We start from the raw sequence: 56521 nt of genomic DNA, 5'->3' as shown, positions 1-56521 counted from the left end.
ACATCGGCGGCACGGGGCTTGGCCTTGCCATAGCGCTCGATATCGCGCGCTCGCATGGCGGCGACATCACGCTCAGCGAAAGTTTTATGGGGGGCCTGCGCGCCACGGTGCGCGTGCCGGTGTGAAGGTGGGATTGCGCCACCAGAAACAGCTGGCCAATTCCCTTTTGTTTTTTGCCATGCGCGGCGTCTCGCCTCCCTCGCCTCAAATCCTGCGGCTCGCGAAACATTATGATCTCTGGCGCCCGCCGCGTGACGATCGCGGCGCCTGCGCTCATTTCCAAAACGGCGACTCAGAAATTCGTCAAAAACGGCGAAGCACGGCTTCGACCTAATCATTGCTCATGCCGCGCTTGACGGGCCGGCCCACCTTCTGTATATAGACAACTGGTTATATAACTAACAGGTTTTCATGGAAGATCGCCTCAGCGCCACACTCTCCGCCCTCGCGGACCCGACCCGCCGGGCGATCCTCGCGCGGCTTGCGCAGGGCGAAGCCTCGGTCAATGAGCTTGCCGCGCCCTTTTCCATCAGCCAGCCCGCGATCTCAAAACATCTCAAGGTGCTGGAGCGCGCCGGCCTCATCAGCCGCGGGCGCGAGGCGCAATGGCGCCCGTGCCGGCTCGAGGCCGCGCCAATGCAGGAATTAGCGGGCTGGCTGGAGACTTACCGCCGGTTCTGGGAAGGAAGCTTCGACCGGCTCGACGCCTATCTCAAGGATTTGCAGAAAGGGAATCCCGATGCGCCTCGCAGCTGACGTGCTAAGTCCGACCCTTACCGTTTCCCGCCGTTTCGCCGCTTCGCCCGAGCGTCTTTTCGACGCCTGGTTCGATCCCAAGGCGGTCGGGGCCTGGCTGTTCGCGACGCCCGACGGGGTTTCAAGGCATGTCGAGATCGACGCCCGCGTCGGCGGCGGTTTCGCGGTCCATGAGCAGCGCGGCGAGACGCTGGCGACGCATTTTGGCGAATATCTCGAAATCCTCCGCCCGCGCCGCATCGTCTTCAGCTTCGCAACCGAGCGGCAGGGAGGCTCAACCGTCGTCATGGTCGATATAGAGCCGGACGGCGCCGGGAGTCTTTTGACGCTGACCCACGAGCTCGATCCAGAATGGACGCCGCGCAGCGCCGGCATCCGGGCTGGCTGGATGGGCATTCTGGAAGGATTGGCGCGGACGACAGGCGAGGCCGGAAATGGTCATACGCTGGTCCTCAATCGCACATTTGAGGCGCCGCGCATCCTTGTCTGGAAGGCCTGGACCGAGGCCGAGCATATGATGCGCTGGCTCTGCCCGGCCGGTTTCACCGTGCTGTTCGCCGAGGTTGATCTCAGGATCGGCGGCAAATGGCGCTCCGGCATGCGCTCGCCGGACGGAAACGAGTATATCGCCGGGGGCGAGTATCTGGAGATCGACCGTCCGTCGCGCCTCGTTCTCACTCACATCTGGGAGCGAAATGATCTCGAACCGCGCGCCAACACCGAGATCATCGTCACGCTGAATGAGCGGGATGGCAAAACCGACATGGTCTTCATCCAGTCTGGCCTTGGCACAAGAGAATCCGCCGCCTCGCACAAATGGGGCTGGACCGGCGCCTTCGACAATCTGGCGCGGCTCGCCACTTCCCTCAAAGAATCCTGAGAGGTCATCATGCCTTTATCGTCTCAGACCGCCGCATCCGCCGATGCGCTTGAACCCTTCGTCATCTCGCGCAGCTTTGACGCGCCCCGGCCGCTTCTGTGGCAAGCGCTGACGGATCCGGAGCGCATGGCGAAATGGTGGGGGCCGAAGGGCTTTCCCGTCATTGCCGCGAAGATGGATTTCCGCCCGGGCGGCAGCTACCTCTACGGCTTGAGGACGCCTGACGGCGGCGCGATGTGGGGGCGGTTCATCTACGAGGAGATCGAGGAGCCGGCGCGGATCGTGGTCATCACGTCTTTTTCCGACGAAAAAGGCGGGCTCGCCCGGCACCCGATGAGCCCGACCTGGCCGCTCGAAACGCGTTCGATCTTCTCGCTGGAAGATGAAGGGCAGCGTACGAAACTGACCGTCAGCTGGCTGCCGATCAACGCGACAGACGAGGAGCGCGCGACCTTCGCCGGCGCGAGGGACGGCATGCAAAAGGGCTGGGACGGCACGCTCGACCAGCTCGCTGACTATCTCGCCGGCCTTTGACCCCTGCGGTCGCGGGCCACTCTCTTTGCATCATCATAAGTTAGGGAGGGACATCATGACGATACAGCCTTACCTGTTTTTTGAAGGACGCGCCGAGGAAGCCGCCGCCTTCTACCAAAAGGTCTTCGGCGCCAAGATAGAAATGCTGATGCGCTATAAGGACAGCCCCGATCCCTGTCCTGAAGGCATGGCGCCTCCGGGCTCGGAGGGCAAGGTCATGCATATGAGCCTCAAGATCGGCGATGGCGTCGTCATGGGCTCGGACGGCCGCTGCTCGGGCAAGCCGGATTTTCAGGGCTTCTCGCTCTCCTACGCCGCCAGGGACGCGGAGGAAGCGGACCGCGTGTTCGCGGCGCTTTCCGAGGGCGGCGCGGTGCAGATGCCGCTGGGCAAGACGTTCTTTTCGCCGCGCTTCGGCATGGCGGCGGACCGCTTCGGCGTCTCCTGGATGGTGATCGTACCGGCCTGAGCGCCGCGAGGGGAGCATACGCATGACTGCCGTGCAGAAAATCCGCACATTCCTCTGGTTCGACCATGAGGCCGAGGAGGCGGTGAATTTCTACATCTCGCTGTTCCCCGGTTCGCGCATTCTTCAAGTCTCGCGCTATGGCGAGGCCGGACCTGGAAAGCCGGGCTCGGTCCTGACCATGAGCTTTGAGCTCGCGGGCGTTCAGTTTCTCGCCCTCAACGGCGGCCCGCATTTCAAATTCAGCGAGGCGATCTCGCTATCGGTCGATTGCCAAAGCGAGGCCGAGGTTGACGAGTTGTGGGAGAAGCTTGGCGCAGGCGGCGAATATGGCCGCTGCGGCTGGCTGAAAGACCGCTATGGCCTGTCCTGGCAGCTTGTCCCCTCGCGTCTGCCCGAGTTCATCGGCGGCGCGGATGCGGCGGGCGCCAAACGGGCGATGGAGGCCATGCTCAAAATGAGCAAGCTGGATATCAGGGCGCTTGAGGCGGCTTATGACGGTGGTTAGGGCTTCAAGACATCGTTCACGGGAGTGGGTCAGCTTAAATCCCGCAGGTGGCGGAAAACGATGATCCGCGAGACGAGCCCGGTGACGATCGCTATCCCCGCCGTGATCGCGAGGATCGCAACATAGACGTTTCGCCCCAGCGAAAAACTGCCGAACATGGCTTCGACCTGATCGCCGCCCGGCGTCGCGCGGGTCCAGGCGGCGAGCGTCGAGGCGACATAAAAGGCAAGGATCGCGGCGCCGCCGCCGATTGCCCCGCCGCGCAGTCCAAGCTGAAAGAAATGGCGCTGGAACTGGCGTGAAATATAGTCGTCGGCGGCGCCGACGAAATGCAGCACCTCGATGATTTCGCGATTGCCCGCCATGGCGCCCCGCGTCGCGAAAGCCACCGCCAGTATCATCGCGACGAGCACCAGCGCGAAAATCAGCGCCGCCACGACGACGACGGTTTTCGCCATCACGGCGAGACGCTCCAGCCAATGCTGGTGATCGTCGAGGCTCGAGCCGGGAACAGCCTCGCTCAAGGCTCTGCCCAGGGCCGTGACGTTGAGGCTCGCTCCCGGCTCGAGGCTGATGACGACGAGCCTCGGCACCGGCAGTTCCGAAAGATCGAGATTGCCGCCCAGCCAGGGTTGCAGCAGCGCCTCCGATTCCGCCTTGGTGTAGGGCCGGACGGCCGCGACGCCCGGCGCCTTGCGCGCGATCCCGGCGGCTTTTTCGGCGTCCGCCTCGATGTCGCGTCCGACCGTCGGGCGGATCTGGATCGTCATTTCGCGCGCCACCTGGCTCTGCCAGGCCGATGAGGCGTCGGCGATGAGGATGGCGGCGCCGGAGGTCAGCGCCGCGAGAAAGGTCATGATGGCGATGACGGTGACGAGCGCCCGCCCGGCGATGGAGGAAGCCGGCACGAGCGCCTTTTCGCGCCGCATGTCGCGCACCGCTTCGCGCCGCTCGTTCAGCGCCGCCGCCGCCGATTGCGTGCGCCGCAAAGCCTCTGAAAACATGCCCATCCCTGGCCCTTGTTTTTTCGCGCCGCCGCGCCCGGACGGCGGTTCAGTCGAAAATATGCAGCCGCCCGTCGCCGAGAACGAGACGGCGCGCGCCGTCGAACTGGTCCATCAGGGCGAGATCATGCGTCGCGATGACGACCGACGTGCCCGACTTATGCAGCTCTGTGAACAGCCGCAGAAGCCTTCGCGCAAGGCTTGGATCGACATTGCCGGTCGGCTCGTCGGCGAGCAGGAGTTGCGGGCGCACGATGAGAGCCCGCGCAATGACGGCGCGCTGCTTCTCGCCGCCGGAGAGCACGGGCGGCAGAATGTTCATGCGCTCGCCGAGGCCGACCCAATGCAAAAGCTCGGTCACTTCGGCGCGATAGCTCGCCTCGTCCATGCCGCGAACGCGCAGGGGGAGGGCGACATTTTCATAGGTGGTGAGGTGATCGAGCAGGCGAAAATCCTGAAACACGACGCCGATCCGCCGCCGCAGGTCCGTGATGGCGTTTTTATCCAAGCTCAAAGCGTCGCGGCCAAAAAGCCGGATCAGGCCGCGCGTCGGCCGCAGGGACAGGAGAATGAGACGCAAAAGCGTCGTCTTGCCGGCGCCGGACGGGCCGGTCAGAAACTGGAAGGACTGCGGCTCGATGGAAAAGCTGATGTCCTTGAGGATTTCAGCGCCCATGCCATAGCGCAGGCCGACGTTTTCAAAATGCACCAAATCGAGACTCCTCCCGCTGCTGGGCTGCTGCCGGCGGCCGAAGCTTATCCCTCATCATCTGAATCGATGGACGAAACGCGGGGATTCTTGCGATTGAGGAAAGCGGCCACGCCAGTCAGCACCGTTGTCGTTCCGACGAGGCCAGCGACGCTATAGGCTCCGACGTGAAGAGCGAACGCGGTGACGCCGAACGCGCCGACTGCGAAAATCCCCGCGAGAAATTGCCCGACATGGGATTCACGTTCGCGAAACCGCAATTCTTCCGCCTCGCAGCGTCGACGATGCGCCGCCTCCGCCTCGAACTGAGCAAAGATGCGCTCTGCGGAGCCCGGAAGAATGTCGTCGAATTGTTGCAAAGTGCGTGGGGAGGGAATCGGCCCGGCCCAGCCGAGCTCCTCGATCGTCAGAATATGGCCTTTTTCGCCCTGGTTCTCGTCGTGATCCTTCGTATTCGCGGGCGTATTATCCGGCACGACGCATTTTCTCAGCGTAGGCCTTTTCCGCGCGTCGCAGATCGCTTCGCACAGTCTTCCAATCTTCACCAAGCGCGGCTGCGATGGATTTGGATCGCTTTGGCAATTCGGCCTTGCCTTGGCCTAAAGTCCCCATTTGCGCCAGGGCGCGCCAGAAACTGGCGTAGAAACCGGAGCCAGCTTTCGAATTTCGGTACATTGGAGCCTCCGAACCCGACGTTTTCCTGATTGCGATCCAAGCCTGTTTTCTATCATGTGAGGCGACCATCGCCAATCATAACAGGCGCGCTTAATCCCTGTAGCCGCTCACGCGCCCAAAAGGTCGATTAGCGCGGGGATCAGCGGCGCGTCGGCGGGCGGCATGGGATAGGACCGCAGATCCTTCGGAAAAACCCATTTCAGCGCCTGACCCTCCCGCGCGCCGACCAAACCCTCCCAGCGCCGGCAGATAAAAAGCGGCATCAACAGATGAAACTCAGCGTAGGCGAAGCTCGCGAAAGTCAGCGGCGCAAGGCAGGGCTCTTTCACCGCAATGCCCAGTTCTTCGTGCAATTCGCGGATCAGCGCCTGCTCGGGGCGCTCGCCGGGGTCGACTTTGCCGCCGGGAAATTCCCAAAGCCCGGCCAGCGCCTTGCCTTCGGGACGCTGCGCGATCAAAACCCGCGCGTCGGCGTCGATCAGAGCGCAGGCGACGACGAGCAGCAGCCTCACAGGCGCCGGCTCACGAGCGATAGTCGCCGTTGATCTCGACATATTCCTTGGTGAGGTCGCAGGTCCAGACCGTCGCTTTGCCTTGGCCGACGCCGATCTCGACATAAATATCGATCTTCGGCTCGCGCATAAGCTTTGAAACCTCCGCCTCGTCATAGGCCGGGTCGCGCTGGCCCTTGTTCGCAACGCGAATTTCGCCGAACCAGATCGCCAGCCTGTCGCGCTCGGCCTTTTCGCCCGCCTTGCCGACGGCGGCGACGATGCGGCCCCAATTGGCGTCCTCGCCGGCGATCGCCGTCTTGACCAGCGGCGAATTGGCGATCGACAGAGCGATGCGCTTCGCAGCGGCCGCGGAGGCCGCGCCTGTGACCGTGATCTCGACGAATTTGCGCGCGCCCTCGCCGTCCTTGACCACCTGATGCGCGAGATCAAGCAGCAGGGCGTCCAGCGCCGCCTTGAAGGGCGCAAGACGCCGGTCATTGGCGGCGGTGATTTTTGGCGCGCCGCGCTGCGCCGCGGCTCCGGTGGCGAACAGCAGCAAAGTGTCCGAAGTCGAGGTGTCGCTATCCACCGTGATGGCGTTGAACGAGCCTTGCACGCTTTTGGAGAGCATGGCCTGCAGCGCCCCCGCTGCGATCGGCGCGTCGGTAAAGATAAATGAGAGCATCGTCGCCATGTCCGGGGCGATCATGCCGGCGCCCTTCGCCATGCCGGACAGTGTGACCGCCACTCCGTCAAGCTCAACCTTAGCGGTTGCTACCTTGGGATAGGTGTCCGTGGTCATGATCGCCTTGGCGGCCTCGAACATGTCGCTTGGCTTTGCTTTGCTCGCGAGCTTCGCCAGCACCCCGTCGAATTTGGCGGCGTCGAGCGGCTCGCCGATGACGCCGGTCGAGGCAAGAAAGATTTCGCCCTGCGGCGCGCCCGTGGCTTTCGCCGCGATCGCAGCGGTCTGCTTCGTCGCCTGCGCGCCGAGCTTGCCCGTAAAGGCGTTGGCGTTGCCGGAATTGACGACGAGGGCCCGCGCCTTGCCGCCGGACAGGCGGGCCCTGCACCAGTCGACCGGCGCGGACGGACATTTCGATTTCGTAAAGACGCCGGCGACTTCCGTGCCTTTGTCGAACAGGGCCAGCATTACGTCGGTGCGGCCCTTATAGCGAATGCCTGCGGCGCCCGCGGCGAAGCGAACGCCGCCGATTTCCGGCAAGTCCGGGTAGGATGTCGGCGCGAGCGGCGAGACGGCGGCCATGGGGTCAACCTCGAGATGATGCGACCCGCCGGATCGGGGGGGCCGGATTGATGCGGCAAGATCAGTCAATCCTGCCGGCGCGGGAGAAGAAGCGCCGACGTCCGGGACGGCGCTTCTCCTGAAATCGCAAATAAAGAGCGCGCAATGAATTTGTGCGCAGTATAGTTGCGTTTATTTCTTGTTTTCAGAGGGCGCAGCCGGAGCCGGCGCAGCGGGCGCAGGCGTCGCAGCCGCGCCATCGGGTTTGGCGGCGTCGGGATCGGTCGGCGCGGCTTCGGTCCGCTCGATCTTCGCGCCTTTGCGCAGCTCGGCGACGAGTTCGCTCTGCGCTTTCTGCACGACGTAGCGGCTGACCTGCTCCTTGACTTCGTCGAAGCTTGGGAAAGGCTTCTCGCGCTTGCCTTCCACCTCGATCACATGCCATCCGAACGGGCTCTTCACCGGCTCGGACAATTGTCCAGGCTCCAGCTTGAAGGCGGCCTCGGCGAATTCCGGCACCATCTTGTCCTTGGTGAACCAGCCGAGATCGCCGCCGTCGGAACCCTTGTCCTTCGACACTTCCTTGGCGACTTTGGCGAAGTCCTCGCCCGCCTTGAGGCGCTTGATCACGGCTTTGGCGTCGTCGTCCGTCGCGACCAATATGTGGCGCGCATGAATCTCGGTCTCGGGCTTTTGCGCCTTGGCGGCGTCGTCATACGTCTTCTTCAACGCCTCGTCCGTCAAAGCGGTCTTCGCGACCTGCCCGAGCAGCGTCTCCATCAGCAGCTTTTCGTGATAATAGGCGAGCTTGTCGGCGAACTCTTTCGTCTTGTCGAGCTTTTCGGCCTGCGCTTTCTGCGCCACCAGCATGCCGTCGATCAGGAAATCAAGGAGATAGGCCTCCCGCGCCTTGCCTGTGACCTGCGCCGGCAGGCTCGGGCCAAGATCCTCGGTCGCAATCTTCAAATCCTCATCGGTGATCGGCTGGCCATTGACCGTCGCCAGCACCTTCCCGTGAACTTCGTCGGCGGCGAGCAGCGACGGCCCGCCGATCGCCAGGGCGCATGCAAGGCCGGCGGCCAGGGCGCGCGAGGATGTCTTCTTGAACATGCAATTGTGCTCCGAGCTGGTCGAGATACAAAAAACCGTCATGGCGCGCCGCCACGGGCGGATCGTGAGTTGCGCGTGGCGGCGAAAGATGCATGGACAGGCGGGTTTGACAAGGCGCCACCGCAATCTTATCTCTGAAATGTGCGTCGAGAGGCATTTTCGCGTCGCGGCGAAGGTTGTTTGGAGTGGAGGCGGGCGCGCGGCGGCGAAAAGCGGCGGCGCTTTTTGCGTCGGTATCGCGAGCCAGGCGGCGCCTCTGCTGGCGAAGGGCGTAAGTGTCGGGGCGCGGTTCGCGGGCAAGCGGTTTATCGAAGAAATTCCGTGAAGCTTCAATTATAAGTGTTAATCGCCATTATATCTGTCGCCGTCCGTGGGGAGCGAAGGCCCTCGCGGAAACCCATAAGCTGAGCAAAACGCCAGAGCCGCCTCATGGAAAAAAAGCCGGCCCCGGTGGCGGACATGGGTTTTAGGAAGATCGGTTTTAGGAACAAGCTGTCGCCATCGAGTGCACGCGGCGGACGATGTATGTGAAGCATGGCCGGCGGGCGCCGGGGATGTTTCTTAAAGGCCAAGAAAGGGTGTTTTGATAATGCTGGGCTCCTTCGCGAAGAAGATTTTCGGATCGGCGAACGATCGCCGACTGAAGAGCTATCGGCCGAAAGTCGCGGCGATCAACGCGCTCGAACCCGAATGGCTAAAGCTGACCGACGCGGAGCTCGCCGCCAAGACAACCGCTTTTCGCGGGGAGCTGGCCGCCGGCCGGACGCTCGACGATCTTCTCGTCCCGGCCTTCGCCACCGTGCGCGAGGCGGCGCGGCGCGTTCTTGGACAGCGCCATTTCGACGTCCAGCTGATCGGCGGCATGGTGCTGCATGAGGGCGGCATCGCGGAGATGCGCACGGGCGAGGGCAAAACGCTCGTCGCGACGCTCGCGACCTATCTGAACGCGCTCGCCAGCAAGGGCGTCCATGTCGTCACGGTCAATGATTATCTCGCCCGCCGCGACGCCGAATGGATGGGGCAGATCTATCGTTTCCTTGGCCTCTCCACCGGCATCATCGTGCATGGCGTCGATGATGATGAACGCCGAAGATCTTATGCCGCCGACATCACTTACGGCACCAATAATGAGTTCGGCTTCGATTATCTGCGCGATAATATGAAGTATGAGCTTGGGCAGATGGTCCAGCGCGGCCACGCCTTCGCCATCGTCGACGAGGTCGATTCCATTCTCATCGACGAAGCGCGCACGCCCTTGATCATATCGGGACCGTCCGACGACAAGTCGGATCTTTACAACGCGATCGACAAGGTGCTGCCGCGCCTCGATCCGGAAGATTACGAGGTCGACGAGAAGCAGCGCTCGACCAATCTCACCGAGCGCGGCAATGAACATATGGAAGAATTGCTGACCGAGGCCGGCATTCTGACTGAAGGGTCGCTTTATGAGGCGGTCAATGTCACGATTGTCCATCACGTCAATCAGGCGCTGCGCGCGCACAAATTGTTCCAGCGCGACAAGGATTATATCGTCCGCAATGACGAAGTCGTCATCATCGACGAATATACCGGCCGCATGATGCCCGGCCGGCGCTATTCGGAAGGACTGCACCAGGCGCTCGAAGCCAAAGAGCATGTTCAGGTCCAGCCGGAGAATGTGACGCTCGCCTCGATCACCTTCCAGAATTATTTCCGCCTCTATTCGAAGCTTGCCGGCATGACCGGCACGGCGACGACGGAAGCCGATGAGTTCGCCGAGATCTATAAGCTCGAAGTCGTCGACATCCCGACCAACCAGCCGGTCGCGCGCGTCGACGAGGATGATGAGGTCTATCGCTCGGCCGAGGAAAAGCTGCGCGCCATCACGCGCGAGATCGAAGCCGCCAACGCCAAGCTGCAGCCGATGCTGGTCGGCACGACGTCGATCGAAAAGTCCGAACAACTCGCCGAGGCGATGAAAAAGCAGGGCTATAAGCAGATCAACTTCGAAGAGCCGCAGGCGCTGAGCAAGCTTTACGCGGCGGCGCGATCGAACAAGCCCTCGAAACTTTTCGCCGTGCTGAACGCGCGCTTCCACGAGCAGGAAGCCTATATCGTCGCCGAGGCGGGCGTTCCGGGCGCGATCACCATCGCAACCAACATGGCCGGCCGCGGCACCGACATCAAACTCGGCGGCAACGTCGAAATGCGCGTCACGCAGGAATGCGCCAATCTGTCGGACGGCCCGGAGCGCGACGCCAAGGAAACTGAGATCCGCGCCGAGGTCGAAGAGTTCAAGAACAAGGCCATCGCCGCCGGCGGATTGTACATCATCGGCACCGAGCGCCATGAGAGCCGCCGCATCGACAATCAGCTGCGCGGGCGCGCCGGCCGTCAGGGCGATCCCGGACGCTCGAAATTCTTTTTATCGCTCAAAGACGATCTGATGCGCATCTTCGGGTCGGACCGCATGGAAAACATGCTGGTCAAGCTCGGCCTCAAGGAAGACGAGGCGATCGTCCATCCCTGGATCAACAAGGCGCTCGAGAAGGCGCAGCAAAAGGTCGAGGCGCGCAACTTCGACATGCGCAAGAACATTCTCAAATATGACAACGTGATGAACGACCAGCGCAAGGTCGTCTTCGAGCAGCGCCGCGAGATGATGGCGAAGGAGTCGCTCGAGGAGATGATCGACGACATGCGCCAGGGCGTTGTCGAGGATCTCGTCACCAAATACGCGCCGCACGACGCCTATCCCGAGACCTGGGATATCGAAGCGCTGTCGCAAGGGGTCAAAGCGGCGCTCAATCTCGACCTGCCGCTCGCCGATTGGGCCCGGGAAGAGGGCATCACCGACGAGGACATGCGCGACCGGCTGCAAAAGGCGGCGGACGAGGCCTATGCGGCAAGGGTCGAGCGCAACGGCGCCGAGGTCATGCGCTATATCGAAAAGCAGATCGTGCTGCAGGCGCTCGATCATCTCTGGCGCGAGCATCTTGTCACGCTCGATCATTTGCGTCAGGTGGTGGGCTGGCGCGGCATGGCGCAGCGCGATCCGCTCAACGAATATAAGTCCGAGGCTTTCCAGCTCTTTGACGAGTTGATCGCGCAGCTGCGCGAGCTCACGACATCGCAGCTTTCCCGCGTCGAGGTCGCCTTCGAGCCGGCCCAGCCGAACGAGCCGCTTCAGCCCGCCGGCCTGACGCAGATCGCGACGGCGAGCGCGGCCTTCGAGGAAGCCGCGGCCGCGCTGACTTATACGCACCCCTCCGCGCCGTCATTTCTGGCCGAGGACGCCGGATCGACGGCGACCCTCGTTCGTCCAGAGCAGGAGGCGGCGCTGCAAGGCGACGGCGCTTACGGCAAGGTCGGCCGCAATCAGCCCTGCCCCTGCGGTTCAGGCAAGAAATTCAAGCACTGCCACGGCGCGCTGGTGTGAGGGGAGCGCCCGCGCCGAGGTTCCGCCGCGGGGCCTCCTCGCACAGGCGCGCGATGAACAGGTTAGGACGGCCGCGCGTCCCGCCCTTCTCCCCAAAAGCCTTTCCCTTGTCCTCAGGAGCCGCGTAGCGGCGTCTCGAGGGACGGCCGCGCCGGAATAGGCTTTTCGGCCATCGCACATTCTTCCCAGCCCAAATCTGTTCACTGTCTGTTTTAGGCGCAAAAGCCGTTCGCGATTATGCTCCGGCCAAATCTCAGCCTTCGGACGGGGAGCATGTGGTTGGACGCGGCGGACGACATTTCGCGGGAGTTTTGGGCGAGGACGCGGCCCGGCCGTCTCTCGCCTCAGATGGAGATCACGGGCGAGGGTATCGTTTTCGGTCCTGCAACCATCCTCGCGGGAATGGAGAAAGATGGGCGAGGCAGGCCCCGTCTCGTCGTCGACGAGCGGCGCGCGGCGGCGATCCTGTCGACGGCCTTTGAACAAGGGATCGATCCGCTTTTTCTGGCGAGACTGCGCCGGGCTGCGGGGCTGTGGAACGAGGGCGAGGCGGCGCTGGCGCAGCTTCATCTGATTTTCGCCGACGCGCCGGCTTGCGACGATCCCGACCTTGTCTTGCGCCTCTTCGTCGCTGAAGAAATGCTCAAGGCCGGGGTCGGCCCGGACATTCTGCTTAAGGCGCAAGGAGTCGATCCGGGTCTTTTCGCCGAGGCCGGAGCGCCGCTGGTCAAGGCCGCTTACAATCCCGATCAGCCGCGCGACGCCCACGGCCGCTGGAGCGGCGGCGGGGCCGAAGCGGAGCCGGCGGCCTATCGCGGCAAGGGCAGGCTGAAGGCGATCGGCCGTTTCCTCGAATGGCTTGGCTCCCGCGCCCGGCGTTTCGAACGCGAGTCCGAGGAGACAAAGCATCCGGAACCGTTGCGGCCGGAGACGAGGCCTGAACCTGTCCAGCCCGGAAATCGGCCTGAGGTCAGCAAGCCGGACTATCCTCTGCCGCGACCGGGTAGAGGCGAGCCGGTCGACATTCCGGGGTTGCCGTTGGAAATCAAGGGTATTGATAATACGAACGACGGAGCAAAAGCGGCCGATTACAGCGTTGAGCTTACGCGCCGAGAGTTCGAATCCCAACTACTCAAGCAGGGATGGACGCCCGTACCGACGCAGGATGGGAAGGCGATGAATTATTCCTCCACAGAGGGAGCACGCTATTCCATACGGGATTTCTCAAAATCGACTGGTGGAGCGACGGCCGAATATTTCCATCCTCAAAGCAACATAAAAGATGCGAACATGAAACTCAGATTGAGGAACGAATAATGAGCGAAGGCTTTCTGTCTATTGACAACTACTCAAGAGTTACTGAAATAATCAAGGGTGCCTTTCATGTAGACTGCCTTCTGCCTCAATATGTATTCAAGAAGAATTATAAATTCACGCTGCTTCGAGAATTCGGCTTGGGGTCGAATCTGATGGAAATCATTCACGATGGCCGCTTTTGCAGCCAGACGGATATAATTCTCCTGAGTGTCCTCGATCCAAATCCGATTTCCTATTTCTATAAGCACTTCGGAAAGATCAATTCGTTTCGTTTCGGCGCGAATATCACCGATGAAGAATATTCCGCTCTCGTCCAGCTCAGCCCCGGCAATGACGCGGACGCGCTGCTCTACCACGGAGATACGGTTGTCTGGATACCGGAGCATGCGGACTGGGCGATCTGGGGTCAAAGAGACCGTGAAATCACAGTCATCGGCTTCGACGATCCTGCGCTGGCGGACTTTCTTCTGAATGACGTTGGATATTGGTTTGACGCCGAGACCGCACTGAATGTCTTTGCGGGCATGCCCTACCGCAGTAATGGCTATAAAGCGCCGGAGGATTTCGCGCGTCCGCTGATCGAAAACTACGGCTCGCGCAAGGATCTCGAACGCAAGCTCGATGAGGCGGGGATACGGCTGAAGCCCGGCATCTGGGCGGATGAAGCGGAATGAACGCCTGACGAACAATGATCACCGCGCGAATCATGATCCATGTATCGCCCGCGCAGCAAAGCCCGAGACGCTGTCTCTGACGCGCCCCAAACATTAACATTCATTCACGATCGCGTGTTTCCCCGCACAGTCGGGCGGGGCGGGTGGGCTTAACCTTCAGACATCGCCGGAACGAAGCGCGGCGAATGAAGGAGAGAGCATCATGAGCACAGTTCGCAAAACCATCGCCGCTGCCCTTGCCGTCGCGACCCTTGGCCTTGGCGTCGCAGCCTCGAGCACGCCCGCCGCCGCCTGGGGCTATTATCATCCGTGGGGTTGGGGCGTTGGCGGCCTCGCCGCCGGTCTCGCGCTCGGCGCCGCCGCCGCCGCGACCCCCTATTATGATGCCCCGGCCTGCTATTTCAGCCGCCAGCCGGTCGTCGATGGTTACGGCAATATCGTCGGCTATCGCCGCATCCGGGTCTGCAACTGACGATCCCGCTCAAGTTGCGCGGGGGTCTCGCCCCCGGGCAGGAGGCGCGCACGCCGCCTGACGGTCTCGGCCCGGCGGCGTCAGCCTCGCCGGGCCAAAGATGTTGACCGTTTCAAGCAGCGCGGTGAAAATGGCCCCGACGCTCATCTCCTCGCCGCGTCAATGATGAGACGGTATGCCGCCGCCGAAGACCAAGACCGATCTGCCTGTCCTCACCTTCGCCTCAAGCGCCGAATGGGAAGCCTGGCTCGGAGCCCAGCCGTTCACGTCGAAGGGCGTGTGGCTGAAGCTGGCCAAGGCGGCATCGGGCGTTTCGAGCGTCTCGAAGCCGGAAGCGATTGATGGCGCGCTCTGCCACGGCTGGATTGACGGGCAGCTCGACAAATTCGATGCCGACCACTGGCTTATCCGCTTCACGCCCCGCCGTCCCAAGGGAAAGTGGTCCCAAAACAATCGCGAGCGGGCGGTCGCGCTGATCGAACTCGGCCGGATGCGGCCAGCCGGGACGCGGGAGATCGAGCAAGCCAGGCTCGACGGCCGTTGGGAGGCCGCCTATGCGCCACAGAGCAAAGCGACGGTCCCCGAAGATCTGCAATCCGCGCTCGATCGCAATCGAGATGCGAAACGTCTCTTCGACCACCTCGACAGCCACAACCGCTACGTGATCCTGTATCGCGTTCATGAGGCGAAGAAACCCGAGACGCGCGCGCAGCGGATCGAAAGATATGTGGCCATGCTGGCCCGTGGTGAAACAATCTATCCAACCAAGACGTGAGCGGAGCCGAGGCTCGCGCGCATGATCGTGCGCGCGCGTCTAATGGTTCCGATCAGGAAACATCCGCTTGCCGCCGGCCGGGCTGCTTCGCGCCGCCGACCTCCGTAGGGGCGTGGCCGGCCTCGTGATGAAGCGCCTCTTTCAGCTTGTTGCGTTCGAACAGAACGACGACGACGAGCGAGAAAAGCAGCGGGAGGATCAGATAGAACAGCCGCCATACGAGCAGCGCGGTCAGCACCTCGACCTGCGGCGTCGCGGGCATGGCTTTCAGGAACAAAAGCTCGAAGACGCCAAGGCCCCCCGGCGCATTGGAGGCGAGCGCGGCCGAGAACGACGCCACAAATACCGCCAGCACGGCGAAAAAGCCCGGATTGCCGGCTGCCGGAAGGGCGAAATAGATGATCCCCGCTGCCCCGAGCAGTTCGAGCGGGGCGGCGAGAAGCTGCCGGACGGCGATGTCGGGTTTTGGATATTCCAGCCGGAAGCCGCGAATGATCAGCGGCTTCAGGCGGAAAATCGAACCGATAAGATAGGCCGCCACCAGAATCAGCAAAGCCGCGCCGATGGCGAAAGCCGTCGCCGGATTGGTGAGAACGTCCGGGAGCAGGCCGCCGAAGCGCGCAAGCTGATCCGGCTCGAACACCAGAATGAGGCCGCCGACGAGGATCGTGCCAAGGCCGAAGGTGAGCGAACAGAGGGCGACGAGCACCGCGACCTGCGCGGCGTTGAGGCCCTTCGAGTGATAGGCGCGATAGCGCACCATCCCGCCGGAAAAGACGGAGGCGCCGATATTATGCGCAAGGGCGTAGGTGGTGAAGGAGCAGAGCGCGACAAACGCCCATGAAATATGCGTGACGCCAAGGTGACGGAGCGCGATCCGGTCGTACCAGGCGAGCGCCCCGTAAGCGACCAGCGTCGAGGCGATGGCGAGAAGGTAGCGTGAAGGTGGAATGGCGCGCAGCTGGCGCCAGAGTTCCGGCCCGATGTGCTGGCCGCGAAACTCCTGGTAGAGCACAAACAGCGAGACGCCGACAGCCAGCAGGCCGATGGCGGGCCAGACGAAATCGAGAATCCGTTTCATGCCGCTCCCGACGGATTGCGCAAAGTCAGGCGAGGCAAGCGGGGCGCCGCCCGACATTCGCCGAAAAAGGCGGCGGCGAAGGCGCCCGGCAAGGCGCTCTCCTCCGTCTTTCCATTGCTGTCTTAGCCTATGTTGCGCCAAAGGCGCAGGAATTTCAGGGAGAATCGGCAAGGCGCGGCGCTAGCGCGCAGGGGAAGCAGGCTGAATCGGGCCTGTCAAATCTCGGGCTCAAATCTCAGGCCTGGGCGGCGCGCAGGCGCACGGGCGGATTTTCCTGAGGCGCGAGGGACAGATCGCCGACGGGATGAGCGGTTTTTTCCCGGGCGTCGCACCCTTGCGCCTTGCCGAGTTCGGCGATCGCCTCCTCGAGCCGGTTGCGGGCGTCTTCGAGCTGACCCATCAATTCTTCGGCAGAGCGATTGAGATTGTCGCGGCGGGCGCGGGCGGCGCGCGCGTAGGTCGGATAGGCGAAATGGGAGGCGTCGAAAATGCCGGCGCGTTGTTCTTCGATGGCGACTTCCTGCTCGAGTTCGCGCGCAATTTTCGAGAATTCGGCGACCATCGACTCGATTTGCGCAACCCGGCGGCGCCTTTCGTCGACCTGAAACCGCTTGAGGCGAACGAGTGTTTCCTGCAGCTTCATCCTATTTCCACTCCCACTGAGCTTCGCCCTGGGCCGCGCCCGGAAGCGGGCGGCCGCCAAGGCGCTTGCCGGACCCGCTGACCGGCCGTCTTCAAAGCCGGCGATCAAGCCTTGTTCGGCGAGGACCGAATGCTTTTTCGACCAGTGAAGTTTGCAGGAGCAAAGTTGCCCATTCGTTACTGTCGCTGCGCGGGCGGCGAGTTTCAGAGCGATTCGCCGGCTTTTCGCCACGGGGCTTCGCAATTGGCGGGCATACTGGCGCGGCGCTCGGGGGATGGAAGAAGTTTTAGGTGGGAAACCGGGAATTCTTCGTCGCGCAAGCTTGCGCCCGCAGAATGCAGGCGGATGACATAAGCCGTCAGCCATTTGCCAGACGAAAATTGATTCGGGTAGCGCCGTATTAAAATCACCATCGTGAAGGAATGCTTTTATTAACCAATGCCCGTTAAGGTTACGAAACTCGTAGCGAAAGGTTAACGCTCGGAGCCAATAGCGCGCCCGGCCGGGAGCCTCTGGACGATCTCGCGCCGGTAGGCGACCGACGGGGCAAGGTGGGGACCTCAGATGCGCGTTTTATTGATTGAAGACGACAGCGCGACAGCGCAAAGCATTGAGCTGATGCTGAAATCCGAGAATTTCAACGTCTATACGACGGATCTCGGCGAAGAGGGCGTCGACCTTGGCAAGCTTTATGATTACGACATCATTCTGCTCGACCTGAACCTGCCCGACATGTCGGGCTATGAGGTGCTCCGCACGCTGCGAGTCGCCAAGGTCAAGACGCCGATCCTCATTCTTTCAGGGTTCGCGGCGATCGAAGACAAGGTGAAGGGGCTTGGATTTGGCGCGGATGATTATCTCACCAAACCTTTCCATAAGGATGAACTCGTCGCCCGAATCCACGCCATCGTGCGGCGCTCCAAGGGCCATGCGCAATCCGTCATCGCGACCGGCGACCTCATCGTCAATCTCGACCAGAAAACAGTCGAGGTCACCGGCTCGAGGGTTCATCTCACCGGCAAGGAATATCAGATGCTGGAGCTGCTTTCGCTCCGCAAAGGGACGACCTTGACCAAGGAAATGTTCCTCAATCATCTCTATGGCGGCATGGATGAGCCGGAACTGAAGATCATCGACGTCTTCATCTGCAAGCTGCGCAAAAAACTCGCCAATGCGAGCCATGGCCGCAATTATATCGAAACCGTCTGGGGCCGCGGCTATGTGCTGCGCGAACCGCTGGACGATGAGGAGCGGATTACGGCGTGACGCGCCGTCCGCTCGAAGGGGCTCTATGGGTCAGGCGCCCTCCGGGAGGCCGATTTTTGCATTGGCCTCTATAATTTCGGGCGGTTCTGGAAACCGAAAGCGACTTTGGAGACGCTTGACGATCTTTCCGCGCTGAATGATCGCGGTGCGACGGCAAATCGCATTTGTTCACGACAAAAGCCTCTCCCCGCGCGGGGTATTAACGCAGTGTATGTGAGGCAATAGGGGCTTCAAAAACTCCGTGACTTAGGGCGCCGGCTTTTTCGCTGCGCCTCGCAGCTTTCATTGCCGCCCGGAGTTTTGCGGCGCTATTTGCCCTAGGCGGCTACCTCGGCCGCCAGGCGGTCGCTCGCGGGGAAGGCTTCGATGGCGACGAAATCGGGCTCAGTGACCACTTCGAGAGTCATATCGGCCGCCTTGGCGACGAGGCTGGTGTAAAATGGCTGGATGGCGTGGGCGTCGACGGCGTTATGCTCGGGCGCTCCCGCGAGGAGCGAGGGCGTATGGCTCGCGAGCTTCGCGTTCGGTCCTCGTGCGGTGACGCGCAGACGCAATGCGTCTCCCGATGCGCCGGCGTCGCCGGTCGTCACCGTAATGACGCCGCCGCGCGGGATCGCAGCAGCGGCGATGAGGCAAAGATTGAGAATGAGCTTGACCTGGTTTTTCGGCATCAGAACACGCGCCGCGCGCCATTCGATCTGTGTTTTCTGATCAGCGAATAGGCCGCGGGCGACTTTTTCGGCCTCTCCGGTGTCGATCGAGGCTCCCGCCGATCCCGCGGCGCCGAAAGCGAGCCGGCAGAATTGCAGCCGCGCAGAAGCCGTCTCGGCGCTTTTTTTGATGAGGTCGAAAGCGATGTCGCGCATCTCGGCGTCTTTCTCGTCCTCGAGAACCTCGAGTCCGTTGACGATCGCGCCGACAGGGCTGATCACGTCATGGCAAACTCTCGAGCAGAGAAGCGCTGCGAGATCGAGCGCGTCGAGTGCGAAATCCGTCATGAGCATCCGTTCGCGGCTAGAGTCGGCGATGCGCGGCGCCAAATGCATTGCGCGCCCCCACATCTTTGCAGGGAACAGATTAACAAAATGATCAAAAAGCGCCAGCGCCTCGCACACGCTTGAAAATTCGCGGCGCATTGGCGGCGGGGAAGCCGCAGTCGGCCGCCGAAGCAAAGGGCGCGCGCCGGGGGCGGCGCTCCGGTCCTCGGGGGCGAGCTGGTCCTTGAAGCGGACGCCCGGGGGCTCGCTAAATGGCAAGGGCGACCCGGAGCATGATGCTCCGGGTCGCCCTGTTATCTGTCTCAATGAAAGCGCCGGCGCCTTAGCCGAACTGATTCATTGTGTTGTGAGTGCCGCCGGCCTTCAGGGCCGCCTCGCCGGCGAAATATTCCTTGTGATCGTCGCCCATGTCGGAGCCAGCCATGTTCTGGTGCTTGACGCAGGCGATGCCCTGGCGGATTTCCTGACGCTGAACGTTGCGGACATAGCCGAGCATGCCCTGATCGCCGAAATATTCTTTCGCCAGATTGTCGGTGGACAGAGCCGCCGTGTGATAGGTCGGAAGCGTGATGAGATGGTGGAAAATGCCCGCCCGCTTCGAGCCGTCCGCCTGGAAGGTGCGGATGCGCTCATCGGCTTCGGCGGCCAGATCCGTGCGATCGTAGTCGACGCTCATCAGGCCCGGCCGGTCATAGGCGGACACGTCCTTGCCCGCGGCTTTCCAGGCGTCATACACCTGCTGGCGGAAATTCAGCGTCCAGTTGAACGACGGCGAATTGTTATAGACCAGCTTGGCATTGGGAACGACGGCCCGGATGCGGTCCACCATGCTCGCAATCTGCTCGACGTGCGGCTTTTCGGTCTCGATCCAAAGGAGGTCGGCGCCGTTCTGCAGCGAGGTGATGCAGTCGAGCACGCAACGATCCGCTCCGGTGCCGGGACGGAACTGATAGAGGTTGCTGGCGAGGCGCTTCGGCCGCAGCAGCTTGCCATTGCGATTGATGATGACGTCGCCGTTACGACCCTCCCCGGCCGCGACTTCCTCGCAGTCCAGGAACGCATTGTACTGGTCGCCGAGATCGCCCGGCTCGTGGCTGACGGCGATCTGCTGGGTGAGGCCGGCCCCGAGCGAGTCGGTGCGCGTAACGATAATGCCGTCCTCGACGCCGAGTTCGAGGAAAGCGTAGCGGCAGGCGCGCACTTTCGCGAGGAAGACCTCGTGAGGCACAGTCACCTTGCCGTCCTGATGGCCGCACTGCTTTTCGTCCGACACCTGGTTTTCGATCTGAAGCGCGCAGGCGCCGGCCTCGATCATCTTCTTGGCCAGCAGATAGGTCGCTTCCGCATTGCCGAAGCCCGCGTCAATGTCCGCGATGATCGGCACCACATGGGTCTGGAAATTGTCGGCCGCCGCCAGCAGCTCCTGTTCCTTGGCGCCGTCGCCGGCCGCGCGGGCGGCGTCGATGGCGCGGAACATGCCGCCGAGTTCGCGGGCGTCCGCCTGGCGCAGGAAGGTGTAAAGCTCTTCGATCAGAGCCGGCACCGACGTCTTCTCATGCATCGACTGGTCCGGGAGCGGACCGAATTCGGAGCGCAGCGCGGCGACCATCCAGCCGGAGAGGTACAGGTACCGGCGGTCGGTCGTGCCGAAGTGCTTCTTGATGGAGATCATCTTCTGCTGGCCGATGAACCCGTGCCAGCAGCCCAGCGACTGGGTGTAAAGGGCAGGGTCGGCGTCATAGGCCGCCATGTCCTTGCGCATAATCGCAGCGGTATATCTGGCGATATCGAGACCCGTCTGGAAGCGGTTCTGCAGGCGCATGCGGGCGACGGACTCGGGGTTAATGCCGCTCCACGTGCCGTTCTGACGTTCGATGAGCTGCTTCATCTGGGCAATATGGCTTTGATATTCGTTAGCCTGCCCGGGCCCGGAGATCGTGCTTTGATAGTTCATCGTGCGCCCCTCGTCCGGTCTTCAAAGCTGATCGCTTTGCTCATCTTGTTCTCCACAAATCACAACGTTCACAGCAATTGACATCCGCTGATCCAGCGGACGATGTTGTGGCATATAGGCGACAAATTGCTGTTTCAGGCAAGCCATTCGACATAGAATGAGGTGATAGTGTAAACTTCCTTCCTTGTAAATTTGTGTGTCTGCAAAGAGTTTTACAATGGGCGCCGAAACTGGATCAAGGAAGATTTTCGCCGGACCGCGCCTCAAGCGCCTGCGCCGCGAAAGGCGCCTCACACAGGCGCGCATGGCCGACGAACTCGACGTCTCGCCGAGCTATCTCAATCTCATGGAAAGCAACCAGCGGCCGATCACCGTGCAGGTGTTGATCCGGCTCACCGACGTCTATGGCGTCGATCCCCGCGATTTCATGGAGGCCGACGGGGAGCAGTCGGTCGGCGATATGGAGCAAATTCTTGCCGATCCGCTGTTTCGCGACGCCCCCGTGCCGCGCGGCGAGGTGCGCGACGCCGCCGAACATTCCCCGGCGCTCCTCGCCGCCATGCTGCGGCTCTATCGCGCCTATTCGACGGCGCGCGAGGCGAGCGAAGCGGGAATTTTCTCCGGCGCGGACCGCGATCGGGCCGAGCCGCTGCTTGGCGAGAGCCCCATCGAAAAGGTGCGCGGCGTTCTGCAGGACGCCCGTAACCACTTCGCCGACCTTGACGAGGCGGCCGAATCCTTCGCCTCGACCCTGCAGGTCGAGCCGCACGGCCTGTTCCCGGCGCTGACGGACTATCTGCGCATGCGCCACGGCATTCGCGTGCGCGCGCTCCCGCTCGAAGTTATGGGCGATCGGCTGCGCTGGTATGATCATCACCGCAAGCAATTAATGATCTCCGAAGTCATGGACCAGCCGGGCAGGACCTTTCAGGCCGCCTATCAGCTGGCGCTGACAGAATTCGACGGGCTCCTGAATGAAACCGTCGCGCGCCTCGAGCAGAGCGAGGTCGCCCGCAAACTATTGCGCGTCACGCTCGCCAATTATTTCGCCGGCGCTTTGATGATGCCCTACGACCGTTTCTATGAGGCGGCGGAGCTTGTCGGCTATGACGTCGAGGTTCTTGCGGCGCGCTTTGGCGCGAGCTTCGAGCAGGTGGCCCATCGCTTGACGACGCTGTCGCGGCAGACCGCGCGCGGCATTCCATTCTTCCTGCTGCGCGTCGACATCGCCGGCAATGTCTCGAAACGCTTTTCCTCGAGCCGCTTTCCCTTCGCCAATTCGGGCGGCACCTGCGCTTTGTGGAACATCCACGCGACTTTCGCCAATCCCGGCCGCATTTTGACGCAGGTCATCGAGCTGATGGACGGATCGCAGTGGTTTTCCATCGCCCGCACGGTGCGCCGGTCGATTACGCCCTGGGGCGGCATCGAGCCGCGCTTCGCCATCGGACTTGGCTGCGAGATCAAATATGCGCGCCGGCTCGTCTACGCGAGGCGGCTTGATCCCGATGCTCCCGAGGCAACGCCAATCGGCATCAACTGCCGCCTCTGCGAGCGGCCGGGCTGCGCCCAGCGCGCCGCGCCGCCGGCCCTTCGCGCCCTTCTCGTCGATGAATCGACGCGCAGCGTCTCGCCCTTCCCGTTCAAGGATGTGTAGGCGCTTTGTTGGGCGCGCGCATGGTCGGCAACCGGGCGCCGCCCTGTCGATCGGGCGCTTCGGCAACGGTCAAATCGTCCGCGCCTGCCTTACATATGAATCTGCCGCTTCTCCACCGCCAGTGCTGCTTCGCGCATCGCTTCAGAAAGGGTCGGATGGGCGTGGCTGGTGCGGGCGAGATCTTCCGAGGAGCCGCCGAATTCGATCAGAAGGCAGGCCTCGGCGATGAGTTCGCCGGCGCCGGCCCCAAGGATATGCACGCCAAGCACGCGGTCGGTCTCGGCGTCGGCGAGAAATTTGACGAAGCCGTCGGTCTGCCGCATCGCCCGCGCGCGGCCATTGGCGGTGAAGGGGAATTTGCCGACCTTATAGGCGATTCCCTTGGCTTTCAGCTCCTCTTCCGTCGCGCCGACGGAAGCGATTTCCGGCGACGTATAGACGACGGAGGGGATCGCCTCATAATTCACATGCCCGTGCTGACCAGCCAGAATTTCGGCGACCGCAAGGCCTTCGTCCTCGGCCTTATGGGCGAGCATCGGGCCGCGCACGACGTCGCCGAGCGCGTAAACGCCAGGCACATTGGTGGCGAAATGATCGTCGATGACGACCCGGCCGCGCTCCATCGCGACGCCGATTTTTTCAAGCCCGAGCCCTTCCGTGACGGGACGCCGGCCGATTGCGACCAGAACGACGTCGGCTTCAAGCGTCGAGGCCTCGCCCCCGGCGGCGGGTTCGATCGTCACCCTTAGCCGCTTGCCTTTCTCGATTTTCGAGACCTTCTGGCCGAGCTGGAAGGTAAAGCCCTGTTTTTGCAGGATGCGCTGGAACTGCTTGCCGACTTCCGCGTCAACGCCGGGCAGGATGCGATCTAAAAATTCGACGACCGTCACATTGCTGCCGAGCCGGCCCCAGACCGAGCCGAGTTCAAGGCCTATGACGCCGGCGCCGACGACGAGCAGATCCTTCGGCGGCTCCGCCAGACTGAGCGCGCCCGTCGAGGAGACGATGGTTTGTTCGTCGATCTCGACGCCGGGAAGCGGCGTGACGTCGGACCCCGTCGCGATCACGATGTTCCTGGCGGTGATGGTCTGTTTCGTTCCGTCCTCCGCCGTGACCTCGACCTCGCCCGGCGCCTTGATCTCCCCGAGGCCGAAGAAGGACTCGATCTTGTGCTTCTTGAACAGGAAGCCGATGCCGTTGACGTTGGCGCCGACCGTGTCGTCCTTGTGCTTCAGCATGGCCGGCAGATCGAGCTTCGGCTTGTCGACGATGACGCCGAGAGCGGCAAGGTCATGGTTTGCCTCGGCGAGTTTCTCGGACGCGTAAAGCAGCGCCTTCGAGGGGATGCAGCCGATATTGAGGCAGGTGCCGCCATGCGTCTTGGTCTTACGCTTTTCGACGACGGCGACCTTCATGCCGAGCTGCGCGGCGCGGATCGCGCAGACATAGCCGCCGGGGCCGGTTCCAATGACGATCAGATCGTAAGTTGACATGAAGCCTCACAAAATCGACCGCATCCGGGGAAACCGCGCGATGGCGTTTCAAAGGATGGCGGAAGGATGGCGGAAGACGGACCGCGATGGCCCGAGGCAGGACAGGGTCTGGCGTTGATCTTTCCGGGCGGCTCTTGTTTTCAGATATCGAGGACGAGCCGCGCCGGATCTTCGAGAGCTTCCTTGACGCGGACGAGGAATGTCACCGCCTCCTTGCCGTCGACGATGCGATGGTCGTAGGAGAGCGCGAGATACATCATCGGGCGGATTTCGATCTTGCCGCCGACGGCGACGGGCCGGTCCTGGATCTTGTGCATGCCCAAAATGCCGGACTGCGGCGCGTTGAGAATCGGCGTCGACATCAGCGAGCCATAGATGCCGCCATTGGTGATGGTGAAGGTGCCGCCCTGCAGCTCCTCGATCTTGAGCTGCCCGTCCCGGGCGCGCTTGCCAAGGCCCGCGATGGTTTTCTCAATGGCCGCGAGACCCAGCTGATCGGCGTCGCGCACGACTGGGACGATGAGGCCCTTCTCGGAGCCGACGGCGATGCCGATGTGGTAGTAATTCTTGAAGACCAGATCATCGCCGTCGATCTCGGCGTTGATCGAAGGGATCTCCTTCAGCGCGCCGACGACGGCTTTGACGAAGAAGCCCATGAAGCCGAGCTTCGAGCCGTGTTTCTTCTCGAACACGTCTTTGTATTTGGACCGCAGCGCCATCACCTCGGTCATGTCGACCTCGTTGAAGGTCGTCAACATCGCGGCGGTGTTCTGCGCATCCTTCAGACGGCGCGCGATGGTGAGGCGCAGCCGCGTCATGCGAACGCGTTCTTCGCGCTCAGCGTCGGAAGCCGGCGAGGCCGCTCTTGCCTGGACCGGCGCCGGCGCCGGGCTGACAGAGGCGGCCGGAGCGGGGCTGGCGATCCTGGCGAGCACATCACCCTTCAGCACTTGGCCGCGCACCCCGGAGCCTGCGATGGCGGCGGGGTCGAGGCCTTTGTCGGCCGCGATTTTTGCCGCGGCGGGGGACGGCGCCATGATGGGAAGGCTGGAGAGGGGCGCGGCGGAGGCTTTTTCAACCGCCGGAGCCGCCACGGGAGCGGCTGCCGGAGCTTTCGCCTCGGTTTTCGCGGGCGCGCCCGAATCGCTGATCTGGCCCAAAAGCGCGCCGACGCCGACGGTTTCGCCATCCTTCACGGTGATCTCGGCGAGCACGCCGGAAGAGGGCGCATTGACCTCGAGCGTGACTTTGTCGGTTTCGAGCTCAACCAGGGGCTCATCCGCCTTGACAGCGTCGCCCGCCTTCTTGAACCAACGTCCGATCGTTGCTTCGCTGACCGATTCGCCCAAAGTCGGAACGCGGATTTCAATCGTCATCTTTCAATGCCCATGTCATGCTGCCGTGCGAGCATGATCCTGGAAAGAATGAGATCATGCGCTGAATAAAAAGGATTGAGAGCGCGGAGGAAGCCACCGCGCTCGGGGAAGTCACAGGCTGGACGAGCCGTGGCCGGATCAGGGCGCATAAATATCGTCCATGAACGCCTTCAGCTGAGCCAGATGTTTCGACATCAGCCCCGTCGCGGTGGCCGCGGCGGCGGGTCGGCCGGCATAGCGCGGACGCCTCGATTTGCCGCCAACCTGGCCGAGCACCCATTCGAGATAGGGATCGACGAAATTCCAGGCGCCCATGTTTTTGGGTTCTTCCTGGCACCAGATCACCTCGGCCTGCTTGAAGCGCGCGAGGAGATTGACGAGCGCTTTCAGCGGGAAGGGATAGAGCTGCTCGACGCGCAAAAGGTAGACGTCGTCGACGCCGCGTTTTTCGCGCTCTTCGAGAAGATCGTAATAGACCTTGCCGGTGCAAAGGACAACGCGTCTGATCTCGGCGTCGGGCTTAAGCTTGAATTCGGCCGGGAACTTCTCGCCATGATCGCGCAGAACGCGATGGAATGAGGAGCCGACAATGAATTCGTCGAAGCTCGAAACACAGCGCTTGTGACGCAGAAGCGATTTCGGCGTCATCAAAATCAGCGGCTTACGGAATTCACGCTTCAACTGCCGGCGCAGGATATGGAAGTAATTCGCCGGGGACGTGCAATTGGCGACCTGCATATTGTCTTCGGCGCACATCTGCAGATAGCGCTCGAGGCGCGCCGAGGAATGCTCGGGCCCCTGGCCTTCATAACCGTGCGGCAACAGGCAGACGAGGCCGGACATGCGCAGCCATTTACGCTCGCCGGCCGACATGAACTGATCGAAAACCACCTGCGCGCCATTGGCGAAGTCGCCGAATTGCGCCTCCCACAGCACCAGCGCATTCGGTTCGGACAGCGAATAGCCATATTCGAATCCGAGCACCGCCTCCTCCGAGAGCATCGAATTGATGACCTCATAATGGGCCTGTTCGTCGCGGATATGGTTCAGCGGTACGTAGCGCGCTTCCGTTTCCTGATCGTTCAGCACGGAATGGCGTTGCGAGAATGTGCCGCGTTCGCTGTCCTGCCCCGACAGCCGCACGGGGTGGCCTTCATCGACCAGCGCGCCGAAAGCGAGCGCTTCGGCCATCGCCCAGTCGATGCCCTGGCCGGTCTCGATCATCTTGCGCCGGTTGTCGAGCAGCCGGGCGACGGTCCGGTGCACGTTGAAATTGGCGGGCAGGGTAGTCAGGCGCTCGCCGATTTCCTTGAGGCGCGCCGGATCGACGCCGGTGCGCCCGCGCCGGTCGTCCTCGGCGGTGACGAGCGCCGGCTTGAGGCCCGCCCATCGGCCGTCGAGCCAATCGGCTTTGTTTGGCTGATAGGATTGGCCGGCTTCGAACTCGGCGTCGAGGCGGCCCCGCCAATTCGCCCGCAGCTTCTCGACTTCGCCAGCCGCTACGACGCCCTCGGCAAGCAGCTTCTCAGCATAAACGTCGAGCGTCGTGCGATGCGCGCGGATCCTTTTGTACATGATCGGCTGCGTGAAGCTCGGTTCGTCGCCCTCATTATGGCCGAACCGGCGATAGCAGAACATATCGATCACGACGGGCTTATGGAACTTCTGCCGGAACTCGATCGCGATTTTGGCCGCGTAGACAACGGCTTCCGGGTCGTCGCCATTCACATGAATGATCGGCGCCTCGATCATTTTCGCGGTGTCCGACGGATAGGGGGACGAACGCGAATAACGCGGCGAGGTGGTGAAGCCGATCTGGTTGTTGATGATGAAATGGATCGAACCGCCGGTCCGGTAGCCCTTGAGGCCGGAAAGGCCGAAACATTCCGCGATGACGCCCTGGCCGGCAAACGCCGCGTCGCCATGCAGCAGCAGCGGCAGGACATGCGTGCGATCGACGACGTCATGCAACTGGTCCTGCTTGGCGCGCACCTTGCCGAGCACGACCGGATCGACGATTTCGAGATGGGAAGGGTTGGCGGTCAGCGACAGATGGACCCGGTTATTGTCGAAATCGCGATCCGACGAGGCGCCGAGATGATATTTGACGTCGCCCGACCCTTCGACTTCGTCCGGCGTCTGCGAGCCGCCCTTGAATTCGTGAAAGATCGCGCGGTGGGGCTTGCCCATCACCTGCGACAGGACGTTGAGGCGGCCGCGATGGGCCATGCCAATGACGATCTCGCGAACGCCGAGCGCGCCGCCGCGCTTGATGATCTGTTCGAGCGCCGGAACAAGCGATTCGCCGCCGTCGAGGCCAAACCGCTTCGTGCCGGTATATTTGACGTCGAGAAACTTCTCGAAGCCCTCGGCCTCGATCAGCTTGTTCAAAATCGCGCGTTTGCCCTCGCGCGTGAAGCTGATTTCCTTGCCGGGGCCCTCGATGCGCTCCTGCATCCAGGCCTTTTCCGCCGGATCCGACATGTGCATGAATTCAAAGCCGATCGTGTCGCAATAGGTGCGGCGCAGGATCGGCAGCATTTCCCGGATGGTGGCGAATTCGAGCCCGAGCACATGATCGAGGAAGATCTTGCGATCATAATCGGCCTCGGTGAACCCATAGGTCGCAGGATGCAGCTCTTCATTGTCTCTTGGCCGCTCGATGCCGAGCGGGTCGAGCTTTGCGTGTAAATGTCCACGCATGCGATAGGCGCGGATCATCATCAGGGCGCGCACGGAATCGCGCGTCGCGCGCTGAACGTCAGGCCCAGGGACGGCTGATCCGGGTTTTGCTTCGATCGCTGGTTTCGCTTCGGCCTTCTGGTCGCCCTTGGCGGCGGCCTTGGCTGTGAGGTCGGGCTTGCCCCAATTGCCGTCGAGCGCGGAGATCAGTTCGCCGTTCGGCGTGAGCGGCCAGTTGGGCGCGCGCCAATGCGGTCCGTTGGCGCTGGTCTCGACCGCCGCGCGTTCGTCGTTGAGCTGTTCGAAAAAGCTCCGCCATTCGGGATCGACGGCGTTCCGATCGCGCTCATAGGCGGCCTGGAGCTGTTCAACATAGGCGGCGTTGCCGCCGTAAAGAAAAGAAGTCTGCGCGAATTTGGCGTTCGGCTCCGAGCGGCCCGCGCTGGCCCCTCCCGAACCATTCGCCGTATCAGTGCCATTCTGGCGCGCCATGTGTCTCGTCCTTAAATTTCGGCTCGTGCCTTAGGCCGCGAAGCCAGACAAAGCGCCGGGGCTAAAGTTCGCCCGGCGTGATTGTCGCCTGTCTACTAGATTAACCTATATGTTCTTGCTCACGCGCTTAAATTACGGCCACACGTTTTTCAATTTTTCGGTATCGCGTCTATGCGATATAATGAATTACATTATCCCAATTGGACGGCGCATCTTCTGTTTCGACGCGCCGGCCAGAAATTTTTTCGCTACGCGCGGAGCAGCTCGGCCAATGTCGCGCCGAGGCGAGCCGGCGACGGCGAGACGCGAATGCCGGCCGATTCCATCGCCGCGATCTTGTCTTCCGCGCCGCCCTTGCCGCCCGCGATGATTGCGCCGGCATGGCCCATGCGCCGGCCGGGAGGCGCCGTGCGCCCGGCGATGAATCCGACCATCGGCTTCTTGCGGCCGCGCTTGGCCTCATCCTTGAGGAATTGCGCGGCGTCTTCTTCGGCAGAGCCGCCGATCTCGCCGATCATGATGATCGAGCGCGTCTCAGGATCGCCCAGGAAGAGTTCGAGAATCTCGATGAATTCAGCGCCCTTGACGGGATCGCCGCCGATGCCGACGGCGGTCGTCTGGCCGAGATTTTCGCGGCTGGTCTGAAAGACCGCCTCATAGGTCAGCGTGCCGGAGCGAGACACGATGCCGACGGAGCCCTTCTTGAAGATGTTCGCCGGCATGATGCCGATCTTGCTTTCGTCGGCTGTCACGACGCCCGGGCAATTCGGGCCGATGAGACGCGATTTGGAGCCGCAAAGCGATCGCTTGACCTTGATCATGTCTTCGACCGGAATGCCCTCGGTGATGCAGACGATGAGGGGGATTTCGGCGTCGATCGCCTCGCAGATCGCGTCCGCAGCGCCTGGCGGGGGAACATAGATGACGCTGGCGTCGGCGCCGGTCGCCTCTTTGGCTTCGACGACCGTATCGAACACCGGCAATCCGAGATGCGTCGTGCCGCCCTTGCCGGGCGAGGTGCCGCCGACCACCAGGGAGCCGTAGGCGATCGCCTGCTCCGAGTGGAAGGTGCCGTTCTTGCCAGTGAAGCCCTGGCAGATAATCTTGGTGTCCCTATTGATGAGGATCGACATGTCCTAAACTTTCTTGACGGCGGCGACGATTTTCTGAGCCGCGTCGTCGAGATCATCGGCCGGAATGACGTTGAGGCCGGACGCGGCGATGATCTTTTTGCCGAGGGCGACATTGGTGCCTTCGAGGCGCACGACCAGCGGCACGGTGAGGCCGACATCCTTCACCGCGGCGATGACGCCTTCGGCGATCACGTCGCATTTCATGATGCCGCCGAAGATATTGACCAGAATGCCTTTGACCTGCGGGTCGGAGGTGATGATCTTGAAGGCCTCGGTCACCTTCTCCTTGGTCGCGCCGCCGCCGACGTCGAGGAAGTTCGCCGGCTGCGCGCCATAGAGCTTGATGATGTCCATGGTCGCCATGGCGAGGCCGGCGCCGTTGACCATGCAGCCGATTTCGCCGTCGAGCGAGATATAGCTGAGATCGTGCTTCGAGGCTTCGATTTCCTTGGCGTCCTCCTCCGATTCATCGCGTAGCGCGAAAATCTCCGGGTGGCGGTACAGCGAATTGGAATCAAACGATATTTTAGCGTCGAGACAGATGAGCCGGCCGTCCGCCGACACGATCAGCGGATTGATCTCGAGCATCGCCATATCCTTGGCGACGAAGGCCTCGTAAAGCTGCGCCGTGAGCTTTCCGGCCTGTTTGGCAAGGTCGCCGTCAAGGCCGAGGGCCTGGGCCACGCGGCGGCCGTGATGCGGCAAAACGCCTGTTGCGGGATCGACCGAGAACGTGACAATCTTCTCGGGCGTTTTATGGGCGACTTCCTCGATGTCCATGCCGCCTTCGGTGGAGACAACAAAGGAAACCCGGCTGGTGGAACGGTCGACGAGGAGAGAAATATAGAACTCCTTGGCGATGTCCGAGCCTTCTTCGAGATAAAGGCGATTGACCTGTTTGCCGGAAGGGCCCGTCTGCACCGTGACGAGCGTTCTGCCGAGCATCTGACCGACGAAGAGCTCGACCTCCTCGGGGGATTTTGCGAGGCGCACGCCGCCTTGCGGCCCGGCTTCGGTCTCCTTGAAGCGGCCCTTGCCGCGTCCGCCAGCGTGAATTTGAGATTTCACGACGAAGAGCGGCCCTGGGAGTTCAGCGGCGGCGGATCGTGCGGCGCTCTTTTCCAGGATAGGAACGCCGCGCGAAATCGGGACGCCGAATTCCTTCAGCACGGCCTTGGCCTGATATTCATGAATGTTCATGCTGTCTTCTCTTGAAGCCTTTTTGGCGCAACTTATGCTCTGGCGCCCGCGAAGGAAATAGTTCGATCGCCAAGGTTCGGCCGCCAGGGCGGCCGAACCGGCAGCGTTATCCGGCGAGAGCGGGATTGATCGCTTTGCAGGCTTCGACGAGGCCTTTGACCGAGGCGACCGACTTGGCGAACATCGCCTTTTCCGTCTCGTCGAGTTCGACTTCGACGATTTTCTCGACGCCATTGGCGCCGATCACGACCGGCACGCCAACATAGAGATTGTCGACGCCATATTCGCCATTGAGCTGAGCGGCGCAGGGGAGCACGCGGCGCTTGTCTTTCAAATAGGACTCAGCCATGGCAATCGCCGAGGCGGCGGGGGCATAGAAGGCGGAGCCGGTTTTCAGCAGATTGACGATTTCGCCGCCGCCCTTACGGGTCCGGTCGACGATGGCGTCGAGCCTTTCCTGCGTCGTCCAGCCGATCTTGACGAGATCGGTCAGCGGAATGCCGGCGACGGTCGAGTAGCGCAGCGAAGGGACCATGTCGTCGCCATGGCCGCCGAGCACGAAGGCGGTGACGTCCTCGACTGAAACCTTGAATTCTTCCGAGAGAAAATAGCGGAACCGCGCGGAGTCGAGAACGCCGGCCATGCCGACGATCTTGGCGGGGGAGAGGCCGGAGGCTTTCTGCAGCGCCCACACCATTGCGTCGAGCGGATTGGTGATGCAGATCACGAAAGCGTCCGGGGCATATTGTTTGATGCCGTCGCCGACCGCGTCCATGACCTTGAGATTGATGCCGAGAAGATCGTCGCGGCTCATGCCGGGCTTGCGCGGCACGCCGGCGGTGACGATGATGACGTCGGCGCCGGCGATGTCCGCATAGGAATTGGCGCCCTTCAGGGAAGCGTTGAAGCCCTCGACCGGACCGGATTCGGCAAGATCAAGCGCCTTGCCCTGCGGCGTGCCTTCCGCGATGTCGAAGAGAACGACGTCGCCCAGCTCCTTCAGGGCCGCGAGATGAGCCAGTGTGCCGCCGATCTGTCCGGCTCCGATCAATGCGATCTTGCTACGCGCCATTTTTATAAGTCTCCCTCGGTCGCCGAAGGGCGAAGGGTTAAGGTTCTCATGGGAAGGAAGGGCTCTGGGTCCACGGCCTCGGCGCCGCCAGGGGGCGGAGAGGCTGAACGCGGCGAGCCAACGAAATCAAGGTTTTGCTCTCTTGATAAATGGTTATCGCAGATGCTTGCGATGACCCTTGGCCGATGACGCCTGGCGCTCATTCCGCACAATCGCGGCTTAGCGGCTCAGGTCCGGGGCGCACCATAACGGAATTCAAATCGCGCCGCCAGCGCAGACACAGCCAAGTTTGATGGAGTTTTGTGCAAATGGAGCGCCAAAACGAAGAATACAGGCGTCAGCTTTGCCTATAATTTAGAAGGTCGCATGAAACTGGCGGGGAGAGCCGCTGCGTTGCTTTTTTCGCCGGCGTCGCGGCCGGCGTCAGGTTTCGACGAGGCCGCTTGCGTCGCCGGTGCCGAGCGAGGCGATCGAACCGTGCGGCAGCGCCATATAGGCTTCCGAACGCATCTCGATCAGGCGCGAGACCGTGCGGTCGAACTCGAAGGCCTCGCGCCCGTCTGCGCCGACATAAAGGCCCGCGGGCTCGGCGGCGGCGGAGGCGATCAGCTTCACATGCTCGTCGTAGAGCGTGTCGATCAAGGTGATGAATCGCTTGACGGCGTCGCGCCGGCCCGGGGCGATGACCGGAATCTCGTCGATGATGACGGTGTGAAAATAGCGCGCGATGTAGAGATAATCGGAGGGACCCAGCGGCGCCTCGCAAAGATCGGCGAAGGAAAACCGGCCAACATGCGCATGCGCCTCCGGCACGGCGAGCGAGCGGCCGAGCACGCGCAGCACCATCGGCTTGCCGCGTTCGACCCCTGTCAGCGCCTCGAAGGCGCCGGTGAGCGCGGCCGCCGATTTTTCGTCCGGCGGCACATAAAAGGTTTGCCGGCCCTGCAATTTCTCACGCCGGAAATCGGTGCGGGCCGTCAGCTCGATGACTTCCATCCTCGCCTTGATGAGCGAGATGAAAGGCACGAAGAGCGCGCGATTGAGGCCGTCTTTGTAGAGATTGTCGGGCTCGACGTTGGAGGTCGCGACGATGACGACGCCGCGCTCGGACAGGGCCGTGAACAGCCTGCCGAGAATCATCGCATCCGTGATGTCGGTGACGTGGAATTCATCAAAGCAGAGAAGCAGGGCCTGCTCGGCGATGGCGTCGGCGACGGTGGCGATCGGATCGTCGCCCTTGGCCTTCTTGTGCTTCTCCGCCTGGCGCCACGCGTAGATCGCCGCATGCACATCCGCCATGAACGCATGGAAATGACTTCGGCGCTTGCGCGGCTGCGGCGCTTCCTCGAAGAAAAGGTCCATCAGCATCGTCTTGCCGCGTCCGACCGATCCCCAGATGTAGAGCCCCGGCAGGAAGGGCTCGGGGCGGCGGGCGCCGAACAGGCGCGACAGGCCGCTCGGCTTTGGCGCGGGTTGATAATCGGCGAGTGCGGCGCGCAGCTTGTCGAGCTTGCGGAGCACGACTTCTTGCGCTTCGTCGCTCTCGATCAGACCTTGGCCGACCCTGTCGTTATAGCGTTCGAGAAGGGAGGTCGACACTTCTGTTCCTATGCGAGACGCGTTTTCTTCATACGCGGACGAATCCGGGATTCAAGACCAGACGAGACTGATTCACGCTCGCTTGTGTAACATGGCGGACACTTCGCCGCGCCAAATGGGCGGCGCGACCCTATCATCGCCATAGCCTCGGCGTCATCGCCGCGCAAGCCCCGCAGGCTAATGTGTCGCAGGCGGGGCCCATCGCATCGCGTTTATCTGAATGATTTAATGAGTGTTTGTACCCCGCGCCGGCGCCGGCGAAAAGCGCCTTCGCATGGTTCAAGGAATGTTAACCGGATATGCGGCTAATGAATCAAATGCCATTCTGCCTTTTTCTGTTCGCAATCGGAAAATACAAACTTCCGCATAGCAGCTTTGTGATCGTGCGGCGCCGGCGTCGTCGGGCTTTGATATTCGGCCTTTGACATAAGGGAGCAAAAGGAATGATTCCTAAGGGCAGCAAGTATGTCGCCGCCGTCTGTGTCTTCCTTTTTGGCGCTTCCTTTGGCGCTTCCGCCGCTCCCTTTCTCCAGCACGCCATCGAAGGCGATGCGACCTTGACCGCCGACGCCCGCATCGAAAAAGTTGTCGTCTTCGGCCGCAACAGCCGACGCACCGTCGAAGAGTTTGCAAGCGAGCAAAAACTCAATCCCGTCGAGCTTCATCACAAGTTCGCAGCCTCCGGCCTGATCGAATGCGGCGCAGCGCATGGCGCCGGCCAATTGACCTTGACCGACGATCTCGTAACGACGGCGGCGCATGTCTTCTTTGACGAGGACGGCGCGCCACGCGCCAAAACTTGCACCTTCGTCAATCAAGTCGACGGAAAAGACGTCAGAACACCGATCGATCTTTCATCCATCATCGCTGGCAGCAGGAACCCTTACGCGGTGGCCGCCGTGCATGATTGGGCCGTTGCGCGCCTGACGCGGCCGGTCAATGGGGCGACGCCTTACGGACTCGCAGGCGCCGAAAGCCCCAACACGCCCGTTGAATTCGTCGCGCGGGGCCATATTGACTGGGGCGAGGGCCGCGAACTCTCCATGGAAAAATGCGCGTTGCATGATCAATTGTCGGTCGGCGAGGAAGGCACGCGCGAGTTCTCCTTCGATTGCGAGACGGGGGACGGCGCCTCGGGCGGCGCGGTCATCGTGGGCGACAAAGGCGATCCGCTGGTCGGCGCCGTGCTCGTCGGCTGGCGCAGCAACAAGCCGTTCCATTCGGCGCCCTTCTCGCCGACGCATTACAATTTCGCCGTGACGATCGAGGGCGCCTTCAAAAAGGCGGTGATCGCATCGGCCGCGAAAGCCTATGTCGCGCGATAGGGTTTTGTGATCAGCCGTCGCATGTCCCCAATCCGAATCGTCGGACATTTAAGATCGACAACTGCCTTGTCGTTGTTATCCATGTTCATTTTACCCATGCTAAAATTTTGGCTTCCAAAGAGGTGCGAGCAGCAAGTAGCCGCTCAGGTTCGACCTTATTAGAGAGCATGTCGCGCGACTTCCGGCCAAGGAAGAAGGCGATCCGCTCGGAGTTAGCACCGCTTGGATGAGGCAATCCAGAGAGTAAACGACTGGCGCTGAGACCAATCTGTCGCGCGGCAAGTTCGACTGCCGCAGTGACATTGGGTCCAAGCGGTACGAAGATTGCGTTCGGGAGCGCGGCCATCTCAGCAGAAAACCACGCTATGAGATGCTTCTGCAGCAGCGGGGTTGTGATGATGGACGGTGCGCCTGAGTAATTCATCCCGTCCACAAATACAGGATATCGAAGCGCCGAGGTGAAATGCACAAGGTTGGCGTCGCTATTCCAGAGCGTGCTAGTCGATAGAATCCCCAACCTGTGGTTGACGCCGATGCTATCCAACATCGCGACCAAATTTGCTCGCATCGGGCCGGAAAAGCTGGCAAAAATCTTGGCGTCGCGCATCGCTTGCTCTTCGCTGCTCCCTCTCAACAGGCTACGTCGAGCCTCAAAGAGAGCGTTGTGCATCTGCTGACGGCCCGGGGTGAGCCCTACGATAGCGATCTTGGCTTCAAGGTTGACGTGATCGAATGGCGCATAGGCCACCTCGATGTTCTTTCCACGGAAGATGTTGTCTTCGATAAGAAGCCGCTGAGGCCGCCCGATCTCTATAGCCAAATCTGCGTCGGTCATGTCGCGAAGCACGGGAACGAATTGACGAAATAGGTTGGTGTCCATGGGTTTTCACTCTCAGTAAAACAGAGGGGATGGCGCATACGCCATGGTGATTATCCGGCCACCAGCGGCGACAACATAAGCGTTGCGTTTGAGATAAGGAGTAACCGCTTTGGTGATGGAACGGCCTGCAAATCGACGAAGCTCTCGCATACCGTCCTTGGTGAGAGCGTATTTTCGCGCGCCATCACCGGCATCGTGAGAGTGTCCAAACTCGATAATCATTTCGGCGACCATTGGCGGAATCTCGCGCGCAGTTGATCGCTCACGCGCATGGCGCGTGACTCTATAGGGAAGTTCCATTTTTACTCCGGAATGAAAGCAGCGAAAACGATTGCTTCTGCTTCAGCCGTGAGCGGCATGCAGAATCTTGTGGTTTGGATCAGCGGCAAGGATATCGAGATCGGATGAGTCGATGCGCTGCCAGCGCACCCCTCCAACAATTCCCCAATTACCCTGCGTGTTCGGCCGCCGCCAATATGGCGTACTCATGCGCTGGAGATTGGCGAGAGCCTCATCAAAGTCGGCAATTTGGATCTCTGATCCCTTCTCGCCAATTGTGTAGCCGGCACCGCGCCGAAGCCCCGGATGGAAAGCCGAGCCGTCTCGCGCGACAGGGATGAAAACCGCCTGCTCCAGCGGGAGACCATTCTTGGCGGCATACCTCGGGAGGCGCTGCTCGCGCCAAATCGAGTTCCAGAACTCCGAACGTCCATCCAGCCATGCCAAGGCCTCCTGCGCGGGGATACGCCCCTCTTCGCTCGAAAAACTACGCTTCGGGCCAGACATCATGTTCCTGATGCGGCCTTCCGAAACGCCGCCAAATTCGGCGAGCGCAGCAGGCTCAACCGGCCGGCCGTTGTCGAGGGCCCACCGGTTGCTTGCGAGGCGCACCAGGCGGGTCAGGTCACTTTCGCCAGCACGCTTGGAACCGATTTGCCATTGATCGATCGGCGTCGCGGCGAGAAAGCCCTCAGCCTCCTTGATCAATTGCTCAATTCGCTCGGAAAGTGCGGCCACGTCATCGCTCCCGTCGAGGATAATGCCGTAGACCGCGTAGGCGGCGAGGTCATGCAACTGTGCTCCCATCGGCCACTCTGAATAACCGTTCGCCGCCGAGGCAGCGAGCGCGACTCGCCACTCGCTCGGATGCTTGATCACCTTACCGGACGAGGAAACAACGCCTTCGACGATTCGGGCCATGCCAGCGTCGGCGTTCTCCTTGCCAACGATGCGAGAGATATAGTCTCCAGCAGCAGTCACGAGGTCAACCAGCGCGGCTCCGGCGTCGATCTCGTTGCCATATTGTTCGTGAAAAATCTCGGCGCGGTCTGCGGCGCAGAACTGCGATTTGGTTTGATGTTCCATTGAGAGGGACACTCCAGTAAATCGTATAATAACGTTATAGTCCTACTTCCCTCAATGTCAAGGCATTTGATGTGGGAAGATGACAATCTTCATGCGCGCTCGTGCTGAGGCGTGGCACTAACCTTCGCAGCCGCGTCGAGCCCATAGTCGACGCGCCAATTGTGCGATTGGCGTGGCGGATGCCCAGGACTCAAAATTTCATCAACTCAGCCGCCACTGCCGCGCTCGCGATAGTCTAAGAAAACAAATCGATTTGATGTTGGTAGAACCTAAACATGGCCCCCCTCTCACCGCCGACTTTCGTGACGCTGGTCGGCGCGGCTTTCACGGCCGGCTTCGTCGATGCGATCGCTGGCGGCGGCGGCCTCATCACAGTGCCTGCTTTGACCCTCGCAGGGCTGGATCCGGTCAGCGCCATCGCGACCAATAAATTGCAGGGAACCTTCGGGGCGGCCTCCGCCATGCGCACCTACGCAAGGGCTGGCCATGTCGAATGGCGCGACGTGCGGCTGCTTGCTCTCCTCGCGGCGCTCGGCGCGATCGCCGGAGCGATGCTCGTCTCGCACCTTCCGACGAACTGGCTCGCAGCCATCTTGCCCGCGGCGCTCGTCGTGATCGCCGTCTATTTCGCCCTCTCTCCGCAAATCAGCAACATCGCGACGCGTCCGCGCATGGGCGCCAAGCTGTTCACGCTGACCGTCGCGCCTTTGATCGGCTGCTACGACGGCCTGTTTGGCCCCGGCGCGGGCTCGTTCTATATGCTGGGTTTCGTCGCGCTGCTCGGCTATGGACTCATCAAGGCGACGGCGCAAACCAAGGTCGCGAATTTCGCCTCGAACCTTGCGGCATTGGCGACCCTGATGCTGACGGGACACGTCTATTGGACGCTTGGCTTTGCGATGGGCGCGGCGCAGTTTTTCGGCGCGCGTCTTGGCGCGCACGCTGCGATCAAAAACGGCGCGAAGCTGATCCGGCCGATGCTGGTGACGATCTGTCTTCTGCTCGCCGCGCGCCTTGCCTGGAATCAAATGTAGGGTCGGAGCGCGGCGTCACCACCGCATCAGCGCGCTGCCCCAGGCCATGCCGGCCCCGATCGCCATCATCGCGATCAGATCGCCCTTTTTGAGACGGCCGGCGCGATTGGCCTCGTCCAGGGAAATCGGCAGCGACGCGCTCGAGGTGTTGCCATAGCGTTCGAGATTGAGCCAGCATTTTTCGAGCGGAATGCCGAGCCGCTCAAGCACTGACTCGACGATGCGCGCATTGGCCTGATGCGAAACGATATGGTCGATGTCGGCGACGTCGAGCCCATTGGCGTCAAGCGCTTCCAAAATCGCCTGAGGCAGGACCCGCACGGCGAATTTATATATTTCGCGTCCATTCATATGCACTTTGTGCATTTTGCCGGCGAGCACTTCTTCCGATTGCGGATGCCGGCTGCCGCCGCCCGGAATGTTCAGAATGTCCGCGGCGGTTCCGTCCGAGTGCAAATGCGCCGACAAGAGACCGCTGTGGGAGTCCGCGCTCGGACCGACCACCATCGCGCCGGCGGCGTCGCCGAACAATACGCAGGTGTTGCGATCCGTCCAGTCGACGACCCGGCTCAGGAGTTCGGCGCCGATGACGAGAATGCGCTTGGCTCTGCCGCTTGCGATGAACTGGTCGGCGACGCTGAGCGCGAAAAGAGACCCGGCGCAGGCGGCGGAAAGGTCGAAAGCGAAGGCCCGCGTGGCGCCAAGTTTGGCCTGCACGAGGACAGCGCAGGACGGCAAAGGCATGTCGGCCGAAATGGTCGCGACAATGATCATATCGAGATCTTCGGCGCGACAGCCCGCCATCGCCAGCGCATGACGCGCGGCGACGACCGCCATATCCGACGTATCTTCCCCTTCCGCGGCGATCCGGCGCTCCTTGATGCCGGTGCGTGAAGTTATCCATTCATCGGTCGTCGCGACCATCTCTTCGAGGTCGCGGTTCCTCAGAATGCGCTTTGGAGCATAGGCGCCTGTCCCGAGAATCTGGGAATACGTCAACCTTTCTCCTTCCACCACACAGTTGGGCTTGAGGAAAAAGGGATAAGCCCAAACGGGGGGCTTGCCCAGCCGTCACATTCCAATCTGGCGGAAGAAGAGCCGCCCGGCCATCAAATCTGATTCATAAATTGAAACATAGACCGCGCGACCCGCGCGGGCGCGCCGGCTCGGAAATGGCCGGAGCCGGCGCATTGGAGCCGGTTGACGATGCACGCGATGGCGCCGAAAGACTAAATCCGTTTCTTATCAATAAATTAGAGCCTGAGCCCGAAAACCGGTTCCCAATTTTCGGGCCCATGCTCTAGCGCCGCCGCCGCGCGGCGAGCGCCCTGGCCTCGGCTTCGGCGGCGTCGAGCTGATAATTCTTCTGCAGAAAGTCGATAACGCCCCTCGCGGCGCGAAGCGAATTATTGTCGACGCGCGGACGCACAGCCGCCAGCGTCCAATTGGCGGCGCCTTCGGCATTTTCACGCGCCTGCACCAGCACCTCATTCACCATTTCAAAGCCTTCGCACTGCTTGAGCGTCTGCAAGCAGACCGATTGCAATTCTGCAAAGGAGCAGGTCTCGCGGCTCATGTAATTCTCCAACCGTCTGTCTCAAATAGCGTTTTGTTCGCCCGTCCGACGCGGGCGGGTTGTCAGGCTCAGTCTCTTTTGTGCAGCAGATAGCCGATGAGATAGCCGACGGCCCCGGCGAGGAGCAGGGCCTCAAGAGGCTGCCGGCCGACGCGTTTGGCGAGATCCCTGCCGCCGCTCTTTAAGACCTCCTCGGCGCGCCCGACCCCCTCATCGAAAGTTTCGGAGGCGGCCGCGCCTATTCCCCCCGCGGTTTCGCGGGCCCGGTCCAAAGCGTCGCTCGCCGCCGCCCAGGAGGCGTTCACGCCGTCGCTTATCCTGTCGTTTATTTTCTCTGCGATTTTGCGGGCATTGCCTTGAGCGGCTTCAACGCCCTCTTTTGTCGACTTTTGTACATTACGCGCAGTCGTTCGCAAGTCATCAGAAGCCGTATCCAAGTCATACGAAGCCATGAGGCGATCCCTTTTTGTGAAGATACGAATGGAAAGCGCGTCGTCTGAAAAGCAACGCTTATGAAAACTATCGTTTCCCCAACGATGCACATGAAACGTGCGAATCAGAAATCTGTTCCATTGCTGAAATCTTTCAGGCGCTTGGTGCGCGGCGCGGCGGTTGGTGGGCCGCACATTGTGTCTGTCGGTTGCTTGACCGCTTGAGAACGCAAAAGATAGGGTGATTCCCGCGCCGTTTTGGCGCGATTTTAGGCGGAAGGTTTCAAGATGCGCTTCTTGTTTGGAATTATCGTCGGCGTGTTGCTGACGATCGGCGCCGCCTATGTGTTCGATTCGACTCACAAAGGGGAAGGACCGGACGGAGCCGCCGAACGGACGATGGTCAATTGGGATGTCGTGCAGAACGAGCTGAAGAGCTTGTCGACGAACATCCACCAAGGGTGGGATCATTTAACCGGCCATAAGGACGGTTAGCGCCTTTTTCCGGTTCGCAGCCGTTGCAAATCGCTTCATCGGCAGAGCGCGGAATGCGTCTTGACGGGCTCGCATTCAGCCCATAACTACTTGTTTTAACACAGCATTGTGTTTTAGAGGTCGCTCAGCTGTTGTCGATTGCGCTTTCGCGCCGGGGCGGCGGACCGTCGCCAGCGTCACTCGATCTTTTCGTTAGGATAGACGCCCCAGAGATTCGACTGCTGGATATATCCCTTGAAGCCGTCGCCCCACACCCGGCACCAGGCGCCATCGCAGCTGCGCACATTTGCAATGACGTTCGGCTGCAAAATCGCGGCTGTGGCCGATTGCGTGCTGGGTTTGTCATAAAGCGTTGAGTCGACGCCTTTTTTCCACGGCGTGACGAGAGCGGTGCGGCGTCCCGACAGCAGCGAATGGAGCACCCAGCCCTCCGTGCCTTCGGAATCGCGGACCTTGCGCCAGATTTCAAATTCGGCCGTGATCTCAACGGGAAGCCCGGCGCGCAAAAAGACCCAGATTGTCCGATGATCTTTCGAGGGACCTTCGTGGAGGTTCACGCGATCCGATTTCAGACTGACATAGCGCGGCACGGGCAGGCCGCTGGCTGAACCGGTCTGATCGGAGAGGGCGGGGCTCGCGGCGAGGCTCCAGCCGAGCGCGGCCGCGGACAGGGCCATGAGGCCGGTCAAAAAGCGTTTCGCCCTCACTGCGCCCAATCTTCCATTCTGTCCTGGTCCCTTGCAAACGCGCGAGCCGCTGCGGCGCGAACAGCTTCCCGCAAGACTGGCGAGCGTTCTTGTCTTTGACATGTCATCTGCTACGAAGACCCTGGCTTTGAGGCAAGCAGCCAAATGAAGCTTGTTTTTGTGCCGGTCGCGGTTAAAGCCGGGTGAAGAGGGGATGCTTTTCACCGCCCGCCCCCGCTGAACGGCGGGCCGGCGGCTGGCGGTTTCCCCAGTTTGTGTCGAAAAGCGCATGGTTTCGGGAGGACAGGAAAGAGGATGGCCCGAAAAAAACCGCTCGTCATCGTCACGCGTAAATTGCCGGACGTCGTGGAAACGCGCATGTGCGAGCTTTTTGACGCAAGACTCAATCTTGACGACAAGCCGATGTCGCGCAGCGAACTCGCCGCGGCCCTGGCGACCGCCGACGTGCTCGTCCCGACCGTCACAGACCGCATCGACGTCGAACTCATCGGGCTTGCCGGCGAGCAAATGAAATTGATCGCCAATTTCGGCAATGGCGTCGACAATATCGACGTCGCCGCCGCCGCCGACAGGGGCATCACGATCACCAACACGCCTGGCGTCCTGACCGAGGACACCGCCGACATGACGATGGCATTGATTCTTGCCGTCGCGCGCCGGATCGTCGAAGGCGCGAAGCTGATCCCTTCCGGCGAATGGATCGGATGGTCGCCGACCTGGATGCTGGGGCGCAGGATCACCGGCAAAAGGCTCGGCATCGTGGGCATGGGCCGCATCGGCCAGGCGCTCGCGCGCCGCGCCAAAGCTTTCGGCCTGCAGATCCATTACCACAACCGCCGCCATGTCGCCTCCGCGATCGAGGAGGCGCTCGAGGCGACCTATTGGGAATCGCTCGATCAGATGCTCGCGCGCATGGACATCGTCTCGGTCAATTGCCCGCACACGCCGGCGACCTATCATCTGCTTTCGGCGCGGCGGCTGAAATATCTCCACCCGCACGCCATCGTGGTCAATACGGCGCGCGGCGAGATCATCGACGAGGCGGCCCTGACCAAGATGCTGGAGACGGGCGAACTCGGCGGCGCCGGGCTCGACGTGTTCGAACATGAGCCGGCGGTGTCGAAAAAGCTGATCCGGCTCGCGGAAGCGGGGAAGGTGACCTTACTGCCGCATATGGGGTCGGCGACGACGGAGGGGCGCATCGACATGGGCGAAAAGGTCATCGTCAATGTCAAGATGTTCATGGACGGCCATCGCCCGCCCGACCGCGTGCTGCCCTCCATGCTGTAAGGGGGTCTGGGGCGTTATTCAGCCCTGGCCACTGCGGGCATGCTGTCGGTGCGCTGATCCCGCGCCGCGTGGCGCATAATTTCGGCCCCACCGCTGAGGCCAAGCAGGGCCATGATCGAGGCCACGATAATGTCGGGCGAGCCCGCTCCTGTTCCAAACACGCCTGCCGCCGCGAGGAGGACCGCAGCGTTGCCGATCACATCGTTTCGTGAGCAGATCCAGACCGAGCGCATGTTCGAGTCGCCGGTCCTGAAGCGATAGAGCAGCAGGGCGACGAATCCATTGGCGGCGATCGCCATAAGTCCAATGGCGCCCATGACTTCCGCCTCGGGAACTGCATGGAACAGAGCGTGCCAAACCGTGATCGCGATCACCCAGAGGCTGAACGCCATAAGCGTCGCCCCCTTGGCGAAGGCGGCGCGCGCCCGCCAAGTGAGGGCAAGGCCGGACACCATCAGGCTGATCGCGTAATTTGCTGAATCGCCCATAAAGTCGAGCGCGTCGGCCTGTAACGAAGCTGAATCAGCGACGACGCCGGCGGCAATCTCGATCGAGAACATGGCGAGGTTGATCGCGAGCGCGATCCAGAGCGCTCGACGCCACTGCGGAGCGCCAGTCGTTTTGGCCGGAGCGCAATGCTCATTGTGGCAGCAGCCAGTCATATCGGTCTCGCCTTTGTTAGGTGAGCGCCTTATATGCACCCTGTAGTCACTACAGGGTCAACAGCATGGACGAACGACTGACAATCGGAACCTTGGCGCGACAGACGGGCGTGAAGGTTGAGACCATCCGCTACTATGAACGAATTGGGCTGCTACCGCCGCCAGCCAGAACGGTCGACGGCAATTACCGAAGCTACTCTGCCGCTGAGTTGAATCGCCTCAGCTTCGTCCGCCGCGCCAGGGATCTGGGATTCACCCTTGATCAGATACGCGCCTTGCTCGATCTAGCCGGCCAACACGATCACGATTGCGCCGACGTAGACGCCATCGCGCGGGAGCATCTGGATAAGGTGGAGCGAAAGATCGCCGACCTGACAGCGCTTCGCCATCAGCTGCGTGAGCTGATCGGAAGCTGCAGCCGCGGCGTTGTCGCAGATTGCCGGATCATCGACGCACTATCGCCGTGAATACCATTCAAGGGAACGCCCGGTCACCGAAAACGGGGCTGCGTCCGGCTTCAGCCCTTCGGGCCGCCGCGCGAGACGCCGACCTTGGCCGGACGCAGCACGCGCTCGCCAATGACATAGCCCGGCTCGATCACCTGAACGACCGTGCCGGTCGGCACGCTCTCGTCCGGCTGCTCGAACAGCGCCTCATGCAGATTGGGGTCGAATTTCTGCCCCTGCGGATCGAGTTTTTTCACGCCATAACGCTCGAGCCTTGACGCGAAATCGCGGTCAGTCAGCTCAAGCCCTTCGATCAGGCTTTTGACGGCGGGCTCCGCCTTCGCCCGCACGTCCGCCGGCACATTGGCGATGGCGCGATGCAGATTGTCGGCGAAGGTCAGCATGTCCCGCGCAAAGGACGTAACGCCATAGGTTTTGGCGTCGGCGACTTCCTTCTCGGTGCGCCGGCGCAAATTCTCCATATCGGCGAGCGTGCGCAGAAGCTTGTCTTTCAACCCGGCATTTTCGAGCTGAAGATTTTCGAGCACGACAAAGGGATCCGGCTCGCCCGCTGGCTTTTGCGCAGATTCAGTCACCGCCGCATTGACGTCGTCCGGATCGTTTTGCGTGTTCTCTATATCGTTCATGGGTCAATCTGCTGAAGGTAAAGACAGGCTGGATATCAGTTTTCCAGCGGCAAAAATCAAGCTTTTCGAAAAAGCCAAAAAATCATTGGCTCGAGGAACCCCCCGCCCGACTGCCGAGCTTGAGCTTAAGATGCGCGGTCAGCGTTTGCCGGCTTTGGGCGCAAGCTCCTCCTTCTGCGGCTCGAAAACCTTCAGGATCGAGCGGCGAATCGAGTCCTGCTGCCCGGCGCTCGCGATCTTCTCGCCATTGAGGTCGGTCACATAGAACACGTCGGCGGCTCTTTCGCCAAATGTCGCGATATGGGCGGAGCTGATGTTGAGATCGAGCCCGGACAGAGCCGTGGTCAGATCGAACAGAAGGCCCGGCCGGTCGAGGCCGGAAACTTCGACGACGGTCAGCCGGGCCGACAGCGTATTGTCGATCGTGACCTCTGGATGAACCCTGAACGTCTTCTGGCGGGCGCCTGGCTGGCCGCCGCCGCGCGCCGCCACCATCTCCTTGAGCTCGATATCGCCGGCCAGCGCCTTTTCGACCGCGTAAGCGATGCGGCTCGCGCGCCGCAGTTCGTCTTCATCGTAGTCGAAGGCGCGCGACACCACGATCGTGTCGAGCGCCATGCCGTCGGTGGTCGTGAACACCTGCGCGTCGACGATATTCGCCGAAGAGGCGGCGCAGGCCCCGGCGATGACGGACAGGAGCTTTGGATGATCCGGCGCGATGACGGTGAGTTCGGTCACGCCGCGCGACGGATCGATGACGATATGCGTCACCGGGGCCGGCATCTCGACCTCGGTCATATTCAGCAATTTGGCGTGGAGGATCTGCTGTTCGAGATCGGCCTTGAGCCAATAGGCTTGCGGATGACGCTCCGCGTAGGCGACGAAATCGAGGTCCGTCCAGTTCGGCAGACCGCGGCGCAGCTCGAGCTGGGCCTGAGCGACGCGGCGGCGGCGGTCGATGGTCGAATGGCCGCCGGCGAGCACCATCTCGGTTTCCCAGTACAGCGTGCGCAGCAGCTCGGCCTTCCAATGGTTCCAGACGCCGGGCCCGACTGCGCGAATGTCGCACACCGTCAGGATGAACAGCATTTTAAGCCGCTCCAGCGTCTGCACCTTTTGCGCGAAAGTGGCGACCGTCTGGCGGTCGCCGAGATCACGCCGCTGCGCCGTATCCGACATGACGAGATGGTTCTCGATAAGCCAGGCGACGGTTTCGGTCTCCGCGTCGCTAAGGCCGAGGCGCGGACACACGACGCGCGCGACTTTTGCGCCAGCGGTCGAATGATCTTCAAGTCGGCCCTTGGCGACGTCATGCAGGAAAAGCGCGACGACCAGCGCGGTGCGATTGCTGATCGACAGCAAGATCTCGCTCGCGAGCGGATGTTCGCCGGAAAATCGCTGCTGCTCCAGATCCGCGAGATTGCCGACCGCGCGCAGAAGATGCTCGTCGACCGTATAGTGATGATACATGTTGAACTGCATCAGCGCGACGATCTTGCCGAACTCCGGCACGAAACGGCCGAGGACGCCGGCTTCATTCATCAGCCGCAGCACGATCTCGGGCGTATTGCGGGACGTCAGCACATCGAGAAACAGCCTGTTGGCTTCGGGGTCGGCGCGCAACTTCGCGTCGATGCGCTTCAACGACCTGGTGACGAGCCGCGTGGCGTCGGGGTGGATCGCAAGCCCGTTGCGGTCGGCGACCCAGAAAAGCTTGACGAGATTGACGGGATTAGCGTCGAACGCATCCTCCGCAGCAACCGTCACACGGCCGCTTTCAATGGCGAAATCGCCGGCGGTAATGGCGGTCGGCGTCGGCAGGAAGGGGCCGAAGCGGTCCAGCATGGCGTGCGGCTTTGCCTGCTTTTCCTCGAGCGCGGCGCAGACGATGGCGGTGAGATCGCCGACTTCCTTGGCGACCAGAAAATAATGCTTCATGAAGCGTTCGACGCTGGCGAGGCCGCCGCGCGTCGAATAGCCGAGCTGCGCCGCGATCTCGCGCTGATGGTCGAAAGTCAGCCTCTCCTCGGCGCGGCCGGTCAGGAAATGGAGATGGCAGCGCACGCGCCAGAGGAATTCCTCGCATCGGACAAAGAGCCTGTATTCGGCGCGCGAAAACAGGCCGGCGCCGACTAGCTCGGCGGGCTCGCGCACTTCGTAGACGTATTTGCCAATCCAGAACAAGGTGTTGAGGTCGCGAAGTCCGCCTTTGCCGTCCTTGACCTGCGGCTCGACGAGATAACGCGAGCGGCCGGCCTTGGCGATGCGGGCGTCGCGCTCGGCGAGCTTGGCGGCGACGAATTCGGCCGCCGTCCCATGCACGATTTCGCGCTCGAAACGCGTGCGCATGGCTTCGAAACGCGCGGCGTCGCCGAGCAGGAAACGCGCTTCGAGGAGGGCTGTGCGCACCGTGAAATCGCCACGCGCCTCGCTGAGGCATTCCTCGATGGTGCGGGTGGAATGACCGACCTTCTGGCCGAGGTCCCACAAAATATAGAGGATCGACTGAATAATGTTCTGCGTGCGCGCGGAAGCTCCTTCCGGCAGCAGAAAAAGGAGATCGATGTCGGACCCCGGCGCGAGGGTCGCGCGGCCGTAGCCGCCGACCGCGGCGATGGCGCAAGGGGGCTCCGTCTCCCCGCCCCTCGCCGGATGCACATAGGTCAGCACATAATGATAGATGGATTCGATCAATTCGTCTTCGATAAAGGCGAGTTGCGCCGCGCAGACGAGCCCGCTGCCCTTGGCTTCGAGCGCCCGCCGCGCGTGCTGCCGGCCATGGTCGAGGGCCTCGCGTAAAATCGCCAGAACCTGCGGCCGCATCGCCTCGCCCGCCGCCTCGTCGGCATGCGCGGCCTTGATTTTGGCGCGCACTTTGGAGCGATCGAACAGCATCGCGGCGTTCGGAGCTGGTCCGCGCCGCGATCGCGTGGGGGACATGGATTCGAGCATAGGCGTCAAAGGTTCCGATTAGGTTCTCTGGAGCGCGCCGCGCTTCGCAGCCGGTCTGGACTCCATCCCGATCGCGCATCCTCAAGAGGCGCGGCGATGTCATTGTTTCTGGCTTGCAGTCTCGCCTCAAACGCGTCCCAGGCGGCGACCGCGAGATCAGGGCCGCCGACGCGCTTGATCGCACGCACGCCTGTCGGAGAGGTGACGTTGATTTCGGTCAGATGTCCGTCGATGACGTCGATGCCGACGAGAACCAGGCCGCGCCGTTTTAGTTCCGGGCCGATCGTCGCGCAAATTTCCTTTTCGCGCGCGGTGAACTCCGTCGCGGCCGCCGCGCCGCCGCGCACCATGTTCGATCGAATGTCGTTTTCGGCCGGCACGCGGTTCACTGCGCCAAGGGCAACGCCGTCGATCAGAATGATGCGCTTGTCGCCGAGGCTGACCCGGGGCAGAAACCGCTGCACGACCCATGGCTCGCGAAAACTCGCCGCGAATAAATCATAAAGCGACCCGAAATTCGGATCCTTGCGCGCGACCTTGAACACCGCCGCGCCGCCATGTCCGTAGAGCGGCTTCATCACGACTTCGCCATGCGTTTCACGGAACGCCTCGATGGCTCTCTTGTCGCGGCTGATCAGCGTCGGCGGCATGAGATCCGGGAACTGCATGACGAACAGTTTTTCCGGCGCGTTTCTGACGCTGGCCGGGTCATTGACGACGAGCACATGCGCGGGCAGCATTTCGAGCAGATGCGTCGAGGTGATATAGGCGAGGTCGAAGGGCGGGTCCTGGCGCAGCAGCACCACATCGGCTTCGGCGAGATCAGCCGGCCTTGCCTCGCCCAATGTGAAGTGGTCGCCGGCGACGTCGCGAACCGTAAGCGGCGCCGCTTCGGCGATGACGCGGCCCTCCGACAGCGAAAGCTTGTCCGGGGTGTAATAGATCAATCTGTGCCCACGCGCCTGCGCTTCGAGGAGGAGGGCGAACGTCGTATCGCCGGCGACGTTGATTTTTTCGATCGGGTCCATCTGGACGGCGACGGTAAGCGGCATGGATTTGCAACCTTCGATCCCGGACAGCGGCGCTGGCGGCTCTGCTTGCTTGCAGGCAGACACGCCTCGATACGCCAAGTCAAGCCCGCCCCCGTCGGCCGGCGCTTGCCTTGTCTTTCCTCAGTTCATCTGCGGCGCTGGCGCGGCCGTGGCGTCGGCGCGGGACGGCTCGTCGGCGGGGGGCCGGCTTTCCTTGAGAACCATAGCGCGCTGCTTGTCGATCGCATAGCGCGCATGGGCGATGGCGACGGCAAAGGCCGAGTTCTCGCCTCCGCCCGCGTTCCTTTTGACGAACCGGCCGACGATGCCGTTGAGCTCCGCCTCCAGCGGTTCGATCTCAGCCAGCTCTCGCGCCCGCAGCGCTCGATCGGCGAGGCCGATCAGACGATCGATCTCTGTCAGCTCCTCATTGGATTTACGTCGCCCGAGGCGGCCGATGAGAATGGCGACGAGAGATCCGATCGCGCTCAGCGCCATGCCCCCGATGTAAAAATAGCTCTGGAACTCGTCAAAAAAGCTCTGCTCGCCATTGTTGAGATAGGCGGCGACGCCAGGATGGATGGGCAGGACCGGATTTTTTTCGTCCGTATCCGGCGCCTCGATCTGAGCGGCGAGCGGGGTCACCTGCATCAGCCTTGCCTTGGCGGTGAACAGAGATTGCGCGATAGCGCCGGCGACAATGTCGAACATGGTGTTCGGCGCGACGAACCGATAGGTGACCGCCAAGGTCGACACGGTGTCGTCGGGGATGGGCGGGCGCCCCTTGAAAGCGCCGGCGGGAACGTCGATCGATTCGAAGGCGGGAAAGCGCGAATGGATGGCGTCGGCCTCATCAATGCCAAGGATTTTCGGCGAGGCCTTCATCGACGCCCTCACGGCGCTGACGACGTCGACGACCTCGCCTGGCCCCATCGGGCCGATGGCGAGCGCCGCCGCGATGCGCTTTTCGGCGAACGCGGCGCCGATGCCGGCGATTGGCAGAAAGATCCGGCGAACGCTCTGAGCAGGAATATCATAATAGCTTAAGATCGTGTCGAGGGCGCGCTCGTTGTAGGACTGCAAAAGCCCCTCGGGTATGCCGATCGTCTTGCCGGCGAGGTCGGGAATCTTCTCAATCGAAGATTTGGCGGGCGTCACCACGGCGAACACGTCGCGGCGTAAAATCGCGATCGTCGCGCCATTGCTCGGGACGCCGGCGTCGCTGCGGATGATGGCGAGATCGGTCCGGTGATCCTCGATCGCCTTGGCGCTTGCCGCGAGATCAGAGACTTCGACGAGTTGAAGCCGCACGCGGGGATGCTGCGCCGTGGTGGTCGCGGCGAAAGCAGCCATGAAGCGGTGCGCCGGACTGCCTGGATTTCCGGTCGTGACGCGCAAGATCGCATGGGGCGCGACGAAATAATAGGCCGCTAAAGCGGCCGCAACGACGATCAGCAATCCTGCGGTCACCAGCAATGCAGGTCGCAATGAACGAATCCCCCCGGTTCTCGGCCCCAAACCAATCCATCATCCGAATAGGCGAGCCATTGCGCCCGATCATGCTTGGAAAGATCGTCATAATCCATGAAAGATTCGATTTTGCGGGCGAAAAGCGCAGTATTTTTGTGACGATCGAATAACAATCAATCAAAATCGCCCGTCGGCAGGCAGTGGTTACTCACAAGTTATTTGATCCAGACCTTGTTTCAGGCTTGCGCTTTGCAGTAGAATCCGAGGGTCCGGCGTTATCCGAGGAGGGGAGCGCCAGGCTTTAAGAACAATTTCCGCAATCAATTTTCATTTTGCCCAAGGAGAATAATAATGAAAAGAACCTGGCTCGCGACAGCGGCCCTCGCCGCGTGCTTCGCGACCGGCGCGAACGCGCAAGTCGCCACGCCCCTGAGTGCTTATGCCGACGCGGAAGGTTGGCTCGACGTGCAGACGCTGACATGCGCGCAGCTGGCGGGCACCTATCAGGAAGACGCGAACTACCTGACGGCATGGTACAGCGGCTGGTACAACGGCCTCGCCAAGAAGCATTACGCCAATATAGCGCGAGCCAGAGAGGCGGAACACGAAACAATCGTCTACTGCAAGACGCATCCCGACGAGACCGTCATCAAGGCGCTCGGGCACATTATTGACGAATTCAGAGAAAAGAGAGGGATCGAGGTCTCGAAGTAAAAGTTCGCGCCGAAGGTAGTCATTCGGCGCACGCGATCCAGTAAACGCCCTAATTGCCGCAAATCGCGCAGTGCGAAGCGAAGGCGCCGGGATTTCTCGGGCGCCTTCGGTCTTAAGCCGCGTTTGCGCCGCGCTTTGCCGGCATAGGGTGGTTAGGCTGTAGCTAATATGTGACGCATTATGTAATTCGTGACGATAATTTTCAACTTTTGTTGAAATTCATTCGACAGTGGAAGGGCTCGCCGTAATATTACCTGTCTAGTTGAGATAATCCAAACATAAGGGCGCCGAATGAGGCGATCATCGCGCATCGCAGCCTTGTTCCTTGCCGCAGGCGGCCTCGCGCCGGCGCCGACGAAGGCGGTGGAATACGGGCTGAGCAATTATCAACTCGGGCTGGTGCTTCCGCTTGCCGGCTATACTCCGCCGCCGGGCGTCTATTTCTGGGATAACTTCTATCTCTATCAGGGGAGCAGCAATCTTTACCAGAATACGAAGATTAAAAGCCCTTCGCGCGTTACTTATAACTTCGCCGCCAATATCTTTGTTTTCGCCTGGTTCACGGAGGCGACGTTGTTCGGCGGCGAGCTCGGTTTCGCCTATACCAGCGCCTATGCCTCGGAAACCACCACCGCGGTCGCGCCATTTACCGACACATTTGGCGTCAATCGACACGTCACCACTCAGCAATCCGTCGACAGTTATACCGACACGGAGTTCAGCGCCATCCTCGGCTGGCAGGGGGGGGACCAGCATTGGAGTTTGACCCTCAGCGGGTTTGTGCCGACTGGCAATTACGATGCCGCGCGGATCGCGCAAACGAGCCTCAACAGGCCAGCGCTCGATATCAAAGGCGCTTATACGTTCCTCAGCCTCCAGACTGGTCTTGAAGCGTCGGCGGCCCTTGGCGTGACGCTGAATGGCGTCAACTCCGCGACGAATTATCAGAGCGGCGCGGAGCTTCATCTCGAATGGGCGCTGGCGCAGCACCTGCCGTCTGGACTTTCCGTCGGAGTCGGGGGCTATTTCTATCAGCAGATCACCAATGACAGCGGCGCCGGCAATCAGCTTGGCTCGTTCAGGGGAAGGGTCGCGGCCATCGGACCGGTTATCACCTATACCCTCAAGGCGGGCGCGCAGCAGGTCAATTTCGACGCGCGCTGGTTCCATGAATTCGCCGCTCAGAACCGGGTTCAGGGGGACGGCATTTTTGCGACGCTTGGATTTCCGCTGCAGTCCAAGCCGTCTCCGGCGCTGGCGTCGCGATAAGGGCGCTTGCGAGGAATTTACCTTGAAGGGCTCCGCAGCTATTGCCAGGCGGGCATTCAGTCGTTAAGTCTGCGTCGTGTTGCGGTCGCGCCGCGCCGCCGAGCTTCAGAGCCCGGTCCGCGCGGCTCCCGCTATGGCAGGCGCCCGTAGCTCAGCTGGATAGAGCACTAGACTACGAATCTAGGGGTCAGGAGTTCGAATCTCTTCGGGCGCGCCATCATTTCAATGACTTATCAATGCAGCCCGGACTAAGCGGCTCTTCGCGCTTGCAGTTGACCTTGCAGTTGACGATGAGGCTTTCGATCGGCGGCGGCAATTGATTGGCGTAGCGCACCGGCCGCCGCGAGCGATCGCTCAGGGCTTCGAGCCCCTGCTCCTTGTAGCGGTCAAAGATTTTGTAGCCGGTCTTGCGTGAAATGCCGAACTCCCGGCAGACATCGCTCATCGCCTCGCCCTCCAGAAGCCGGGCGACAAAGCGCAGGCGCTCGTCCATGACCGAATTCTCCTTCCACGGCGTCAACGCTTTCCCGGCTAGACGAGCGAAAGAAGAGATCAGAATACGGACCACCCCTGGCTCTCCGCGACGGCGCCAAAGATTGCGACCAGGCTGAGCACGAGCAAAATCCAGTGCGCCCGATGCAACCAGGTAAATGCCGCATCTGGCGCCTCTGCAGCCCATTTGTGGAAATGTCGGTGCAGGATGAATGGTTCGATAACGAACAGCATGAGCGTGAACAGCAGCCAAACGCAGACCATCGCGTGCATCCACTAGAATTCGACCGGCCGAAATCGTTCCCACAGGTCTAGATGCGCCGACATGTAGAAACCGGTCAGGCCGACGACCACGGCGGCTATTCTTGCCTGCTACACGAACCGGTGCTCAATGGTTTGGAACGCCTTCAGTCGGTCGGCGCCGAGATCGCCACGGCGGACCGCTGGTAATACCACGGTGGTCGCCATCATCACTCCGCCAATCCAGATAACAACGGCCAGAACGTGCAGGGCGCGTGCGATAATCACATCGTCTATAGCTATTCTCCCGCACCGTGGAGCTGCGGACCTGATGGGGCGCTCATCGTCTTCGCCGCGGAGAGAGCCTCCGCGTTGGCGCCGCCGATGACGCGCGTGCGGCGAACCTCCGTGAAATAAGACAAGATGAGCGACACCCAGACGATGCCGTAGAGCAGCATGAAGCAGCTCGAGTAGATCCCGATCAGGTCGAGGATGATGCCGAAGAGGATAGGTAACAGGAACCCACCTAGACCACCCGCCAGGCCGACAATTCCTGACACGACGCCCATATTGGTTGGAAAGTCGTCGCTGACGTATTTGAATGTGGACGCCATTCCGCAGGCGAAGGAGACGCCGAGGACGAAGAGGAGGGCCGCGAAGCCCCAGGCGGGCAGGCCGAGGTGGAAGGATGCCGGGCCGTGAATGGTCTGAACCACAAAGTCGGTTTGCGGATAGGACAACAGGAACAGGCAAATCCAGGCCGCCCATAGAACCCACCAAGTTACATTGTGCGCGCCAAACTTATCCGACAGGTATCCGCCGAGTGCGCGCAAGACGCCAGCCGGCAGCGCAAAACATGCCGCCATGAGTGCCGCCTGCGTGATCGGAAAATGAAATTCGTTGACGAAATACTGCGGCAGCCAGATCGAAACAGCGGTAAACCCGCCGAAAACGATCGAATAATATTGGCAATATTTCCAGACCCGCGGATCGCGAAGAACCGCGAGCTGCTGGCGAATCGGCACAGAGGTGTTGGACTTTCCAGGATCTGGCGCGGCGAGGAACCAGAACAGCACTGCGGTCACCAGCAAGCATACGGCGTAGACTTTCGGCACACTCTGCCAGCCAAAGTTTGACACCAAGGATGGCGCCACAAACATGTTGATGGCGGCTCCGGTCACGCCGGCGCCGAAGAAGCCCATCGCAAATCCTTTTTTCTCCTTGGGAAAGAACCTGGCGACATAGGGCGTCCCGACCGCGAAGGACGCACCGACCAGTCCCAATGCCAATCCCGCCAGGAGGAATTGCCAGAGCGCGACCGCATAGGACGATAGCCATAGCGGGACGGCGCAGCCGACGAGCAGGATGAACATGACGATGCGGCCGCCGAACCGATCCGTCCAGATCCCCAGCGGCAGTCGAAACAGAGCGCCGGTCAAGACCGGTGTGGCCGTCAACAGGCCGAATTCCGACGCGTTGAGGCCAAGTTCCTTGCGGATTGGGATGCCGGTGACCCCAAACATCATCCAGGCGGCAAAGCAGACCGCAAAGGCCAAGGTCGTTACGAGCAGCACTCTCATCGCTACGGAAGGCGGGATATCGGCTGTCGTGTCCATGGTCAGGATTTCCTGTCGTGAAGGGGGCTGATCAGTTCCAGGCCGTCGATGAGGGGATCGACAGGAAACCGCGTGCGGGCAGCCGTGGAATCCGCGATGTGCATGATCTCGCCACGGACGACGATTCCGAACTTCGCCATACCGGAAAGGGCTCGCGAGAAGGTCTCGCGTGTCATACCGAGCTGTGAGGCGATCAGCCGCTTTTTGATCGGCAGCCGGATGGTGATGTCGGCGCTCGACTCTCCCGGCAGCGACACAAGATAGCAGCTGACCCGCTCCTCCGCGGAGCGCAGCTTCAGGTTTTTTGCGTGACGCACGTGCCGCCGGAACTGAGCCGAGAGACAGCCGAGGGTGGCGCGGCAGAGTGCGTGATCGGATCTGATGGCATCCCGGAATGCCTCGGCGCGAACGAGAACAAGTTGAGCTTCCTCGTAAATGCGGGCGCGCATCAGATAGGTTGTCCACTTATCACGGCGGCCGGGATGACCAGATCGACGGGCCGCAACAATTCGACGAGGGTCTCAATCTGATCCCGCACGCCCAATAGCTCGACACTGCCGGAGAGGAGGATCTGGGCGAAGGTCGGTGTCTCTGCCTGGTCGAACAGCATGCTGCCTGCCGGCACGCGATGCAGCACGGCTTGACCCGCCAGCGCGTCTAGCGTTTTGACGGGAACCCCCCGCAACCAGGGCGCCTGTCGGAGCGCCTCTCGGGCCGATGACCATGGCCCCGGTTCGTGGGTGCTCGTCACCGTCGCCGCCAGGTCGTGCGGACCAGGCAGAGCGGGCTGCACGCCATTTTCCATGTTGTTCTACTCCATTCCAGCGCATGAGGTCTCGAAAGCTGGCCTTTCAATGCGTGATCTATATCACGTCATATGGCGCCCTAGAGCACGATGAGCATTGATGTGGATCAATGCGAGGCCATCTGTCGACATATAAAACCTGCCTTGCACGATAACGGGCCGCCTTGGTGGGTGACCCCGAACCGCAGGAAACCAGCATGAGCCACTTTCTTGACCGGCTGACCTTTTTCAAGCGGCAGGTCGGCACGTTCTCCAACGGGCACGGCATCACGACGGACGAGCCGCGCGATTGGGAGGACGGCTATCGCAAGCGCTGGCAGCACGACAAGATTGTGCGCTCCACGCATGGCGTGAACTGCACCGGATCGTGCTCCTGGAAGATCTACGTCAAGGGCGGCATCGTGACGTGGGAGACGCAGCAAACCGATTACCCGCGCACGCGGCCGGATCTGCCGAACCACGAGCCCCGCGGCTGCGCGCGCGGCGCGAGTTACTCCTGGTATCTGTACTCGGCTAATCGCGTGAAGCACCCGATGGTGCGCGGGCATCTGCTCCGGATGTGGCGCGAAGCGCGGTCGACACTCTCACCTGTCGCAGCCTGGGCCTCGATCGTGGAAAGCCCAGAGAAGCGCACGAGCTACACCAGCAAGCGCGGGCTGGGTGGCCTGGTCCGTGCGAAATGGGACGAGGTCAACGAGATCATCGCCGCCGCGAACGCTTATACCGTCAAGAAATATGGACCCGACCGGGTGGTTGGCTTCTCGCCCATTCCCGCCATGTCGATGGTGTCGTTCGCCGCCGGCGCACGCTACCTCTCGCTGCTCGGCGGCGTTTGCCTGTCTTTCTACGACTGGTATTGCGACCTGCCGCCAGCCAGCCCGATGACCTGGGGCGAACAGACGGACGTTCCGGAAAGTGCCGACTGGTACAATGCGGGGTATCTGTTGATCTGGGGCTCGAACGTGCCGCAGACGCGCACGCCCGACGCGCATTTCTACACCGAGGTCCGCTACAAAGGCGCCAAGAGCGCCGTTATTTCCCCGGACTACGCCGAGGCGACCAAGTTCGCCGATCTCTGGCTGCATCCCAAGCAGGGCACCGATGCCGCGCTGGCGATGGCAATGGGCCATGTGATCCTGCGTGAATTCCACCTTGACCGGACGGTCCCGCATTTCCAGGACTACATCCGGAAATACACCGATCTGCCGATGCTGGTGCGCCTGGTGCGCAAGGACGGCAGATACATCCCCGAACGTCTCGTGCGCGCCGACGATTTTATCGACGGGTTGGACGAGGCGAACAATCCCGCATGGAAGACTGTCGCCCTCGACGCCGACGGCAAGCCGGTCGTGCCGCTCGGTTCGGTCGGCTTCCGCTGGGGCGAGCAAGG

Annotated in this window: 52 protein-coding genes, 1 tRNA gene and 3 pseudogenes (2 of these 56 cut by a window edge); 22 read left to right on the top strand and 34 right to left on the bottom strand. The window is 61.7% G+C overall.

Annotation, left to right across the window (positions count from 1 at the left end; genetic code table 11):
• The 6 genes from SIN04_RS14810 to SIN04_RS14785 form a co-directional block, all read left to right on the top strand.
• Positions 1 to 125: the final stretch of a sensor histidine kinase gene (locus SIN04_RS14810; RefSeq protein WP_134490398.1), read on the top strand. 1237 nt of this gene lie to the left of the window's left edge; 125 of the gene's 1362 nt are visible here — the last part of the coding sequence; its start codon lies off the left edge, out of view; its stop codon occupies positions 123 to 125.
• 286 nt (positions 126 to 411) lie between these two features.
• A complete protein-coding gene (locus tag SIN04_RS14805) occupies positions 412 to 756 on the top strand; it encodes an ArsR/SmtB family transcription factor (protein ID WP_134490396.1) in 345 nt (114 codons plus the stop codon).
• Positions 740 to 1636 (top strand): SRPBCC family protein, encoded by an 897-nt coding sequence (locus tag SIN04_RS14800; protein ID WP_134490394.1) that lies wholly within the window; start codon positions 740 to 742, stop codon positions 1634 to 1636. The genes SIN04_RS14805 and SIN04_RS14800 overlap by 17 nt, the downstream gene beginning before the upstream one ends.
• A 9-nt stretch (positions 1637 to 1645) precedes the next feature.
• Positions 1646 to 2170: an SRPBCC family protein gene (locus tag SIN04_RS14795; RefSeq protein WP_134490392.1), complete on the top strand. Its 525-nt coding sequence runs from the start codon at positions 1646 to 1648 to the stop codon at positions 2168 to 2170.
• Between the two features lie 55 nt (positions 2171 to 2225).
• A complete protein-coding gene (locus SIN04_RS14790) occupies positions 2226 to 2639 on the top strand; it encodes a VOC family protein (RefSeq protein ID WP_134490390.1) in 414 nt (137 codons plus the stop codon).
• A 31-nt stretch (positions 2640 to 2670) separates the two neighbouring features.
• Entirely contained in the window at positions 2671 to 3144 is a 474-nt protein-coding gene (locus tag SIN04_RS14785; protein ID WP_134492563.1) for a VOC family protein, read from the top strand.
• Between the two features lie 29 nt (positions 3145 to 3173).
• On the opposite strand, the gene SIN04_RS14780 is transcribed toward SIN04_RS14785, so the two are convergent.
• The 6 genes from SIN04_RS14780 to SIN04_RS14755 form a co-directional block, all read right to left on the bottom strand.
• Positions 3174 to 4148, bottom strand: a complete 975-nt coding sequence (locus SIN04_RS14780) for a cell division protein FtsX (protein ID WP_134492560.1) — start codon at positions 4146 to 4148, stop codon at positions 3174 to 3176.
• A 49-nt stretch (positions 4149 to 4197) separates the two neighbouring features.
• Positions 4198 to 4860: a cell division ATP-binding protein FtsE gene (ftsE, locus tag SIN04_RS14775; protein ID WP_134490388.1), complete on the bottom strand. Its 663-nt coding sequence runs from the start codon at positions 4858 to 4860 to the stop codon at positions 4198 to 4200.
• Between the two features lie 44 nt (positions 4861 to 4904).
• Positions 4905 to 5333, bottom strand: a complete 429-nt coding sequence (locus SIN04_RS14770; RefSeq protein WP_166795947.1) for a DUF2335 domain-containing protein — start codon at positions 5331 to 5333, stop codon at positions 4905 to 4907.
• 306 nt (positions 5334 to 5639) lie between these two features.
• Positions 5640 to 6086 (bottom strand): (deoxy)nucleoside triphosphate pyrophosphohydrolase, encoded by a 447-nt coding sequence (locus SIN04_RS14765; protein WP_134490384.1) that lies wholly within the window; start codon positions 6084 to 6086, stop codon positions 5640 to 5642.
• On the bottom strand, positions 6055 to 7293 hold the full coding sequence (argJ, locus tag SIN04_RS14760; RefSeq protein WP_341264015.1) for a bifunctional glutamate N-acetyltransferase/amino-acid acetyltransferase ArgJ: 1239 nt from the start codon (positions 7291 to 7293) through the stop codon (positions 6055 to 6057). Before argJ ends, SIN04_RS14765 begins: the two co-directional genes overlap by 32 nt.
• Before the next feature lie 171 nt (positions 7294 to 7464).
• A complete protein-coding gene (locus tag SIN04_RS14755) occupies positions 7465 to 8382 on the bottom strand; it encodes a peptidylprolyl isomerase (protein ID WP_134490382.1) in 918 nt (305 codons plus the stop codon).
• A 589-nt stretch (positions 8383 to 8971) separates the two neighbouring features.
• Between SIN04_RS14755 and secA the strand changes: the two are divergent.
• The 6 genes and pseudogenes from secA to SIN04_RS14730 form a co-directional block, all read left to right on the top strand.
• Positions 8972 to 11513: pseudogene (gene secA, locus SIN04_RS14750) on the top strand (preprotein translocase subunit SecA); the annotation flags it as partial.
• A gap of 206 nt (positions 11514 to 11719) precedes the next feature.
• Positions 11720 to 11800 (top strand): annotated as a pseudogene (locus tag SIN04_RS20275) (SEC-C metal-binding domain-containing protein); the annotation flags it as partial.
• 273 nt (positions 11801 to 12073) lie between these two features.
• Entirely contained in the window at positions 12074 to 13117 is a 1044-nt protein-coding gene (locus SIN04_RS14745) for a hypothetical protein (protein WP_341264014.1), read from the top strand.
• Positions 13117 to 13791, top strand: a complete 675-nt coding sequence (locus SIN04_RS14740; protein ID WP_134490376.1) for a hypothetical protein — start codon at positions 13117 to 13119, stop codon at positions 13789 to 13791. Before SIN04_RS14745 ends, SIN04_RS14740 begins: the two co-directional genes overlap by 1 nt.
• A 202-nt stretch (positions 13792 to 13993) precedes the next feature.
• Entirely contained in the window at positions 13994 to 14263 is a 270-nt protein-coding gene (locus tag SIN04_RS14735; RefSeq protein WP_134490374.1) for a hypothetical protein, read from the top strand.
• Positions 14264 to 14438: 175 nt separating this feature from the next.
• The gene (locus SIN04_RS14730) at positions 14439 to 15038 is read left to right on the top strand and encodes a YdeI/OmpD-associated family protein (protein ID WP_134490372.1); all 600 of its coding nucleotides are present in this window, start codon (positions 14439 to 14441) and stop codon (positions 15036 to 15038) included.
• 52 nt (positions 15039 to 15090) lie between these two features.
• Here the strand turns inward: SIN04_RS14730 and SIN04_RS14725 are convergent, their stop codons facing one another.
• Together SIN04_RS14725 and SIN04_RS14720 are read right to left on the bottom strand one after the other, a co-directional pair.
• Complete coding sequence (locus SIN04_RS14725; protein ID WP_134490370.1) at positions 15091 to 16119, bottom strand: lysylphosphatidylglycerol synthase domain-containing protein; 1029 nt, start codon at positions 16117 to 16119, stop codon at positions 15091 to 15093.
• Between the two features lie 235 nt (positions 16120 to 16354).
• A complete protein-coding gene (locus SIN04_RS14720) occupies positions 16355 to 16762 on the bottom strand; it encodes a flagellar export protein FliJ (protein ID WP_134490367.1) in 408 nt (135 codons plus the stop codon).
• Positions 16763 to 17326: 564 nt separating this feature from the next.
• Between SIN04_RS14720 and ctrA the strand changes: the two genes are divergently transcribed.
• On the top strand, positions 17327 to 18028 hold the full coding sequence (gene ctrA / locus SIN04_RS14715; RefSeq protein WP_134490365.1) for a response regulator transcription factor CtrA: 702 nt from the start codon (positions 17327 to 17329) through the stop codon (positions 18026 to 18028).
• A 317-nt stretch (positions 18029 to 18345) separates the two neighbouring features.
• On the opposite strand, the gene chpT is transcribed toward ctrA, so the two are convergent.
• Both chpT and SIN04_RS14705 read right to left on the bottom strand, forming a co-directional pair.
• Positions 18346 to 19026, bottom strand: a complete 681-nt coding sequence (gene chpT / locus SIN04_RS14710) for a histidine phosphotransferase ChpT (RefSeq protein ID WP_134490363.1) — start codon at positions 19024 to 19026, stop codon at positions 18346 to 18348.
• 322 nt (positions 19027 to 19348) lie between these two features.
• A complete protein-coding gene (locus SIN04_RS14705) occupies positions 19349 to 20980 on the bottom strand; it encodes an isocitrate lyase (protein ID WP_134490361.1) in 1632 nt (543 codons plus the stop codon).
• Between the two features lie 217 nt (positions 20981 to 21197).
• On the opposite strand from SIN04_RS14705, the gene SIN04_RS14700 reads away from it, so the two are divergent.
• On the top strand, positions 21198 to 22637 hold the full coding sequence (locus tag SIN04_RS14700) for a helix-turn-helix domain-containing protein (RefSeq protein WP_134490359.1): 1440 nt from the start codon (positions 21198 to 21200) through the stop codon (positions 22635 to 22637).
• Between the two features lie 89 nt (positions 22638 to 22726).
• On the opposite strand, the gene lpdA is transcribed toward SIN04_RS14700, so the two are convergent.
• The 7 genes from lpdA to zapE all read right to left on the bottom strand — a co-directional run bounded on the left by lpdA (position 22727) and on the right by zapE (position 33684).
• Positions 22727 to 24130: a dihydrolipoyl dehydrogenase gene (gene lpdA, locus SIN04_RS14695; RefSeq protein WP_134490357.1), complete on the bottom strand. Its 1404-nt coding sequence runs from the start codon at positions 24128 to 24130 to the stop codon at positions 22727 to 22729.
• 140 nt (positions 24131 to 24270) lie between these two features.
• Positions 24271 to 25506, bottom strand: coding sequence for a 2-oxoglutarate dehydrogenase complex dihydrolipoyllysine-residue succinyltransferase (odhB, locus tag SIN04_RS14690; protein WP_134490355.1), 1236 nt, complete (start codon positions 25504 to 25506; stop codon positions 24271 to 24273).
• A gap of 138 nt (positions 25507 to 25644) precedes the next feature.
• Positions 25645 to 28680 carry a 2-oxoglutarate dehydrogenase E1 component gene (locus SIN04_RS14685; protein ID WP_134490353.1) on the bottom strand — a complete coding sequence of 1012 codons (3036 nt, stop codon included), beginning with the start codon at positions 28678 to 28680 and terminating at the stop codon, positions 25645 to 25647.
• 248 nt (positions 28681 to 28928) lie between these two features.
• On the bottom strand, positions 28929 to 29813 hold the full coding sequence (sucD, locus tag SIN04_RS14680; RefSeq protein WP_134490351.1) for a succinate--CoA ligase subunit alpha: 885 nt from the start codon (positions 29811 to 29813) through the stop codon (positions 28929 to 28931).
• Between the two features lie 3 nt (positions 29814 to 29816).
• Positions 29817 to 31013, bottom strand: a complete 1197-nt coding sequence (gene sucC, locus SIN04_RS14675) for an ADP-forming succinate--CoA ligase subunit beta (RefSeq protein ID WP_134490349.1) — start codon at positions 31011 to 31013, stop codon at positions 29817 to 29819.
• A gap of 106 nt (positions 31014 to 31119) precedes the next feature.
• The gene (gene mdh / locus SIN04_RS14670; RefSeq protein WP_134490347.1) at positions 31120 to 32085 is read right to left on the bottom strand and encodes a malate dehydrogenase; all 966 of its coding nucleotides are present in this window, start codon (positions 32083 to 32085) and stop codon (positions 31120 to 31122) included.
• 423 nt (positions 32086 to 32508) lie between these two features.
• A complete protein-coding gene (zapE, locus tag SIN04_RS14665; protein WP_174514202.1) occupies positions 32509 to 33684 on the bottom strand; it encodes a cell division protein ZapE in 1176 nt (391 codons plus the stop codon).
• A 443-nt stretch (positions 33685 to 34127) separates the two neighbouring features.
• Here zapE and SIN04_RS14660 point away from each other — a divergent pair, with 443 nt between their 5' ends.
• Entirely contained in the window at positions 34128 to 35009 is an 882-nt protein-coding gene (locus SIN04_RS14660) for a trypsin-like serine protease (protein WP_134490343.1), read from the top strand.
• Between the two features lie 85 nt (positions 35010 to 35094).
• Here SIN04_RS14660 and SIN04_RS14655 read toward each other — a convergent pair whose 3' ends face one another.
• Genes SIN04_RS14655 through SIN04_RS14645 form a run of 3 tightly spaced genes read right to left on the bottom strand, consistent with a single transcriptional unit; the run spans position 35095 to position 37254 of the window.
• On the bottom strand, positions 35095 to 35889 hold the full coding sequence (locus tag SIN04_RS14655) for a hypothetical protein (protein ID WP_134490342.1): 795 nt from the start codon (positions 35887 to 35889) through the stop codon (positions 35095 to 35097).
• Between the two features lie 12 nt (positions 35890 to 35901).
• Positions 35902 to 36189, bottom strand: a complete 288-nt coding sequence (locus tag SIN04_RS14650; RefSeq protein WP_341264013.1) for a hypothetical protein — start codon at positions 36187 to 36189, stop codon at positions 35902 to 35904.
• 42 nt (positions 36190 to 36231) lie between these two features.
• The gene (locus SIN04_RS14645; RefSeq protein WP_197731988.1) at positions 36232 to 37254 is read right to left on the bottom strand and encodes a hypothetical protein; all 1023 of its coding nucleotides are present in this window, start codon (positions 37252 to 37254) and stop codon (positions 36232 to 36234) included.
• 275 nt (positions 37255 to 37529) lie between these two features.
• Here SIN04_RS14645 and SIN04_RS14640 point away from each other — a divergent pair, with 275 nt between their 5' ends.
• Positions 37530 to 38288 carry a TSUP family transporter gene (locus tag SIN04_RS14640; RefSeq protein WP_134490340.1) on the top strand — a complete coding sequence of 253 codons (759 nt, stop codon included), beginning with the start codon at positions 37530 to 37532 and terminating at the stop codon, positions 38286 to 38288.
• A gap of 15 nt (positions 38289 to 38303) precedes the next feature.
• Here the strand turns inward: SIN04_RS14640 and SIN04_RS14635 are convergent, their stop codons facing one another.
• The 4 genes from SIN04_RS14635 to SIN04_RS14620 all read right to left on the bottom strand — a co-directional run bounded on the left by SIN04_RS14635 (position 38304) and on the right by SIN04_RS14620 (position 41467).
• A complete protein-coding gene (locus SIN04_RS14635; protein WP_134490338.1) occupies positions 38304 to 39287 on the bottom strand; it encodes a beta-ketoacyl-ACP synthase III in 984 nt (327 codons plus the stop codon).
• Positions 39288 to 39588: 301 nt separating this feature from the next.
• On the bottom strand, positions 39589 to 39864 hold the full coding sequence (locus SIN04_RS14630; RefSeq protein WP_134490336.1) for a hypothetical protein: 276 nt from the start codon (positions 39862 to 39864) through the stop codon (positions 39589 to 39591).
• A 68-nt stretch (positions 39865 to 39932) separates the two neighbouring features.
• Positions 39933 to 40754 (bottom strand): hypothetical protein, encoded by an 822-nt coding sequence (locus SIN04_RS14625; protein ID WP_341264012.1) that lies wholly within the window; start codon positions 40752 to 40754, stop codon positions 39933 to 39935.
• A gap of 212 nt (positions 40755 to 40966) precedes the next feature.
• Positions 40967 to 41467: an SH3 domain-containing protein gene (locus tag SIN04_RS14620; RefSeq protein WP_134492556.1), complete on the bottom strand. Its 501-nt coding sequence runs from the start codon at positions 41465 to 41467 to the stop codon at positions 40967 to 40969.
• A gap of 324 nt (positions 41468 to 41791) precedes the next feature.
• On the opposite strand from SIN04_RS14620, the gene SIN04_RS14615 reads away from it, so the two are divergent.
• The gene (locus SIN04_RS14615; RefSeq protein ID WP_134490330.1) at positions 41792 to 42787 is read left to right on the top strand and encodes a 2-hydroxyacid dehydrogenase; all 996 of its coding nucleotides are present in this window, start codon (positions 41792 to 41794) and stop codon (positions 42785 to 42787) included.
• 14 nt (positions 42788 to 42801) lie between these two features.
• On the opposite strand, the gene SIN04_RS14610 is transcribed toward SIN04_RS14615, so the two are convergent.
• Positions 42802 to 43449, bottom strand: coding sequence for a cation transporter (locus SIN04_RS14610; protein WP_134490328.1), 648 nt, complete (start codon positions 43447 to 43449; stop codon positions 42802 to 42804).
• 65 nt (positions 43450 to 43514) lie between these two features.
• On the opposite strand from SIN04_RS14610, the gene SIN04_RS14605 reads away from it, so the two are divergent.
• Positions 43515 to 43916 (top strand): MerR family transcriptional regulator, encoded by a 402-nt coding sequence (locus SIN04_RS14605; protein ID WP_134490326.1) that lies wholly within the window; start codon positions 43515 to 43517, stop codon positions 43914 to 43916.
• A 50-nt stretch (positions 43917 to 43966) separates the two neighbouring features.
• Here the strand turns inward: SIN04_RS14605 and grpE are convergent, their stop codons facing one another.
• The 4 genes from grpE to SIN04_RS14585 form a co-directional block, all read right to left on the bottom strand.
• The gene (gene grpE / locus SIN04_RS14600; protein ID WP_134490324.1) at positions 43967 to 44542 is read right to left on the bottom strand and encodes a nucleotide exchange factor GrpE; all 576 of its coding nucleotides are present in this window, start codon (positions 44540 to 44542) and stop codon (positions 43967 to 43969) included.
• 138 nt (positions 44543 to 44680) lie between these two features.
• Complete coding sequence (locus SIN04_RS14595; protein ID WP_341264011.1) at positions 44681 to 47482, bottom strand: [protein-PII] uridylyltransferase; 2802 nt, start codon at positions 47480 to 47482, stop codon at positions 44681 to 44683.
• A gap of 17 nt (positions 47483 to 47499) precedes the next feature.
• Positions 47500 to 48546: a glutathione synthase gene (gene gshB, locus SIN04_RS14590; RefSeq protein WP_134490320.1), complete on the bottom strand. Its 1047-nt coding sequence runs from the start codon at positions 48544 to 48546 to the stop codon at positions 47500 to 47502.
• Between the two features lie 120 nt (positions 48547 to 48666).
• Positions 48667 to 50013, bottom strand: a complete 1347-nt coding sequence (locus SIN04_RS14585; protein ID WP_244605824.1) for a TAXI family TRAP transporter solute-binding subunit — start codon at positions 50011 to 50013, stop codon at positions 48667 to 48669.
• A gap of 333 nt (positions 50014 to 50346) precedes the next feature.
• On the opposite strand from SIN04_RS14585, the gene SIN04_RS14580 reads away from it, so the two are divergent.
• The 3 genes from SIN04_RS14580 to SIN04_RS14570 all read left to right on the top strand — a co-directional run bounded on the left by SIN04_RS14580 (position 50347) and on the right by SIN04_RS14570 (position 52195).
• Positions 50347 to 50709 carry an HdeA/HdeB family chaperone gene (locus tag SIN04_RS14580; protein WP_134490318.1) on the top strand — a complete coding sequence of 121 codons (363 nt, stop codon included), beginning with the start codon at positions 50347 to 50349 and terminating at the stop codon, positions 50707 to 50709.
• Between the two features lie 291 nt (positions 50710 to 51000).
• The gene (locus tag SIN04_RS14575; RefSeq protein ID WP_134490316.1) at positions 51001 to 51978 is read left to right on the top strand and encodes a SphA family protein; all 978 of its coding nucleotides are present in this window, start codon (positions 51001 to 51003) and stop codon (positions 51976 to 51978) included.
• A gap of 140 nt (positions 51979 to 52118) precedes the next feature.
• Positions 52119 to 52195, top strand: a tRNA-Arg gene (locus SIN04_RS14570).
• A 60-nt stretch (positions 52196 to 52255) separates the two neighbouring features.
• On the opposite strand, the pseudogene SIN04_RS14565 reads toward SIN04_RS14570, so the two are convergent.
• From SIN04_RS14565 to SIN04_RS14545, 5 genes and pseudogenes are all read right to left on the bottom strand, one after another.
• Positions 52256 to 52471, bottom strand: a pseudogene (locus SIN04_RS14565) (helix-turn-helix domain-containing protein); the annotation flags it as partial.
• A 59-nt stretch (positions 52472 to 52530) separates the two neighbouring features.
• On the bottom strand, positions 52531 to 52734 hold the full coding sequence (locus SIN04_RS14560; protein ID WP_341264010.1) for a hypothetical protein: 204 nt from the start codon (positions 52732 to 52734) through the stop codon (positions 52531 to 52533).
• A 275-nt stretch (positions 52735 to 53009) separates the two neighbouring features.
• The gene (locus SIN04_RS14555; protein WP_244605823.1) at positions 53010 to 54326 is read right to left on the bottom strand and encodes an MFS transporter; all 1317 of its coding nucleotides are present in this window, start codon (positions 54324 to 54326) and stop codon (positions 53010 to 53012) included.
• A 2-nt stretch (positions 54327 to 54328) separates the two neighbouring features.
• Positions 54329 to 54775, bottom strand: a complete 447-nt coding sequence (locus SIN04_RS14550) for a helix-turn-helix domain-containing protein (RefSeq protein WP_134490314.1) — start codon at positions 54773 to 54775, stop codon at positions 54329 to 54331.
• Positions 54775 to 55131: a hypothetical protein gene (locus SIN04_RS14545; protein ID WP_341264009.1), complete on the bottom strand. Its 357-nt coding sequence runs from the start codon at positions 55129 to 55131 to the stop codon at positions 54775 to 54777. The genes SIN04_RS14550 and SIN04_RS14545 overlap by 1 nt, the downstream gene beginning before the upstream one ends.
• 197 nt (positions 55132 to 55328) lie before the next feature.
• Here SIN04_RS14545 and SIN04_RS14540 point away from each other — a divergent pair, with 197 nt between their 5' ends.
• Positions 55329 to 56521, top strand: the 5' portion of a protein-coding gene (locus SIN04_RS14540) for a nitrate reductase subunit alpha (protein WP_341264008.1). 2551 nt of this gene lie beyond the right edge of the window; 1193 of the gene's 3744 nt are visible here — the first part of the coding sequence; it begins with the start codon at positions 55329 to 55331; its stop codon lies beyond the right edge, outside the window.

Source organism: Methylocella tundrae (assembly GCF_038024855.1).
Lineage (GTDB): Bacteria > Pseudomonadota > Alphaproteobacteria > Rhizobiales > Beijerinckiaceae > Methylocapsa > Methylocapsa tundrae.
The sequence above is the reverse complement of the archived record's forward strand: the minus strand, read 5'-3'. Positions and strand labels throughout refer to the sequence as shown.

Excerpts from the sequence above, each read along its gene's own strand:
- SIN04_RS14805 (WP_134490396.1), top strand. The coding sequence starts at position 412 with ATGGAAGATCGCCTCAGCGCCACACTCTCCGCCCTCGCGGACCCGACC.
- SIN04_RS14800 (WP_134490394.1), top strand. The coding sequence starts at position 740 with ATGCGCCTCGCAGCTGACGTGCTAAGTCCGACCCTTACCGTTTCCCGC.
- SIN04_RS14795 (WP_134490392.1), top strand. The coding sequence starts at position 1,646 with ATGCCTTTATCGTCTCAGACCGCCGCATCCGCCGATGCGCTTGAACCC.
- SIN04_RS14790 (WP_134490390.1), top strand. The coding sequence starts at position 2,226 with ATGACGATACAGCCTTACCTGTTTTTTGAAGGACGCGCCGAGGAAGCC.
- SIN04_RS14780 (WP_134492560.1), bottom strand. The coding sequence starts at position 4,148 with ATGTTTTCAGAGGCTTTGCGGCGCACGCAATCGGCGGCGGCGGCGCTG.
- SIN04_RS14765 (WP_134490384.1), bottom strand. The coding sequence starts at position 6,086 with ATGTCGAGATCAACGGCGACTATCGCTCGTGAGCCGGCGCCTGTGAGG.
- argJ (WP_341264015.1), bottom strand. The coding sequence starts at position 7,293 with ATGGCCGCCGTCTCGCCGCTCGCGCCGACATCCTACCCGGACTTGCCG.
- SIN04_RS14755 (WP_134490382.1), bottom strand. The coding sequence starts at position 8,382 with ATGTTCAAGAAGACATCCTCGCGCGCCCTGGCCGCCGGCCTTGCATGC.
- SIN04_RS14745 (WP_341264014.1), top strand. The coding sequence starts at position 12,074 with ATGTGGTTGGACGCGGCGGACGACATTTCGCGGGAGTTTTGGGCGAGG.
- SIN04_RS14740 (WP_134490376.1), top strand. The coding sequence starts at position 13,117 with ATGAGCGAAGGCTTTCTGTCTATTGACAACTACTCAAGAGTTACTGAA.
- SIN04_RS14735 (WP_134490374.1), top strand. The coding sequence starts at position 13,994 with ATGAGCACAGTTCGCAAAACCATCGCCGCTGCCCTTGCCGTCGCGACC.
- SIN04_RS14730 (WP_134490372.1), top strand. The coding sequence starts at position 14,439 with ATGCCGCCGCCGAAGACCAAGACCGATCTGCCTGTCCTCACCTTCGCC.
- SIN04_RS14725 (WP_134490370.1), bottom strand. The coding sequence starts at position 16,119 with ATGAAACGGATTCTCGATTTCGTCTGGCCCGCCATCGGCCTGCTGGCT.
- SIN04_RS14720 (WP_134490367.1), bottom strand. The coding sequence starts at position 16,762 with ATGAAGCTGCAGGAAACACTCGTTCGCCTCAAGCGGTTTCAGGTCGAC.
- ctrA (WP_134490365.1), top strand. The coding sequence starts at position 17,327 with ATGCGCGTTTTATTGATTGAAGACGACAGCGCGACAGCGCAAAGCATT.
- chpT (WP_134490363.1), bottom strand. The coding sequence starts at position 19,026 with ATGACGGATTTCGCACTCGACGCGCTCGATCTCGCAGCGCTTCTCTGC.
- SIN04_RS14705 (WP_134490361.1), bottom strand. The coding sequence starts at position 20,980 with ATGAACTATCAAAGCACGATCTCCGGGCCCGGGCAGGCTAACGAATAT.
- SIN04_RS14700 (WP_134490359.1), top strand. The coding sequence starts at position 21,198 with ATGGGCGCCGAAACTGGATCAAGGAAGATTTTCGCCGGACCGCGCCTC.
- lpdA (WP_134490357.1), bottom strand. The coding sequence starts at position 24,130 with ATGTCAACTTACGATCTGATCGTCATTGGAACCGGCCCCGGCGGCTAT.
- odhB (WP_134490355.1), bottom strand. The coding sequence starts at position 25,506 with ATGACGATTGAAATCCGCGTTCCGACTTTGGGCGAATCGGTCAGCGAA.
- SIN04_RS14685 (WP_134490353.1), bottom strand. The coding sequence starts at position 28,680 with ATGGCGCGCCAGAATGGCACTGATACGGCGAATGGTTCGGGAGGGGCC.
- sucD (WP_134490351.1), bottom strand. The coding sequence starts at position 29,813 with ATGTCGATCCTCATCAATAGGGACACCAAGATTATCTGCCAGGGCTTC.
- sucC (WP_134490349.1), bottom strand. The coding sequence starts at position 31,013 with ATGAACATTCATGAATATCAGGCCAAGGCCGTGCTGAAGGAATTCGGC.
- mdh (WP_134490347.1), bottom strand. The coding sequence starts at position 32,085 with ATGGCGCGTAGCAAGATCGCATTGATCGGAGCCGGACAGATCGGCGGC.
- SIN04_RS14660 (WP_134490343.1), top strand. The coding sequence starts at position 34,128 with ATGATTCCTAAGGGCAGCAAGTATGTCGCCGCCGTCTGTGTCTTCCTT.
- SIN04_RS14655 (WP_134490342.1), bottom strand. The coding sequence starts at position 35,889 with ATGGACACCAACCTATTTCGTCAATTCGTTCCCGTGCTTCGCGACATG.
- SIN04_RS14650 (WP_341264013.1), bottom strand. The coding sequence starts at position 36,189 with ATGGAACTTCCCTATAGAGTCACGCGCCATGCGCGTGAGCGATCAACT.
- SIN04_RS14645 (WP_197731988.1), bottom strand. The coding sequence starts at position 37,254 with ATGGAACATCAAACCAAATCGCAGTTCTGCGCCGCAGACCGCGCCGAG.
- SIN04_RS14640 (WP_134490340.1), top strand. The coding sequence starts at position 37,530 with ATGGCCCCCCTCTCACCGCCGACTTTCGTGACGCTGGTCGGCGCGGCT.
- SIN04_RS14630 (WP_134490336.1), bottom strand. The coding sequence starts at position 39,864 with ATGAGCCGCGAGACCTGCTCCTTTGCAGAATTGCAATCGGTCTGCTTG.
- SIN04_RS14620 (WP_134492556.1), bottom strand. The coding sequence starts at position 41,467 with ATGGCCCTGTCCGCGGCCGCGCTCGGCTGGAGCCTCGCCGCGAGCCCC.
- SIN04_RS14615 (WP_134490330.1), top strand. The coding sequence starts at position 41,792 with ATGGCCCGAAAAAAACCGCTCGTCATCGTCACGCGTAAATTGCCGGAC.
- SIN04_RS14610 (WP_134490328.1), bottom strand. The coding sequence starts at position 43,449 with ATGACTGGCTGCTGCCACAATGAGCATTGCGCTCCGGCCAAAACGACT.
- SIN04_RS14605 (WP_134490326.1), top strand. The coding sequence starts at position 43,515 with ATGGACGAACGACTGACAATCGGAACCTTGGCGCGACAGACGGGCGTG.
- grpE (WP_134490324.1), bottom strand. The coding sequence starts at position 44,542 with ATGAACGATATAGAGAACACGCAAAACGATCCGGACGACGTCAATGCG.
- SIN04_RS14595 (WP_341264011.1), bottom strand. The coding sequence starts at position 47,482 with ATGTCCCCCACGCGATCGCGGCGCGGACCAGCTCCGAACGCCGCGATG.
- gshB (WP_134490320.1), bottom strand. The coding sequence starts at position 48,546 with ATGCCGCTTACCGTCGCCGTCCAGATGGACCCGATCGAAAAAATCAAC.
- SIN04_RS14580 (WP_134490318.1), top strand. The coding sequence starts at position 50,347 with ATGAAAAGAACCTGGCTCGCGACAGCGGCCCTCGCCGCGTGCTTCGCG.
- SIN04_RS14575 (WP_134490316.1), top strand. The coding sequence starts at position 51,001 with ATGAGGCGATCATCGCGCATCGCAGCCTTGTTCCTTGCCGCAGGCGGC.
- SIN04_RS14560 (WP_341264010.1), bottom strand. The coding sequence starts at position 52,734 with ATGGTCTGCGTTTGGCTGCTGTTCACGCTCATGCTGTTCGTTATCGAA.
- SIN04_RS14555 (WP_244605823.1), bottom strand. The coding sequence starts at position 54,326 with ATGGACACGACAGCCGATATCCCGCCTTCCGTAGCGATGAGAGTGCTG.
- SIN04_RS14550 (WP_134490314.1), bottom strand. The coding sequence starts at position 54,775 with ATGCGCGCCCGCATTTACGAGGAAGCTCAACTTGTTCTCGTTCGCGCC.
- SIN04_RS14545 (WP_341264009.1), bottom strand. The coding sequence starts at position 55,131 with ATGGAAAATGGCGTGCAGCCCGCTCTGCCTGGTCCGCACGACCTGGCG.